52 protein-coding genes (1 of these 52 cut by a window edge) are annotated in these 56,002 nt (G+C 73.3%); 17 read left to right on the top strand and 35 right to left on the bottom strand.

What is annotated here, in order from left to right:
• Positions 1-112: 112 nt before the first annotated feature.
• From ACZ7BZ_RS09145 to ACZ7BZ_RS09155, 3 genes are all read right to left on the bottom strand, one after another.
• Positions 113-766, bottom strand: coding sequence for a response regulator (locus ACZ7BZ_RS09145; RefSeq protein WP_380457702.1), 654 nt, complete (start codon positions 764-766; stop codon positions 113-115).
• A complete protein-coding gene (locus tag ACZ7BZ_RS09150; RefSeq protein ID WP_470357801.1) occupies positions 759-1,955 on the bottom strand; it encodes a GAF domain-containing sensor histidine kinase in 1,197 nt (398 codons plus the stop codon). The genes ACZ7BZ_RS09145 and ACZ7BZ_RS09150 overlap by 8 nt, the downstream gene beginning before the upstream one ends.
• A gap of 170 nt (positions 1,956-2,125) precedes the next feature.
• A complete protein-coding gene (locus ACZ7BZ_RS09155; RefSeq protein WP_470357802.1) occupies positions 2,126-4,753 on the bottom strand; it encodes an FHA domain-containing protein in 2,628 nt (875 codons plus the stop codon).
• Positions 4,754-4,988: 235 nt separating this feature from the next.
• Here ACZ7BZ_RS09155 and serB point away from each other — a divergent pair, with 235 nt between their 5' ends.
• Complete coding sequence (gene serB, locus ACZ7BZ_RS09160) at positions 4,989-6,236, top strand: phosphoserine phosphatase SerB (RefSeq protein WP_380457696.1); 1,248 nt, start codon at positions 4,989-4,991, stop codon at positions 6,234-6,236.
• A 72-nt stretch (positions 6,237-6,308) separates the two neighbouring features.
• On the opposite strand, the gene ACZ7BZ_RS09165 is transcribed toward serB, so the two are convergent.
• From ACZ7BZ_RS09165 to ACZ7BZ_RS09175, 3 genes are all read right to left on the bottom strand, one after another.
• Positions 6,309-6,836 (bottom strand): SixA phosphatase family protein, encoded by a 528-nt coding sequence (locus tag ACZ7BZ_RS09165; protein WP_470357803.1) that lies wholly within the window; start codon positions 6,834-6,836, stop codon positions 6,309-6,311.
• 172 nt (positions 6,837-7,008) lie between these two features.
• A complete protein-coding gene (locus ACZ7BZ_RS09170; protein WP_380457692.1) occupies positions 7,009-7,131 on the bottom strand; it encodes an SGM_5486 family transporter-associated protein in 123 nt (40 codons plus the stop codon).
• Between the two features lie 97 nt (positions 7,132-7,228).
• Complete coding sequence (locus ACZ7BZ_RS09175; RefSeq protein ID WP_470357804.1) at positions 7,229-8,512, bottom strand: CynX/NimT family MFS transporter; 1,284 nt, start codon at positions 8,510-8,512, stop codon at positions 7,229-7,231.
• 123 nt (positions 8,513-8,635) lie between these two features.
• Here ACZ7BZ_RS09175 and ACZ7BZ_RS09180 point away from each other — a divergent pair, with 123 nt between their 5' ends.
• On the top strand, positions 8,636-9,310 hold the full coding sequence (locus tag ACZ7BZ_RS09180; protein WP_470357805.1) for a FadR/GntR family transcriptional regulator: 675 nt from the start codon (positions 8,636-8,638) through the stop codon (positions 9,308-9,310).
• A gap of 120 nt (positions 9,311-9,430) precedes the next feature.
• Here ACZ7BZ_RS09180 and fabI read toward each other — a convergent pair whose 3' ends face one another.
• Both fabI and fabG read right to left on the bottom strand, forming a co-directional pair.
• Positions 9,431-10,198: an enoyl-ACP reductase FabI gene (gene fabI / locus ACZ7BZ_RS09185; protein ID WP_380457687.1), complete on the bottom strand. Its 768-nt coding sequence runs from the start codon at positions 10,196-10,198 to the stop codon at positions 9,431-9,433.
• 2 nt (positions 10,199-10,200) lie between these two features.
• The gene (gene fabG / locus ACZ7BZ_RS09190) at positions 10,201-10,920 is read right to left on the bottom strand and encodes a 3-oxoacyl-[acyl-carrier-protein] reductase (protein WP_380457686.1); all 720 of its coding nucleotides are present in this window, start codon (positions 10,918-10,920) and stop codon (positions 10,201-10,203) included.
• Positions 10,921-11,236: 316 nt separating this feature from the next.
• Between fabG and ACZ7BZ_RS09195 the strand changes: the two genes are divergently transcribed.
• The 6 genes from ACZ7BZ_RS09195 to ACZ7BZ_RS09220 all read left to right on the top strand — a co-directional run bounded on the left by ACZ7BZ_RS09195 (position 11,237) and on the right by ACZ7BZ_RS09220 (position 17,140).
• The gene (locus tag ACZ7BZ_RS09195; protein ID WP_470357806.1) at positions 11,237-12,382 is read left to right on the top strand and encodes an MBL fold metallo-hydrolase; all 1,146 of its coding nucleotides are present in this window, start codon (positions 11,237-11,239) and stop codon (positions 12,380-12,382) included.
• A 147-nt stretch (positions 12,383-12,529) separates the two neighbouring features.
• A complete protein-coding gene (locus ACZ7BZ_RS09200) occupies positions 12,530-14,131 on the top strand; it encodes a TldD/PmbA family protein (RefSeq protein ID WP_470357807.1) in 1,602 nt (533 codons plus the stop codon).
• A complete protein-coding gene (locus tag ACZ7BZ_RS09205; RefSeq protein WP_470357808.1) occupies positions 14,131-15,546 on the top strand; it encodes a metallopeptidase TldD-related protein in 1,416 nt (471 codons plus the stop codon). Before ACZ7BZ_RS09200 ends, ACZ7BZ_RS09205 begins: the two co-directional genes overlap by 1 nt.
• A gap of 29 nt (positions 15,547-15,575) precedes the next feature.
• Entirely contained in the window at positions 15,576-16,127 is a 552-nt protein-coding gene (locus tag ACZ7BZ_RS09210) for an RNA 2'-phosphotransferase (protein WP_470357809.1), read from the top strand.
• 144 nt (positions 16,128-16,271) lie between these two features.
• A complete protein-coding gene (locus ACZ7BZ_RS09215) occupies positions 16,272-16,655 on the top strand; it encodes a DUF3099 domain-containing protein (protein WP_470357810.1) in 384 nt (127 codons plus the stop codon).
• Positions 16,656-16,921: 266 nt separating this feature from the next.
• Entirely contained in the window at positions 16,922-17,140 is a 219-nt protein-coding gene (locus ACZ7BZ_RS09220) for a hypothetical protein (protein ID WP_470357811.1), read from the top strand.
• Between the two features lie 39 nt (positions 17,141-17,179).
• Here the strand turns inward: ACZ7BZ_RS09220 and moaA are convergent, their stop codons facing one another.
• From moaA to ACZ7BZ_RS09240, 4 genes are all read right to left on the bottom strand, one after another.
• Positions 17,180-18,169 (bottom strand): GTP 3',8-cyclase MoaA, encoded by a 990-nt coding sequence (moaA, locus tag ACZ7BZ_RS09225; RefSeq protein WP_470357812.1) that lies wholly within the window; start codon positions 18,167-18,169, stop codon positions 17,180-17,182.
• 79 nt (positions 18,170-18,248) lie between these two features.
• Entirely contained in the window at positions 18,249-19,856 is a 1,608-nt protein-coding gene (locus ACZ7BZ_RS09230) for a solute symporter family protein (RefSeq protein ID WP_470357813.1), read from the bottom strand.
• On the bottom strand, positions 19,853-20,209 hold the full coding sequence (locus ACZ7BZ_RS09235) for a DUF485 domain-containing protein (RefSeq protein ID WP_380457671.1): 357 nt from the start codon (positions 20,207-20,209) through the stop codon (positions 19,853-19,855). Before ACZ7BZ_RS09235 ends, ACZ7BZ_RS09230 begins: the two co-directional genes overlap by 4 nt.
• A 259-nt stretch (positions 20,210-20,468) precedes the next feature.
• Entirely contained in the window at positions 20,469-21,512 is a 1,044-nt protein-coding gene (locus ACZ7BZ_RS09240; RefSeq protein WP_380457669.1) for a zinc-dependent alcohol dehydrogenase family protein, read from the bottom strand.
• 145 nt (positions 21,513-21,657) lie between these two features.
• Here ACZ7BZ_RS09240 and ACZ7BZ_RS09245 point away from each other — a divergent pair, with 145 nt between their 5' ends.
• Together ACZ7BZ_RS09245 and ACZ7BZ_RS09250 are read left to right on the top strand one after the other, a co-directional pair.
• Positions 21,658-22,653: a DEDDh family exonuclease gene (locus ACZ7BZ_RS09245; protein WP_380457667.1), complete on the top strand. Its 996-nt coding sequence runs from the start codon at positions 21,658-21,660 to the stop codon at positions 22,651-22,653.
• Positions 22,654-22,684: 31 nt separating this feature from the next.
• Positions 22,685-23,488: an SURF1 family cytochrome oxidase biogenesis protein gene (locus ACZ7BZ_RS09250; RefSeq protein WP_470357814.1), complete on the top strand. Its 804-nt coding sequence runs from the start codon at positions 22,685-22,687 to the stop codon at positions 23,486-23,488.
• Between the two features lie 34 nt (positions 23,489-23,522).
• Here the strand turns inward: ACZ7BZ_RS09250 and trxA are convergent, their stop codons facing one another.
• On the bottom strand, positions 23,523-23,855 hold the full coding sequence (gene trxA, locus ACZ7BZ_RS09255; protein WP_465750834.1) for a thioredoxin: 333 nt from the start codon (positions 23,853-23,855) through the stop codon (positions 23,523-23,525).
• A gap of 3 nt (positions 23,856-23,858) precedes the next feature.
• Complete coding sequence (locus ACZ7BZ_RS09260) at positions 23,859-24,266, bottom strand: MerR family transcriptional regulator (RefSeq protein ID WP_380457726.1); 408 nt, start codon at positions 24,264-24,266, stop codon at positions 23,859-23,861.
• Between the two features lie 101 nt (positions 24,267-24,367).
• Between ACZ7BZ_RS09260 and ACZ7BZ_RS09265 the strand changes: the two genes are divergently transcribed.
• Positions 24,368-25,135, top strand: coding sequence for an SDR family oxidoreductase (locus tag ACZ7BZ_RS09265; protein ID WP_470357815.1), 768 nt, complete (start codon positions 24,368-24,370; stop codon positions 25,133-25,135).
• A 10-nt stretch (positions 25,136-25,145) separates the two neighbouring features.
• Here the strand turns inward: ACZ7BZ_RS09265 and ACZ7BZ_RS09270 are convergent, their stop codons facing one another.
• From ACZ7BZ_RS09270 to ACZ7BZ_RS09310, 9 genes are all read right to left on the bottom strand, one after another.
• Complete coding sequence (locus tag ACZ7BZ_RS09270; protein ID WP_470357816.1) at positions 25,146-25,784, bottom strand: alkaline shock response membrane anchor protein AmaP; 639 nt, start codon at positions 25,782-25,784, stop codon at positions 25,146-25,148.
• Positions 25,781-26,413 carry a DUF6286 domain-containing protein gene (locus ACZ7BZ_RS09275; protein WP_470357817.1) on the bottom strand — a complete coding sequence of 211 codons (633 nt, stop codon included), beginning with the start codon at positions 26,411-26,413 and terminating at the stop codon, positions 25,781-25,783. Before ACZ7BZ_RS09275 ends, ACZ7BZ_RS09270 begins: the two co-directional genes overlap by 4 nt.
• On the bottom strand, positions 26,410-26,763 hold the full coding sequence (locus tag ACZ7BZ_RS09280) for an Asp23/Gls24 family envelope stress response protein (RefSeq protein ID WP_470357818.1): 354 nt from the start codon (positions 26,761-26,763) through the stop codon (positions 26,410-26,412). Before ACZ7BZ_RS09280 ends, ACZ7BZ_RS09275 begins: the two co-directional genes overlap by 4 nt.
• Positions 26,763-26,954, bottom strand: a complete 192-nt coding sequence (locus ACZ7BZ_RS09285; RefSeq protein ID WP_380412872.1) for a hypothetical protein — start codon at positions 26,952-26,954, stop codon at positions 26,763-26,765. Before ACZ7BZ_RS09285 ends, ACZ7BZ_RS09280 begins: the two co-directional genes overlap by 1 nt.
• Before the next feature lie 66 nt (positions 26,955-27,020).
• Positions 27,021-27,527 (bottom strand): Asp23/Gls24 family envelope stress response protein, encoded by a 507-nt coding sequence (locus ACZ7BZ_RS09290; protein WP_470358025.1) that lies wholly within the window; start codon positions 27,525-27,527, stop codon positions 27,021-27,023.
• Positions 27,528-27,713: 186 nt separating this feature from the next.
• Positions 27,714-28,520, bottom strand: coding sequence for an enoyl-CoA hydratase/isomerase family protein (locus ACZ7BZ_RS09295; RefSeq protein ID WP_470357819.1), 807 nt, complete (start codon positions 28,518-28,520; stop codon positions 27,714-27,716).
• Between the two features lie 231 nt (positions 28,521-28,751).
• Positions 28,752-28,985 (bottom strand): helix-turn-helix domain-containing protein, encoded by a 234-nt coding sequence (locus ACZ7BZ_RS09300; protein WP_030059940.1) that lies wholly within the window; start codon positions 28,983-28,985, stop codon positions 28,752-28,754.
• 327 nt (positions 28,986-29,312) lie between these two features.
• The gene (locus tag ACZ7BZ_RS09305; RefSeq protein WP_380457650.1) at positions 29,313-30,911 is read right to left on the bottom strand and encodes an ABC-F family ATP-binding cassette domain-containing protein; all 1,599 of its coding nucleotides are present in this window, start codon (positions 30,909-30,911) and stop codon (positions 29,313-29,315) included.
• Between the two features lie 206 nt (positions 30,912-31,117).
• Positions 31,118-32,131 carry a PQQ-binding-like beta-propeller repeat protein gene (locus ACZ7BZ_RS09310; RefSeq protein ID WP_380457648.1) on the bottom strand — a complete coding sequence of 338 codons (1,014 nt, stop codon included), beginning with the start codon at positions 32,129-32,131 and terminating at the stop codon, positions 31,118-31,120.
• A gap of 368 nt (positions 32,132-32,499) precedes the next feature.
• Here ACZ7BZ_RS09310 and ACZ7BZ_RS09315 point away from each other — a divergent pair, with 368 nt between their 5' ends.
• Entirely contained in the window at positions 32,500-33,696 is a 1,197-nt protein-coding gene (locus tag ACZ7BZ_RS09315; RefSeq protein ID WP_470357820.1) for a glycoside hydrolase family 26 protein, read from the top strand.
• Positions 33,697-33,717: 21 nt separating this feature from the next.
• Here the strand turns inward: ACZ7BZ_RS09315 and ACZ7BZ_RS09320 are convergent, their stop codons facing one another.
• From ACZ7BZ_RS09320 to ACZ7BZ_RS09360, 9 genes are all read right to left on the bottom strand, one after another.
• Positions 33,718-34,878, bottom strand: a complete 1,161-nt coding sequence (locus ACZ7BZ_RS09320; RefSeq protein ID WP_470357821.1) for a GNAT family N-acetyltransferase — start codon at positions 34,876-34,878, stop codon at positions 33,718-33,720.
• Positions 34,875-35,786 carry a Wzz/FepE/Etk N-terminal domain-containing protein gene (locus ACZ7BZ_RS09325; RefSeq protein ID WP_470357822.1) on the bottom strand — a complete coding sequence of 304 codons (912 nt, stop codon included), beginning with the start codon at positions 35,784-35,786 and terminating at the stop codon, positions 34,875-34,877. The genes ACZ7BZ_RS09320 and ACZ7BZ_RS09325 overlap by 4 nt, the downstream gene beginning before the upstream one ends.
• 46 nt (positions 35,787-35,832) lie before the next feature.
• The gene (locus tag ACZ7BZ_RS09330) at positions 35,833-36,948 is read right to left on the bottom strand and encodes a glycosyltransferase (protein WP_470357823.1); all 1,116 of its coding nucleotides are present in this window, start codon (positions 36,946-36,948) and stop codon (positions 35,833-35,835) included.
• Positions 36,945-37,796 carry a polysaccharide deacetylase family protein gene (locus ACZ7BZ_RS09335; RefSeq protein WP_470357824.1) on the bottom strand — a complete coding sequence of 284 codons (852 nt, stop codon included), beginning with the start codon at positions 37,794-37,796 and terminating at the stop codon, positions 36,945-36,947. Before ACZ7BZ_RS09335 ends, ACZ7BZ_RS09330 begins: the two co-directional genes overlap by 4 nt.
• Positions 37,786-39,525 carry a lipid II flippase MurJ gene (locus ACZ7BZ_RS09340; RefSeq protein ID WP_470357825.1) on the bottom strand — a complete coding sequence of 580 codons (1,740 nt, stop codon included), beginning with the start codon at positions 39,523-39,525 and terminating at the stop codon, positions 37,786-37,788. The genes ACZ7BZ_RS09335 and ACZ7BZ_RS09340 overlap by 11 nt, the downstream gene beginning before the upstream one ends.
• Entirely contained in the window at positions 39,522-40,811 is a 1,290-nt protein-coding gene (locus tag ACZ7BZ_RS09345; RefSeq protein WP_470357826.1) for an O-antigen ligase family protein, read from the bottom strand. The genes ACZ7BZ_RS09340 and ACZ7BZ_RS09345 overlap by 4 nt, the downstream gene beginning before the upstream one ends.
• Before the next feature lie 81 nt (positions 40,812-40,892).
• Positions 40,893-42,416 carry a sugar transferase gene (locus ACZ7BZ_RS09350; RefSeq protein ID WP_380457633.1) on the bottom strand — a complete coding sequence of 508 codons (1,524 nt, stop codon included), beginning with the start codon at positions 42,414-42,416 and terminating at the stop codon, positions 40,893-40,895.
• A gap of 392 nt (positions 42,417-42,808) precedes the next feature.
• A complete protein-coding gene (locus ACZ7BZ_RS09355) occupies positions 42,809-43,963 on the bottom strand; it encodes a glycosyltransferase (RefSeq protein ID WP_470357827.1) in 1,155 nt (384 codons plus the stop codon).
• 197 nt (positions 43,964-44,160) lie between these two features.
• Entirely contained in the window at positions 44,161-44,601 is a 441-nt protein-coding gene (locus ACZ7BZ_RS09360) for an SRPBCC family protein (protein WP_470357828.1), read from the bottom strand.
• A 163-nt stretch (positions 44,602-44,764) separates the two neighbouring features.
• Here ACZ7BZ_RS09360 and ACZ7BZ_RS09365 point away from each other — a divergent pair, with 163 nt between their 5' ends.
• On the top strand, positions 44,765-45,661 hold the full coding sequence (locus ACZ7BZ_RS09365; protein ID WP_470357829.1) for a HipA family kinase: 897 nt from the start codon (positions 44,765-44,767) through the stop codon (positions 45,659-45,661).
• An 86-nt stretch (positions 45,662-45,747) separates the two neighbouring features.
• On the opposite strand, the gene ACZ7BZ_RS09370 is transcribed toward ACZ7BZ_RS09365, so the two are convergent.
• From ACZ7BZ_RS09370 to ACZ7BZ_RS09380, 3 genes are all read right to left on the bottom strand, one after another.
• Complete coding sequence (locus tag ACZ7BZ_RS09370; protein ID WP_470357830.1) at positions 45,748-47,229, bottom strand: S8 family peptidase; 1,482 nt, start codon at positions 47,227-47,229, stop codon at positions 45,748-45,750.
• A gap of 246 nt (positions 47,230-47,475) precedes the next feature.
• Entirely contained in the window at positions 47,476-48,582 is a 1,107-nt protein-coding gene (locus ACZ7BZ_RS09375) for an amidohydrolase family protein (RefSeq protein ID WP_470357831.1), read from the bottom strand.
• Between the two features lie 12 nt (positions 48,583-48,594).
• Positions 48,595-50,043 (bottom strand): type I glutamate--ammonia ligase, encoded by a 1,449-nt coding sequence (locus ACZ7BZ_RS09380; RefSeq protein ID WP_470357832.1) that lies wholly within the window; start codon positions 50,041-50,043, stop codon positions 48,595-48,597.
• A 533-nt stretch (positions 50,044-50,576) separates the two neighbouring features.
• Between ACZ7BZ_RS09380 and ACZ7BZ_RS09385 the strand changes: the two genes are divergently transcribed.
• The 4 genes from ACZ7BZ_RS09385 to ACZ7BZ_RS09400 form a co-directional block, all read left to right on the top strand.
• The gene (locus tag ACZ7BZ_RS09385; protein ID WP_470357833.1) at positions 50,577-52,352 is read left to right on the top strand and encodes a 3-hydroxyacyl-CoA dehydrogenase family protein; all 1,776 of its coding nucleotides are present in this window, start codon (positions 50,577-50,579) and stop codon (positions 52,350-52,352) included.
• Positions 52,353-52,552: 200 nt separating this feature from the next.
• Positions 52,553-53,473 (top strand): TetR family transcriptional regulator, encoded by a 921-nt coding sequence (locus ACZ7BZ_RS09390; RefSeq protein ID WP_470357834.1) that lies wholly within the window; start codon positions 52,553-52,555, stop codon positions 53,471-53,473.
• Between the two features lie 381 nt (positions 53,474-53,854).
• The gene (gene ccrA / locus ACZ7BZ_RS09395) at positions 53,855-55,192 is read left to right on the top strand and encodes a crotonyl-CoA carboxylase/reductase (protein WP_470357835.1); all 1,338 of its coding nucleotides are present in this window, start codon (positions 53,855-53,857) and stop codon (positions 55,190-55,192) included.
• Between the two features lie 10 nt (positions 55,193-55,202).
• Positions 55,203-56,002, top strand: partial view of a protein meaA gene (locus ACZ7BZ_RS09400; RefSeq protein ID WP_470357836.1) — the 5' end (the start) only. It continues 1,231 nt past the right edge of the window; 800 of the gene's 2,031 nt are visible here — the first part of the coding sequence; the start codon lies at positions 55,203-55,205; its stop codon lies beyond the right edge, outside the window.

Consider the following 56,002-nt stretch of genomic DNA (forward strand, 5'->3'; position numbering starts at 1 on the left):
CCTCAAACGCGCCCAACACCGCGACTGGCCACCACCGCTCCCGGCCGTCATCACGATCACCAGCAGAGCCGCCACAACCTAAGTCACCGGCATTGGCGCTAGGCGAGGAGCGTCAGGCGCGGGCCTCGCCGTTGCGGACGGCCCACAGCGCGGCCTGGGTGCGGTCGGCGAGGTCCAGCTTCATCAGGATGTTGGACACGTGGGTCTTCACCGTCTTCTCCGACAGGTGCAGGCTGCGGGCGATCTCCCGGTTGGAGCGGCCGTCGGCGATGTGGCCGAGCACCTCGCGCTCGCGCTCGGTGAGGGTGCCGCCGCGGCCCTGCGGGGCACGCGGGCCGTCGTCGGCGAGCAGCGCCTCGGCCAGTTCGGGCTGGAGCAGCACGTGGCCGGCGTGCACGGAGCGGATCGCCCCGGCCAGCGCCTCCGGGTCCACGTCCTTGTAGACGTACCCGGCGGCGCCGGCCCGCAGTGCGGGGACCATGGTGCGGTGCTCGGTGAAGCTGGTGACGATCAGGATCCGGGCCCGGCTGCCGCCGTCCTTGAGGGTGCGCAGCGCCTCGATGCCGTCGACGCCGGGCATCTTGAGGTCCATCAGGACGACGTCCGGGTCGAGTTCGCGGGCGCGGTCGACGCCCTCGGCCCCGTCGGCGGCCTCCCCGACCACCTCGATGTCGTCCTGGACCTCCAGGAAGGTGCGCAGTCCGCGCCGGACCACCTGGTGGTCGTCGACCAGCAGGACGCGGATCGACGGCGTGCTCTCAGGCACCGGGGACCTCCATCTCGACGAGCGTCCCCTTGCCGGGGGCGGACTCCAGGGTGAGCGTGCCGCCGACGGCGGCCGCCCGGTCGCGCATCGAGGCCAGGCCGAGGTGGCGGCCGGCCCGGCGGACGGACTCGGGGTCGAAGCCGCGCCCGTCGTCGCGAACCCGCAGCACGGCGCCGCGGGCGGGGGTGCCGGCCAGGGTGACGGTGACCCGGCCGGCGCCGGAGTGGCGCAGCGCGTTGTGCAGCGCCTCCTGGGCGACCCGCAGCAGCGCGGCCTCCTGGGCGGGCGGCAGGGCCCGGACGCCGTCCGCGGCGAAGACGAGGTCGGCGGTGTGGGCGCGGTCCAGCACCTGCACCTGGGAGGCGAGGGTGGCGCTCAGCCCGTCCTCCTCCAGGGCGGCGGGGCGCAGTTCGACCACCACGGCGCGCAGTTCGTCGGCGGCCTCGGCGGCGAGCCGGGCGACCTCGGCGAGTTCGGCGCGGGCCCGGGCCGGGTCGCGGTCGACGAGCTTGGCGGCGGCCTTGGCGGTCAGCCGCAGCGAGAAGAGCTTCTGCGCGACGGCGTCGTGCAGGTCGTGGGCGATCCGGGCGCGCTCGCCGGCCAGGGTGAGTTCGCGACTGCGCTCGTACAGGCGGGCGTTGGACAGGGCGAGGGCGGCGTGCGCGGCGAGGATCCGCAGCAGTTCCTCGTCGTGGTCGGTGAACAGGCCGCCGCCGCGCTTGTTGGCGAGGAAGATGACGCCCATCACCTGTGGCTCGTCCTCGGCGGCCTCGGTGTCCAGGACGGGCATGCCGAGGAAGGCGTCCATCTCGGGGTGGGCGGAGGGCCAGCCCTCGAAGGCAGGGGCCTTGCGGACGTCGGCGAGGCGGGTGGGGCCGGTCTCGTGCAGCATCTCGGCGAGCACGCCGTGCTGGCGGGGCAGCGGGCCGATCGCGCGCCACTGCTCGTCGGTGACGCCGTCGACCACGAACTGGGCGAAGCCGCCGTGGTCGTCGGGCACACCGAGGGCCGCGTACTCGGCGCCGAGCAGGTCGCGGGCGGAGGCGGTGATGCGGCGCAGCACCTCGCGGACCTCCAGGTGCCGGCTCATCGCGAGCAGGGCCTGGCTGACGGCCTCGATGCCGGCCAGCGGGTCGCAGGCGTACGGCGGGCCGGCAGGGGTGCGGTGGTCACCGGTCGTGCTGGGCATACCGCCAAGCTACCGCCGTCGCGGGGGCGGCCGCGTCCGTCCCGGGCCGCTCCGGGCGCAGGTCCGGGGACCTAGGCCGATGGGCCCACCCGGGCGAGCGGGCGAGTGGCAGCCGGCAACGCGAAGGGCGCTCCCCCCGGTCGGGGGAGCGCCCTTCGCAGCAGAACCGGTCAGCCCTTCTGCATGACCTCCGGCTCGTGCCGGCGCTGCAGCCGGGTCACGATCACGCCGATCACGACCGAGATGACGATCAGCACGCCGGCGTCGATCGACCACTGGGCGACGCTGTGGTCCCACAGCGGGTCGTAGTTCGGGTTCTGGAAGTCCTTGTTCCAGGGGCCCATCAGCTTCGACAGGTCGAGCGTGCTGGAGACGATCCCGGTGCCCCAGCGGGCCGGCATCAGCCAGGCGACCTGCTCCAGGCCGGGCTTGCCGAAGATCTGGAAGAGGCAGCCGGTGAAGACGACCTGGACGATGGCGAACATGACCAGCAGCGGCATGGTCTTCTCGGCGGTCTTCACCAGCGCGGAGATCATCAGACCGAACATCATCGCGGCGAAGCTCAGCAGGATCATGCCGATGGTCATCTCGATCATCGGCATGTTCTGGACGATCAGGCCGTGCTCGGGGAGCTTGCGCGGCAGGAAGCCGACGGCGGAGATGATCGCGCCCTGGATGATCGAGAAGATGCCCAGCACGATGATCTTGGACATCATGTACGCCGAGCGGGACAGCCCGGTGGCCCGTTCCCGTTCGTAGATCGCCCGTTCCTTGATCAGCTCTCGGACCGAGTTGGCGGCCCCGGAGAAGCAGGCGCCGATCGCCAGGATCAGCAGGATCGTCGCGGCCCCGCTGTTGAGGTGCAGCTGGGTCTTCGGGTTCGGTGCGAGCCCCGGTTCGTTGGGGATCAGCACACTGACCGCGCCGATGACCGCGGGCAGCAGCACCGACAGCGCCAGGAAGCCGCGGTCCGAGGCGAGCACCGACATGTAGCGGCGCATCAGCGTCCACAGCTGGGAGCCCCAGCTCTGCGGCTTGGGCGGCTTGACCGCCTCCTGGGCGACCTGGACGTGCTGCACCTCGCCGGCCTCGACGGTCGGGGCGGAGTACTGCTGGTAGTGCACGGAACCGCGGTAGCGGCCGGCCCAGTCGTGGTCCGGGTAGTTCTCGAAGGCCTGGAAGACGTCCGCCCAGGTCTCGTACCCGAAGAAGTGCAGCGCCTCGTCCGGCGGGCCGAAGTAGGCCACCGAACCGCCCGGCGCCATCACCAACAGCCGGTCGCAGAGCGCGAGTTCGGCCACCGAGTGGGTGACGACCAGGATCGTGCGGCCGTCGTCGGCGAGGCCGCGCAGCATCTGCATGACCTCGCGGTCCATGCCCGGGTCGAGGCCCGAGGTGGGCTCGTCCAGGAAGATCAGCGAGGGCTTGGTGAGCAGCTCCAGGGCGACCGAGACGCGCTTCTGCTGGCCGCCGGAGAGCGCGGTGATCTTGTTGTCGGCGCGCTTGTCCAGGCGCAGCTCGTACAGCACCTCGTCGATCCGGGCCTCGCGCTCGCGGGCCTCGGTGTCACCGGGGAAGCGCAGCCGGGCCGCGTACTTGAGGCCCTTCCGCACGGTGAGCTCCTTGTGCAGGATCTCCGACTGCGGCACCAGACCGATCCGGGAGCGCAGTTCGGCGAACTGCTTGTAGAGGTTGCGGCCGTCGTACAGCACCTCGCCGCGGTCGGCGGGGCGGTAGCCGGTGAGGGCGCGCAGCAGGGTCGACTTGCCGGAGCCGGACGGGCCGATGACGGCCACCAGGGACTTCTCCGGGACGCCGAAGCTGACGTCGTTGAGCAGGACCTTCTTGCCGCCCTTGAAGTCGACCTCGACGGTCAGGTGGCGGGCGGAGAAGGAGACCGCGCCGGTGTCGACGAACTCCTGCAGCTGGTCGCCGACCAGCACGAAGCCGGAGTGGCCGACGGTCAGCCGGTCCTGCGGTCCCATCAGCTGGCGCTGCACCCGCTGGCCGTTGAGGAAGATGCCGTTGTGGCTGCCGAGGTCGACGATCTCGTAGCGGCCGTCCGGCAGCTGGCGCAGCTCGGCGTGGTGGCGGGAGACCTGGAGGTCGGACACCACGATGTCGTTGTCCAGCGCACGGCCGATCCTGACGGTGCGCATGCCGGCCGTCAGGTTGCGGATCATCGTGGGCTGCGGGCCGCCGCCACCGCCGTGCTGGGGCGCGGGCGTGAAGCCCTGCTGCTGCGGGAACCCGCCGTGCTGCGGCTGCTGGTCCTGCGCCGGGTACGACTGCTGCTGCGGCGCGTACTGCTCCTGCTGCGGCGGCGGCGCGTACTGCTGCGGGGGCTGCTGCTGGGCCGGCCAGGCCTGCTGCGGGTGAGCCTGCTGCTGGTACGGGTCCTGCCCCGGCCAGCCCTGCTGCGGGCCTGGCTGCTGGGGTGTCGGGGCGGGACTGCGGCTGGTCACGGCCTCGTGCACCGGGGTGGGTTGCGGGGCGACGGCGTGGGCGGGCGCGGAGAAGGCGAGCCGGGGGCCGTTCTCCGGGTTGCCCAGGTTCACCACGGCACCGGCGAACAGCTGGGCCTGCATGGTGCGGGCGCCGGCCACGTAGGTGCCGTTGGTGCTTCCGTGGTCGTCCAGCTGCCAACCGCTGCCGTTGAAGCTGATGGTCCCGTGCTGCCAGGAGACCCTGGCGTCGTCGAACGTGAAGTCCGACTGCGGGTTGCGTCCGATGGTGTAGGACTGCGCGGGCTCAAGAGTCCGCTGCTGTCCGTTGATCTCAATGACGAGTTGCGGCACTGCTCGCCTGCCCCGCTCTCTCGGTTCCCCCGAATTCGGCCCCCCGCCGGGGGTGCTGTTCCTCTGACTGACGGGGGAATCATTCCAGCCCGTCGTCCGCGGGTGAAAGTCACCCCGGGTGACTGTGACCAGGCTGCTACCCACGGGCTCCGCCCCGGCCGGGCGCGCACACGTGTCCCGCGACGTGGGACGGGTGCCCTCGGCGCGGCGACCGACGGGTAGCGTGGGAGACACCATGAACGCATCGCCCTTGGCCGCTGAGCCCCTCCCCGCCGCCCAGCCCCGGACGGACGAGCGCACCCTGCTCGTCAAGGTGTTCGGCAAGGACCGCCCCGGCATCACCGCCGGCCTCTTCTCCACCCTGGCCGGCTTCGGCGTCGACGTCATCGACATCGAGCAGGTCGTCACCCGTGGCCGCATCACGCTGTGCGCCCTGGTCACCCCGCCCCACGCGCCCGGCGCCGAGGGTGGCCTGCGGGCCACCGTGCACCGCTGGGCGGACGAGCAGAAGCTGCAGGCCGAGATCCTCTCGGGCATCGGCGACAACCGGCCGCGCCGCGAGGGCCGTTCGCACGTGACGGTGCTCGGCCACCCGCTGACCGCCGCCGCCGTCTCCGCGCTGACCTCCCGGATCACCGCGGCGGGCGGCAACATCGACCGGGTCTTCCGCCTCGCCAAGTACCCGGTGACGGCGGTCGAACTGGCCGTGTCCGGCGTGGCCACCGAGGAGCTGCGGGCCGAGCTGGCCCAGGAGGCGGCCACCCAGCGGGTGGACGTCGCGGTGGTGGCCGCCGGGCTGGAGCGCCGGGCCAAGCGCCTGGTGGTGATGGACGTGGACTCCACGCTCATCCAGGACGAGGTGATCGAGCTGTTCGCCGCCCACGCGGGCTGCGAGCAGGAGGTGGCCGAGGTGACGGCGGCGGCGATGCGCGGCGAGCTGGACTTCGCCGAGTCGCTGCGGGCCCGGGTCGCCCTGCTGGCCGGGCTGGACGCATCGGTGACGGAGAAGGTGCGCGCGGAGGTGCGCTTCACGCCGGGGGCGCGCACCCTGATCCGCACGCTCCAGCGGCTGGGCTTCCAGGTGGCGGTGGTGTCGGGCGGGTTCACCCAGGTCACCGATCACCTGGTGGAGCAGCTGGGGCTGGACTTCGCGGCGGCCAACACCCTGGAGGTGGTGGACGGGAGGTTCACCGGCCGGGTGGTCGGCGAGATCGTGGACCGCGCGGGCAAGGCCCGCTGGCTGGCCCGGTTCGCCGAGCAGGCGAAGGTGCCGCTGGAGCAGACGGTGGCGATCGGCGACGGCGCCAACGACCTGGACATGCTGAACGCCGCCGGGCTCGGGGTGGCGTTCAACGCCAAGCCGGTGGTGCGCGAGGCAGCCGACACCGCGGTGAACGTGCCCTTCCTGGACACCGTGCTGTACCTGCTGGGCATCACCCGCGAGGAGGTCGAGGCGGCCGACGGCGGGCTCTCGGTCGACTAGGACGGGTGGTTCTCGAAGCAGACGAGGGGCGCGCGGATCCAATCCGCGCGCCCCTCAGACGTGTGACGGAGCTCAGTCCTGCGGCGTGTAGTACGAGACCAGCTCGGCCACGCCCGGCTCGACGAGCTTCCATGACCCGCTGAAGCTGAGCACCGCGACCGCCGCCGTCGGGAAGCCGCCGAGGCGCAGCCGCTCCAGCGCGTCCCGGTCCCCGGCGTCCCCGGCCAGCACCTGGGTCAGGCCCAGCACACCGGGGTTGTGGCCGACCAGCACCACGTCCGAGTACTCCTCCGGGGTCTCCTGGAGGACGGCGATGATCTCGCCCGGGCTGGCCTCGTAGATCCGGTCCTCGTACACCGTCTTCCGGGCCCGCTTGGGCAGCTCGTGCGCCGCCAGCTTCCAGGTCTCCCGGGTGCGCAGGGCGGTGGAGCAGAGCACGAAGTCGGGGTTGATGCCGGAGTCGACCAGCCAGCGGCCGGCGTCCGGGGCCTGGTGGCGGCCCCGGTCGGCCAGCGGCCGATCGTGGTCGTCCACGCCGTTCGGCCAGTCGGCCTTGGCGTGACGGAGAACGATGATCCTGCGGGGCGTGTCGGCGCTCATACCCAGCAAGCTTGGCAGAAAAGCGGCCCGGGGGCGCGATGCTCCCGGTTGCCACCACTCCCCCGGGTGGTGGGTGCCATCATGGCCCGTTCGCCGGGGCGTCACCGGGAGTACGGCGGGGGTACGGGCGGCGCCACGGGTGTGCGCCGGGCAGGCGCGGTACGGGCGGCGATCAGCCGATCTGGGCGGCGACGGTGGCGATGATCGCCACCAGCACCACGATGCCGCCGATGGCGAGGGCGATGCGGCCGAGCTGCTTGCGGCCGCCGGTGGGGTTCGGGTCGAGAACGGGCATGCCGGGATTCTCCCACCCCGAACACACCCGTCCCGCGCTGGCCCCACCGCCTTGGTCAGGCCTTGACCTTCGACGCCAGGCCTTCCTGGTCCGGTCCTCAGGCCTTGGCCCGATCCACCGGCAGGACCGCCTCGTCCTCGATGTGCCGGGCCCGCGCGGCCCGCAGGCCGAACAGCATCTGCGGCACCAGCAGCAGCGCCAGGAAGCCCAGCGGCAGGTACCACTGGCCGGTGGCCTGGTAGATCCGGCCGATCAGGATCGGGCCGGGGATGGAGATCAGGTAGCCGACGCCCTGGGCGAAGGCGGACAGCTGGGCCACCCCGCCGGCGGTCCGGGCGCGCAGCCCGATCATCGTCAGCACGAGCGGGAAGGCGCAGTTGGCCAGGCCCACCAGGACGGCCCACACCCACGGCGCCGCGGCCGGGGCGAGCGCCAGCCCGGAGTATCCGGCGATGCCGCAGGAGGCCAGCACGACCACGAACAGCCGCTGGTCGCCGCGCCGGGCGGCCAGGTTGGGCAGCACGAAGGAGACCGGCACCCCGATCACCATGGTGACCGCGAGCAGCACCCCGGAGGTGCCCTTGTCGATGCCGGAGTCCTGGAAGATCTTCGGCAGCCAGCCCATCACCACGTACGCGCCGGTGGCCTGGAGGCCGAAGAAGCAGGACAGCGCCCAGGCGGTGCGGCTGCGGGTGATCGGCAGCTTGGCGGGGGCGGCGGCGCCGGCGGCCCGCTCGCCGCGCTCGCGCTTGGCGATCAGCACCGGCAGCCAGAGCACCAGGGCGAACGCCCCCAGGCCGGCCCAGACCCCGAGGCCGTAGCGCCAGTCGCCGCCGAGCGCGTTGGTCAGCGGCACGGTGACGGCGGCGGCCAGGGCGGTGCCGGCGGACAGCGCCATGGAGTACAGGCCGATCATCGGACCGACCTTCTCCGGGAAGTACCTCTTGATCACCACCGGCAGCAGCACGTTGGAGACCGCCACCCCGGCCAGGGCGAGCGCGGTGAGCAGCAGGAACACCGCAGTGCCGCCGGCGAAGGAGCGGGCCAGCACGCCGGCCGTGATCGCGCCCATGCCGGCCGTGATCACCGCGATCGGGCCGATCCGGCGGGCCGCGACGGGGGCCGCGAAGCCGAACAGCGCGAAGCACAGCGACGGGACGGCGGTGAGCAGCCCCGCCAGGGTCGGGTTCATGCCCAGGTCGGCGCGGACCTGGTCGAGCAGCGGCCCGAGGCTGGTGACCACGGGGCGCAGGTTGAAGGCGGCGGCGGCGATCGCGACGGCGAACAGCACGCCGAGGTACTTGGCGGAGCCGGCGGGCCGCTCGGTCTGCGGCCAGGCCTCGGTTCGGGGGGAGGCGGTGGTGTCTACTGCGGGAGGCATGGGCACCATCATAGAATGATGGGATGAATTGATGCACCTTGGAATTGGCATGATGTCCCGACCGTTCATCCATCGGCCACCTCCCCTCAGGGCCCACCCCCCCCGTAGTCGCAAGGAGTCCCCGTGGCGCTGTCCTCGCCGAGGCGCACCCCGCTGTCCGACCAGGTGATCGCGCAGCTGCGCGCCCAGATCACCTCCGGGGAGTGGCCCGTCGGCTCGCGCATCCCCACCGAGGCCGCCCTGGTCGAACAGCTCGGGGTGGCCCGCAACACCGTCCGGGAGGCCGTCCGCGCCCTGGCCCACAACGGGCTGCTCGACATCCGCCAGGGCTCCGGCACCTACGTGCTCGCCACCAGCGAGCTGGCCGGGGTGATGCACCGCCGCTTCGCCGACGCCGACCAGGCGCAGGTCGCCGAGCTGCGGGCGGCCCTGGAGACCTCCGCGGCCGGCCTGGCCGCACTGCGCCGCACCGAGCGGGACCTCGGCCTGCTGGACGCCGCGCTCGACCGGCGGGAGAGCGCCTGGCGCTCCGGCGACGCCGAGGACTTCGTCCAGGCCGACGCCGCCTTCCACCACGCCGTGGTGGCCGCCGCCCACAACGACGTGCTGCTGGCCGTCTACTCCGACCTCGGCGAGGTCACCCGCGCGCACCTGCGCAACGACGTCGGCCCCGAGCTGATCGCCGAGCGCTACATCGGCCACGACACCATCCGGGACGCCATCCGGGCCGGCGACGCCCAGCGCGCCTCGGTCGAGGCCGGCCGGGCCATCGGCGCCTGCGCGACCGCCGACGCGTAGCCGGGCCGCCGGGCGGCCCACCCCGGCCCCGGTGCGTGACCCGCCGCGCGGCCCGACGCGAACGCACCGCTGCCCGGCACCCCTCAGGACGGGGTGCCGGGCAGCGGTGGAGTCAGCCGGTCAGGCGCCGATGGCGTGCAGCCCGCCGTCGACGTGGATGATCTCGCCGGTGGTCTTCGGGAACCAGTCCGACAGCAGCGCGACGACACCGCGGCCGGCCGGCTCCGGGTCGCTCAGGTCCCACTTCAGCGGGGAGCGCTGGTTCCAGGTGTCGGCCAGGTCGCCGAAGCCCGGGATGGACTTGGCGGCCATCGAGCCGATCGGGCCCGCCGAGATCAGGTTGCAGCGGATGTCCCGCTCGCCCAGGTAGCGGGCCAGGTAGCGGTTGGTCGACTCCAGGGCGGCCTTGGCCGGGCCCATCCAGTCGTACTGCGGCCACGCGTACTGGGCGTCGAAGGTCAGGCCGACGACCGAGCCGCCGTCCTGCATCAGCGGCAGCAGCGCCATGGTGAGCGACTTCAGCGAGTACGCCGAGACGTGCATCGCGGTGGCCACGGACTCCCACGGGGTGTCCAGGAAGTTGCCGCCCAGGGCGTCCTGCGGAGCGAAGCCGATCGAGTGGACGATGCCGTCCAGGGTCGGCAGCGTCTCGCGGACCTGGTCGGCGATGCCGGCCAGGTCCTCCGGGCTGGAGACGTCAAGCGACAGCACCTTGACCGGCTTCGGCAGCTTCTTGGCGATGCGCTCGGTCAGGCTCGGGCGGGGGAAGGCGGTGAGGATGATCTCGGCGCCCTGCTCCTGGGCGAGCCGCGCGGTGTGGAAGGCGATGGAGGACTCCATCAGCACACCCGTGATCAGGATCCGCTTGCCCTCGAGGATTCCACTCATGCTCAGTGACCCATGCCCAATCCGCCGTCGACGGGAATGACGGCTCCGGTGATGTACGCGGCCTCGTCCGAACCGAGGAACCGCACGGTGGACGCGACCTCGGCGGGCGCCGCGTAACGGCCCAGCGGGACCTCGGCGACGATCTCCGCACGGCGCTCGTCGCTGAGCACGGCGGTCATGTCGGTGTCGACGAAGCCGGGGGCGACCACGTTGACGGTGATGTTGCGCGGGCCGAGCTCGCGCGCCAGGGAGCGGGCGAAACCGACCAGGCCGGCCTTGGAGGCGGCGTAGTTGGCCTGGCCCGGCGAGCCGGAGAGGCCCACCACCGAGGAGATCAGCACGACGCGGCCCTTCTTGGCGCGCATCATCAGCTTCGACGCGCGCTTGACCACCCGGAAGGTGCCGGTCAGGTTGGTGTCCACCACGGAGGTGAAGTCGTCCTCGGACATCCGCAGCAGCAGGGTGTCCTTGGTGATGCCCGCGTTGGCGACCAGCACCTGGACCGCGCCGTGCTTCTGCTCGATCTCCGTGAAGGCGGCGTCGACCTGCGCGGCGTCCGTGATGTCGCAGCGCACCGCGAGGACGTCGTACTTCTCCAGGGCCGCGGGCACCTCACCCGAACGGCTGGTGATGGCCACCTTGTCGCCCGCTTCGGCGAAGGCCTGGGCGATCGCGAGGCCGATGCCCCGGTTTCCTCCGGTGACGAGAACCGAGCGGCTCAACGATCCACCTCTCTCCGTACATGAGCGCGTACGTCGGAATGCGTACGCAGTGTGACGCTATCGGGCGGTCGGCGGCGGCGACGAATCGGGCTCCCACAGCGCCGCACCGGCGGAACTGTCGCAATCCGACAATCCGCGGCCGCTGGTCCGGGCCGTTCCCGGCAGCCCCCCGCAGGCCCGGGAGCCGTCCGCGAAAGGGGCTGCTGGGCGGGAACAACACGGGCGGGCGTGCCCGTTGCCCCCGTGGTGCGGGCCGCCCCGGGGCCGGACGTACCCTTCCCCGAAGAGTCCCGGCGAGGAAACGAAGGCAGGGCGCATGACCAAGGCACGGCCCGGGAGCACCTCCCGACGCGGACGACTGCTCGCCCTCACCGCCCTGGCGGCGGGCCTGGGCGCCACCGCCTGGTCGCTGCGCGACCTGCCCGCGGCGTTCGGACGCCGCCCGGACGGCGAGCGCGAGGAGCGGGTGCGCGACTCCCCGCAGTACCGCGACGGCGTCTTCCACAACGCGCCCTCCACCCTCGCCCGGGCCGGGAGCACCCCGGACTTCGACCGCGACACCGTCCGCCGGATGCTGTTCCAGCGCGAGGGCCGCGTCCCGGCCGGCCCGGTGCCCACCGTCCGCCCCGCCACCGCGGCCGGCCCGGCCGCCGAGGGCGTGGAGATCACCTGGTACGGGCACGCCTCCGCGCTGGTCGAGATCGAGGGCTCGCGCGTCCTGCTCGACCCGATCTGGAGCGACCGCTGCTCCCCCTCCGCCCACGTCGGCCCCAAGCGCCTGCACCCGGTCCCGGTCGAGCTGGAGGAGCTGCCGCCGGTCGACGCGGTGCTGATCTCCCACGACCACTACGACCACCTCGACATGGCGACGGTCAAGCGCCTGGTGCGCAGCCAGTCCGCGCCCTTCGCGGTGCCGCTCGGCATCGGCGGCCACCTGCGCCGCTGGGGCGTCCCCGAGCACCGGATCATCGAGCTGGACTGGGACGAGACCTGCACCCTGGGCGAGCTGGTGCTCACCCTCACCTCCGCCCACCACTTCTCCGGCCGCGGCCTGACCCGCAACACCACCCTGTGGGGCTCCTGGGTGATCGCCGGCCCCAACCGCAAGGTCTTCTACACCGGCGACTCCGGCTACTTCGAGGGCTACGCCCGGATCGGCGAGCGGCACGGCCCCTTCGACGCGGCGCTGGTGCAGATCGGCGCCTACGACGCGGCCTGGTCGGACATCCACATGACCCCCGAGGACGCCGTCCTCGCCCACCGCGACCTCCGGGCCGGACTGCTGGTGCCGGTCCACTGGTGCACCTTCAACCTGGGCCTGCACCCGTGGGCCGAACCGGTCGAGCGGCTGCTCGCGGAGGCCAAGGTCCAGGCCGTGCCGCTGGCCGTCCCCCGCCCCGGCGAGCGGGTCGACGTGGACAACCCGCCGGAGCTGGACGGCTGGTGGGAGTCCGTCTCCTGACGGAGCCCCGCCCGGCCCCACCCCGCTGGCCGAAACCGCAACGCACCGGGCGAAATGCGCTGGCCGGAAACCCGGTGGACGGGCAATGATGCGGTGCGGGCGCCCCTGCGGCCCCGCATCGCCACCCCCCGCGACCTGGGAGCCCGATTGCCTCCGATCCCTCCGGCCGACGCCACCGGCGCCCCGCACGGGCGCGCCGTCGACCCGCTGTTCCTCGCGCTCCCGCTGCGCACCCTCGCCGACGCCGCCCTCGGCCGGGCCCGCCAACTCGGCGCGAGCCACGCCGACTTCCGGCTGGAGCGGGTCCGCAGCGCTTCCCGCCGACTGCGCGACGCCCGCCCGGCCGGCACCTCCGACAGCGTGCAGCTGGGCTTCGCCGTCCGGGTGCTGCTGGACGGTGCCTGGGGCTTCGCCGCCGGGGTGGACCTCACACCCGACGCCGCGGCGCAGGTCGCCGCCCAGGCCGTCGCGGTGGCCCGGCTCTCCGGCGGGATCAGCCGGGCGGCCGGCTCCACCGAGCGGGTCGAGCTGGCCGACGAGCCCGTCCACCGGGACGTCACCTGGGTCTCCTCGTACGAGATCAACCCCTTCGAGGTGCCGGACGCCGACAAGACCGCCCTGCTCGCCGACCGCAGCGCCCGGCTGCTGGCCGCCCAGGGGGTCTCGCACGTCGAGGCCGTCCTGCTGACGGTGCAGGAGAACAAGTTCTACGCGGACACCGCCGGCACCGTGACGACCCAGCAGCGGATCCGCACCTACTCCGACCTGACGGCCACCTCGGTCGACGAGCGCACCGGCGCCTTCGACTCGATGCGCACCCTGGCCCCACCGGTCGGCCGTGGCTACGAATTCGTCACGGGGGTCCGGGGGGCGTCCCCCGATGGACGGAGCCTGACCGGCAGCGGGTGGGACTGGGACGCCGAGCTCGCCGAACTTCCCGTCCTGCTGGCCGAGAAGATGAAGGCGCCGAGCGTCGAGGCGGGCCGCTACGACCTGGTCATCGACCCGTCCAACCTCTGGCTGACCATCCACGAGTCGATCGGCCACGCCACCGAGCTGGACCGCGCGCTCGGCTACGAGGCCGCCTACGCCGGCACCTCCTTCGCCACCTTCGACCAGCTCGGCACCCTGAAGTACGGCTCCGAGCTGATGCACGTGACCGGCGACCGCACCGTCGAGCACGGCCTGTCCACCATCGGCTACGACGACGAGGGCGTCGCCACCCAGTCCTGGGACCTGGTCCGGGACGGCATCCTGGTCGGCTACCAACTCGACCGCGGCATGGCCAGGTTGAAGGGCTTCGAGCGCTCCAACGGCTGCGCCTTCGCGGACTCCCCCGGGCACGTCCCGGTGCAGCGGATGGCCAACGTCTCGCTCCAGCCCGCCGCCGACGGCCCGGACACCGAGGGCCTGTTCGCCGGGGTGGAGAAGGGCCTGTACATCGTCGGCGACCGTTCGTGGTCGATCGACCAACAGCGCTACAACTTCCAGTTCACCGGGCAGCGCGCCTACGCCATCAGGAACGGCGAACTCGCCGGCCAGGTCAAGGACTTCGCCTACCAGGCCACCACCACCGACTTCTGGGGCTCGATGGCGGCGGTCGGCGGCCCGCAGACCTACGTCCTCGGCGGCGCCTTCAACTGCGGCAAGGCGCAGCCCGGCCAGATCGCGGCGGTCAGCCACGGCTGCCCGTCGGCGCTGTTCCGCAACGTCAACGTGCTCAACACCCAGCAGGAGGCGGGTCACTGATGACCGCGATGCAGCCCCACGAACTCGTCGAGCTGGCACTCGGCCTCTCCCGCGCCGACGGCTGTGTGGTGATCGCCGACGAGGAGTCCACCGCCAACCTGCGCTGGGCAGCCCCTCCCAATGGACTGGGGGGCGCCCTGACCACCAACGGCGTCACCCGCGGCCGCCGCCTCACCGTGATCGCCACCGTGGCCGGCGCCGAGGGCACGGCCTCCGGCGTGGTCTCCCGCGAGGCCGTCACCGCCGAGGACGTCGAGGGCCTGGTCCGGGCCGCCGAGGACGCCGCCCGCGCGGCCGGCCCGGCCGAGGACGCCCAGCCGCTGGTCGACGGCCGGCCGGCCTCCCCGGACTTCACCCAGCCGCCGGCCGAGACCTCCATCGAGGTGTTCGAGGCCTTCGGCCCGGCCCTCGGCGAGGCCTTCGCCCGCGCCGCCGCCCAGGGCGAACTGCTCTACGGCTTCGCCCGGCACGAGGTCACCACCAGCTACCTGGGCAGCTCCACCGGCCTGCGGCTGCGCCACGACCAGCCCACCGGCATGGTCGAGATCAACGGCAAGACCGCCGACCTCACCGGCTCGGCCTGGGTCGGCGCCGCCACCCGGGACTTCACCGACATCGACGTCGAGGCCCTGCACACCGAGCTCACCAAGCGGCTCGGCTGGGGCGCCCGCCGGATCGACCTGCCGGCCGGGCGGTACGAGACGCTGCTGCCGCCCTCGGCCGTCGCCGACCTGATGATCAACCTCCACTGGTCCGCCGGCGGCCGGGACGCCGCCGAGGGCCGGACGGTCTTCTCCCGGCCCGGCGGAGGCACCCGGCTCGGCGACAAGCTCGCCGCCCTGCCGCTGACCCTGCGCGCCGACCCGGACGAACCCGGCCTGGAGGCCGCCCCGTTCGTCCTGGCGCACAGCAGCGGCGGTGACGTCTCGGTCTTCGACAACGGCGCGCCGATCACCGCCACCGAGTGGATCCGCGAGGGTGTGCTGACCGACCTGGTCACCAGCCGCCACGCGGCCGGCCTCACCGGCCTGCCGCTGCGCCCGGCGATCGACAACCTGGTGCTGGAGACCACCGGCCAGGAGTCGGCGCCGACCCTGGACGAGATGATCGCCCGCACCGAGCGCGGCCTGCTGCTCACCTGCCTCTGGTACATCCGCGAGGTGGACCCGGCGACGCTGCTGCTCACCGGCCTCACCCGGGACGGCGTCTACCTGATCGAGAACGGTGAAGTGGTCGGCGCCGTCAACAACTTCCGGTTCAACGAGTCCCCGGTCGACCTGCTCGGCCGGATCACCGAGGCGGGCCGCACCGAACGCTGCCTGCCCCGCGAGTGGAGCGACTACTTCACCCGCGCCGCGATGCCACCCGTGCGTGTCGCGGACTTCAACATGAGTTCGGTCAGCCAGGCCTCATAGCCGCTGACCAACGGGGGGATATGAACACCATGACGGACGAGAAGCGGCTGGTCAGATCGAGCAAGATGCTGTCGCGCATCCTGCGGCACGAGCCGGAGCTGGTGGGGATCACGCTGGACTCCTCCGGCTGGGTCCGGGTCGACGTCCTGCTCGGCGCCCTCGCGGCGAAGGGCCGGCCGCTCACCAGGACCGAACTGGACCACGTCGTGGCCGGCAACGACAAGCGCCGCTTCGGCTACTCCGCGGACGGCCTCTCGATTCGCGCCAACCAGGGCCACACGGTGGCGGTCGACCTCGGTCTGACCGCCACCGCGCCGCCCCACGTGCTCTACCACGGCACCGCCGACCGCCACCTGGCCTCGATCTTCCGCGAGGGCCTGCGCCCGATGGCCCGGCAGGACGTGCACCTGTCGGCGGAGACCGAGACGGCCACCCGGGTGGGCGCCCGGCACGGCCGCCCGGTCGTGCTCACCGTGAACGCGGCCGCGATGTCGGCGGCCGGCCACGAGTTCCGGCTCAGCGAGAACGGCGTCTGGCTCACCGACGCCGTACCCCCGCAGTACCTATCCCGCCGCTCCTAGCCACCCCTGCAGCCGTACGGCTCCCTATCACGCCCGACCGGGTGGGCTCCGCCCACCCGGTCTCGTCGTCCCCGGCTCCCCGGCGTACCGTGAGGAGGTCGTGCGGATCGGCGCGCGGGTGCGTGGACGAGGGCGGTAGGACACATGGGCAAGAGCGCCGAGGGCGGACGGGTCTACCGGATCACGGGGGCGCGCAGCAGCCTGTCCGAGGACGTCCGGGGGCGCCAGCGCCGCTACGTCATCTCGATGCTGATCCGCACCGCCTGTGTCCTGCTCGCGGTGGTGCTGTGGGACGTCGAGCGCTGGCTGGCCTTCGCCGCCCTGGGCGGCGGCGTGCTGCTGCCGTACTTCGCGGTGCTGATCGCCAACGCCGGCCGGGAGCAGGCCCCCGGGCTGCCGAGCACCTTCGACTTCCCAGCCGACACCCCGCTGATGCTCGGCCCGGGTGGTACGGGTGGGGCTGGTGCGCCTGCTGGTACAGGACAGGCAAAGCCCGCTGGCACCGAAACTTCACAGGGCACCGACTGACCGTCCCGTTTAAGTGGATTGAGCCTGGATCGGCTCGGCGGAAGCTCAAAAGAAGCTCAGATTAATCATGCAAGACCTCCCCAACCGAGCCCTCCGGCGTGACATACTGCGTACGCGCTCCGCATCCCCCGTCGGAGCGACGGACCGACGCCGGGCAGCTCCCCCCGTGGCTGCCCGGCGTCGCCATGCCCGGATCCGGGCGGGCCGGGCCGGCGTGGCAGACTGGCGGTGACGACGCGCCCGCCGAACACCGAGGACGGCCCCCGATGGACACCCCGCAGACCCCGATCTGCTCCGCCAAGGGCTGCCGGGCGGACGCCCACTGGGTGCTGGTGTGGAACAACCCCAAGCTGCACACCCCGGACCGTCGCAAGACCTGGCTCGCCTGCGAGGAGCACCGCGAGCACCTGTCCCAGTTCCTGGGCGTGCGCGGCTTCCTCAAGGAGGTCGTCGCCTTCGCCGACTGGACTCCTGCGGACAGCTAGACCCCCATCCGACCGATCCTGCTGGACAGGGCCGAGCGCCTAACCGCCGATCGCCGACATCGGCCGATCGGGCTGGTGGAACTCCGGGTCGTCGATCCCGGCCCCGGCCTTCTTCCCCCACATCGCCGCCCGCCAGAGTGCGGCCAGCTCCGCATCGTCCGCCCCCGAGCGCAGCGCGGTGCGCAGGTCGGTCTCCCCGGTGGCGAACAGGCAGTTGCGCACCTGGCCGTCGGCGGTCAGCCGGGTCCGGTCGCAGGCCCGGCAGAACGGCCGGGTGACGGAGGCGATCACCCCGACCCGGCCCGCACCGCCGTCCACCACCCAGCGCTCGGCGGGCGCCGCGCCCCGGCGGGCGGACGGCTCGGGGGTGAGCGCGAAGCGAGCCTGGAGCAGCTCCAGGATCTCCCCCGCGGTGATCATCGACGAGCGGTCCCAGCCGTGCTGGGCGTCCAGTGGCATCTGCTCGATGAAGCGCAGCTCGTAGCCCCGCTCCAGGCACCAGGCCAGCAGGTCGGCCGCCTCGTGGTCGTTGACCCCGCGCATCAGCACCGCGTTCAGCTTCACCGGCGCAAGCCCGGCCGCCTCGGCGGCGGCCAGCCCGTCCAGCACGTCCTGGTGGCGCCGGCGGCGGGTGAGGGTGAAGAACACCTCGGGGTCGAGGGTGTCCAGCGAGACGTTGACCCGCTCCAGTCCGGCCTCGCGCAGTGCCGTCGCGGTCCGGGCCAGCCCGATGCCGTTGGTGGTCAGTGACAGTTCGGGGCGCGGCTCCAGGTCGGCGCAGGCGGCCACGATCGCGACGAGTCCGGGGCGCAGCAGCGGTTCGCCGCCGGTGAAGCGGACCTCGCGCACGCCCAGGTCGCACACGGCGAGGGTGACCAGCCGGACGATCTCCTCATCGGTCAGCAGATCGGGCTTGGCCAGCCACTGCAGCCCTTCCTCGGGCATGCAGTAGGTGCAGCGGAGGTTGCACCGGTCGGTCAGGGAGACCCGCAGGTCGACGGCGCGTCGTCCGAAGGTATCGAGCAGCACGTGCGTCCCTTCCCGAAAAGCGGCCGGCCCGGCCACCGTGGCGGCGGGTGGCCGGGCCAGCATAGTCATGCCGGAACGATCAGTGGGCGCCCAGCCCGGTCAGCGATCGGACCTCGAGTTCAGCGTACTTCGCCGGGTCGGAAGGTTCCTTGGACAGGAGCGTGCCCAGCCAACCGGCCAGGAATCCGATCGGGATGGAGACCAGCCCGGGGTTCTCGAGCGGGAACCAGTGGAAGTCGGAGTCCGGGAAGAGCGAGGTCTTGGCGCCCGAGACCACCGGGGAGAAGACCACCAGCAGCAGCGAGCTGACCAGACCGGCGTAGACCGAGCTGACCGCGCCGACGGTGGTGAAGCGCTTCCAGAACAGCGAGTAGAGCAGGGTGGGCAGGTTCGCCGAGGCCGCCACCGCGAAGGCCAGCGCCACCAGGGCGGCGGTGTTGAGCTTGTCCGCGAAGAGGCTGAGCACGATCGAGACCGCCCCGATCCCCACGGCCGCCCACTTCGCCGACCGCACCTCCTCCCGTTCGCTCGCCTTCCCCCGCCGGATCACATTGGCGTAGAGGTCATGGGCGAAGGAGGCCGAGGAGGCCAGGGTGAGCCCGGCGACCACGGCCAGGATGGTGGCGAAGGCGACCGCCGAGATCACCGCGAGCAGGATCGCCCCGCCGGTGCTGCCGCTGCCGCCGCCGAGCGCCTCGGCCAGCTGAGGGGCGGCCGTGTTGCCGGCCGCGTTGGCCGCCTTGATCTCCTTTGAGCCGACCAGGGCCGCGGCGCCGAAGCCGAGCGCCAGGGTCATCAGGTAGAAGACGCCGATGATGCCGATCGCCCAGAGCACCGACTTACGGGCCGCCTTGGCGGTGGGCACGGTGTAGAAGCGGACCAGGATGTGCGGCAGGCCGGCGGTGCCGAGCACCAGCGCGATGCCGAGGCTGATGAAGTCGAGCTTCGCGGTGCCGGTGCCGTACTTCTGCCCGGGTTGCAGGAAGGCCTCGCCCTTGCCGCTGGCGCTGGCCGCCGCGCCGAGCAGCTCGGACGGGTTGAAGTGGTACTTGGCCAGCACCAGGACGGTCATCAGCGCGGCGCCGGCGATCAGCAGCACGGCCTTGACGATCTGCACCCAGGTGGTGCCCTTCATACCCCCTATCACCACGTAGACGATCATCAGGGCGCCGACGCCGACGATGGTCCAGCGCTTGGCGGCGTTCCCCTCGGCCCCGAGCAGCAGCGCCACCAGCGTCCCGGCGCCGACCATCTGGGCCAGCAGGTAGAAGATCGACACCACGATCGTGGACACGCCCGCGGCGGTGCGCACCGGGCGCTGGCGCATCCGGAAGGCGAGCACGTCCGCCATGGTGAACCGGCCCGAGTTGCGCAGCGGTTCGGCGATCAGCAGCAGCGCGACCAGCCAGGCGACCAGGAAGCCGATCGAGTACAGGAAGCCGTCGTAGCCGGCCAGTGCGATGGTGCCGGCGATGCCGAGGAAGGAGGCGGCGGACATGTAGTCGCCGGAGATGGCCAGGCCGTTCTGGAATCCGGTGAAGCCGCGGCCGCCGGCGTAGAAGTCGGCGGCGCTGCGGTTCTGCCGCCCGGCCCACACGGTGATGGCCAGGGTCGTCAGCACGAACAGCCCGAACAGGGCCATCGTCAGGCCGCGGTGCTCGGTGGCGGAACTGGCGAGCAGTGTCATTCGGCGGACTCCCGGGGGGCGTGGAGGACTGCGCCGTGGGCCTCGCGGATCGCGGCGGCGGGCGGGTCGATCCGCCGGTCCGCGTAGCGGGCGTACCAGCCGGCGATGACGAAGGTGGTGACGAACTGCAATAGCCCGAGCACCAGGGCCACGTTGATGTGCCCGACGACCTTGGTGCCCATCAGCCCGGGGGCGTAGCAGGAGAGCAGGACGTAGAGCAGGTACCAGAGCACGAAGCCGATGGTGACCGGGAAGGCGAAGCTCCGGAACGAGCGCCGCAGAGTACGGAACTCCTCGCTGTCGTCGATGAGTTGGACTTCCGTAGCGGTAGTGGTGATCGGCGGCGAATCCACTCTGTCTCCTCACTCCTTCGGCGTAGCGGTCACACGAGGGGACCAATCGAACGTGAGGGACGTCACATTCCTCGTGTGCGCCGCGCAATGCTAGGAGCGTCGTGCCCACCCCGGAAGGGGTTGACCGCGATCAGCCAGTCGTTCACCCCCTCGCACCATCCAAATGGCCGAAAACAGCCACTCGCGCGCCTCTCGAATCGAACCGCGACAACCGAAAGGGGCGGCACCGTCCAACGGCGCCGCCCCTGTTGACGGAGCATCAGAAAGCGATGCGGACCTTCAGTGCGGAACGGTCGTCCATCGCCCGGTAGCCGTCCGGCACACCGTCCAGGTCCACCGTCCGGTCAAAGACCAGGCCCGGCTCGATCGCGCCCGAGAGCACGTCCGGCAGCAGCTCGGGGATGTATGCGCGGGCCGGTGCGACGCCGCCGTTGAGCGAAACGTTTCGGCCGAACATCTGACCGATGTCGACGCCCGCGCTGCCGCCGTGCGGCACACCCACGTAACCGACCGCGCCGCCGTCCCGGGCGATCGAGATCGCCGTCCGCATCGACTCCTCGGTACCGACCGCCTCGAGCACCGCCTGGGCGCCCAGCCCGCCGGTCAGCTCCTTCACGGCCTCGATCGCGGCGTCGCCGCGCTCGGCCACCACGTCGGTGGCCCCGAAGCGCCGGGCCAGCTCCGTCCGGGCGGGGTGCCGGCCCAGCGCGATGATCCGGCCCGCGCCCAGCCGGTGCGCCGCCAGCACGCCGCACAGGCCCACCGCCCCGTCGCCGACCACCGCGACCGTCGCGCCCGGGCGCACCCGGGCCGACACCGCCGCGTGGTGCCCGGTGGACATCACGTCGGACAGCGCCAGCAGCCCCGGCAGCAGCTTCTCGTCGCCCGCCGCCTCGTTCGGCAGCTTCACCAGCGTCCCGTCCGCGAACGGCACCCGGACCGCCTCGCCCTGGCCGCCGTCCGAACCGACCTCACCCCAGAACCCACCGTGCGGGCAGGAGGTCTGCAGGCCCTCCCGGCAGAACTCGCAGACGCCGTCCGACCAGACGAAGGGGGCGACCACCAGGTCGCCCTTCGCGAAGCCGCGGACCTCCGCGCCGGCCTCCTCGACCACGCCCAGGAACTCGTGCCCGATCCGCTGCCCGGCCACCCGCTGGGCCACCCCGCGGTAGGCCCACAGGTCACTGCCGCAGATGCAGGCGTTCACCACCCGGACCACGGCGTCCGTCGGGTGCTTGATCACCGGGTCCGGTACCTCTTCGATCCGGATGTCGTTCGGTCCGTGGATCACCGTGGCGCGCATGCGTTCTTCCTCACACAAATCCGGCCGGACGGCCGGAAACAAACTCGACCAGGTGTACGACACCCCCGTCACTCACTCTATTCCGGCCCTGGGATCGGAACATTTCGACCGGACCCGACCACTGCGCCCCTTATCCTGTTGGACCATGCAACCGATCCAGCCCGAGACGTACGGCGCGCAGCGGACCGCCCCGGTCCCCGCCCAGCGCTCCGCCGCCCCCGCCGAGGGCTTCGCGGTGGTCGACGTCGAGACCACCGGTCTCGGCCGCTCCGACCGCGTCATCTCGGCGGGCGTCTACCAGCTGGACGGCGATGGCGAGGTGACCGACCACTGGTACACCCTGGTCAACCCCGAGCGGGACCCCGGCCCGGTCTGGATCCACGGCCTCACGGCCGAACTGCTCTCCGGCGCCCCGACGTTCCCCGAGATCGCCGACGAGTTCGCCGGGCTCCTGCGCAATCGCGTCCTGGTCGCGCACAACGCCCTCTTCGACTGGAACATGATCTCCCGCGAGTTCTCCCGGGCCGGCCGCAGCGCCCCGGTCGAGCAGCGGCTCTGCACCATGGTCCTCTCCCGCGACCTGCGCCTCCCGCTGCCCAACGGCAAGCTCTCCTCGCTCGCCGCCCACTTCGGCGTCCAGCAGCGCCACGCCCACAACGCCCTGGACGACGCCCGGGTGCTCGCCGAGGCCTTCCGCCCCAGCCTGCGCCTGGCCCGGCTGGCCGGCCTCCCGCTCCCGCTGCAGACCTGCGTCGCGGTCACCGACCTCGGCGAGGACGAGCCCGCCACCCCCGGCCGCGGCAACTGGACCGGCTCCCAGTACCGCCAGGCCAAGAAGCGCCCGCCCTGCCCGTACCCCAACCCGGGGCGCTGGGAGGACGGCAAGCCGCTGGTCCAGGGCATGCGGGTGGCCTTCACCGGCGACACCGCCACCGACCGCGAGGTGCTGGAGGACCGTGCCGCCGAGGCCGGCCTGCACATCGCCACCTCGGTCAGCCGGCTCACCAGCCTGCTGGTCACCAACGAGCCGACCAGCTGGAGCGGCAAGGCCCGCAAGGCCCGCGACGTCGGCACCCCGGTGGTCACCGAGGACGCCTTCCTCCAACTCCTGCGCGAGGTCGCCCCGCACCCCGGTGCGTGAGCCGGTTGTGAGGTCGGCGTACCGTTCCCATGTGTACCGTTTTCTGCTGACCCGACAGTGGCTGATCACCATGCTGATCGCGCTGCTGCTGATCCCCGCGACGATCAAGCTGGGCTTCTGGCAGCTGCACCGCCACGAGGCGCGGGTGGCCCGGAACGAGCTGATCGGCAAGGCCCTCACGGCCTCGCCGGTGCCCTTCGACAGCCTGTCCGCGACCCCCGGTGCCGCGGTGCCGTCCGCCCTCACCTGGCACGCCGTGACGGCCACCGGACAGTACGACCCGGCACACGAGTTCGTGGTCCGCAAGCGGACCGACTCCAACGGAACCCTCGGCTACTTCGTCGTCACCCCGCTGAAGCTCTCCGACGGCAAGGGCACCGTCCTGATCAACCGCGGCTGGGTCCCCTCCGGCGACGGCGCCACCCAGTACCCGCCCGTCCCGGCCGCCCCGGCCGGCGAGGTCACCCTCACCGGCCGGCTGCGCTCCGACGAGACCACCGGCAGCAGCGGCGGCTGGGTCAAGGACCGGGCCGGCCTCCCCGACCGCCAGTTCAACCTGATCAACTCCGAACAGCAGGCCAAGGAGAGCGGCACCCCCCTCCTCGGCGGCTACCTGGAACTCACCGCCACCACCCCGGCCCCGGCCGACCAGCCCGAGCTGATCCCCGAGCCCAACCACTCCGACATCGGCCCGCACATGGCCTACGCGATCCAGTGGTGGCTGTTCACCGCGATGATCCCGGTCGGCGTCTGGGTGCTGATCCGCCGCGAGGCCAAGGACCGCGCCAGGCAGGCCGCCGAACCCGAGGTCGCCCTCGACGCCCTCCCGGCCTGAGTACTCGACGCCCTACCGGCCCGGGGACGCACCTCTAGAGCACGTCCGCCAACTCCCGCAACAGTCGGGCCTTCGCCCGCGCCCCCACCACCGACCGCACCGGAAGGCCGTCCCGGAACAGCATCAGCGTCGGCATCGACAGCACCCCGTACGCCGCCTGGGTCCGGGGGTTGCGGTCCACGTCGACGCTCACCACCCGCATCCGGTGCGCCTCCTCCCGCGCGACGTCCGCCAGCACCGGCGCCATCATCCGGCACGGCGGGCACCAGTCCGCCGTGAAGTCGACCAGCACCGGCCCCTCGGCCGCCAGCACCTCCGCCGCGAACGTCTCGTCCGTCACGGCCGGCACACCCACGATCTCCACCATCGTCTACTCCTCCGCGAGTTCACACTGGGGCGGCTGCTCGGCGGCCGCGAGGTCGTCCCGCGCCCGCACGGCCCGCTCGAACTGCCCGGCCACCCGCACCCGGACGTCCTGGAGGCGCGCGATGCACTCGTCCAGCTCGGCCAACTTCCGCCGGTACACCTCCAACGAGGCCGGGCAGGAGTCCCCTTCCGGGTGCCCCGCCCGCAGACACTCCACGAACGGCCGGGTCTCCTCCAGTCCGAACCCGAAGTCCTGCAGCATCCGGATCTCCCGCAACAGCCGCAGGTCCTCCTCCCCGTACGCCCGGTACCCGTTGCCCGCCCGCCGGGCCGGCAACAATCCCAACTGCTCGTAGTACCGCAACGCCCGCGTGGTCGTCCCCGCCCGCTCCGCCAACTCCCCGATCCGCACGCCGACCCACTCCTTCCGAACAACCGCCACCGACGCTAAACCTTCCCCCCGACGTCAACGCCAGTGCGAACGCGCGGGTCGGCTCCCGGCAAGATGTCTCCATGGATCTCGGACTCACCAACAAGGCCTACGTCGTCACCGGCGCCACCCGGGGCCTGGGCCTCGCCGCCGCCCGCGAACTCGTCGCCGACGGCGCCCACGTGCTCATCAGCGGCCGCACCCCGCAGGCCGTCGACGCCGCCGTCACCGAGCTCGGCGCCCTCGGCTCCGGCACCGCCCACGGCCTGGTCGCCGACAACGCCGCCCCCGACACCGCCGAGCGCCTGATCGCCGAGGCCACCACCCGCTTCGGCCGCTTCGACGGCATCCTGATCAGCGTCGGCGGCCCCCAGGCCGGCCCCGTCGAGACCACCCCCGAGTCCGCCTGGCGCGACGCCTTCGAGTCCGTCTTCCTGGGCGCCCTGCGCCTGGCCCGCGCCGCGGCCGCCGCCCTGCCCTCCGGTGGCGTGATCGGCTTCGTGCTCTCCAGTTCGGTCCGCCAGCCGATCCCCGGCCTCGGCATCTCCAACGGCCTGCGCCCCGGCCTCGCGATGGCCGCCAAGGCCCTCGCCGACGAGCTCGGCCCCCGTGGCATCCGGGTGCTCGGCCTGCTCCCCGCCCGGATCGACACCGACCGGGTCCGCGAACTCGACGCCCTGGCCGCGGACCCCGAGGCCGCCCGCGCCCAGCACAGCGCCAGCATCCCGCTGGGCCGCTACGGCACCCCCGAGGAGTTCGGCAAGGTCGCCGCCTTCCTGCTCTCCCCCGCCGCCTCCTACCTGACGGGCCTGATGGTCCCCGTCGACGGCGGCGCCCTCCGTTCGCTCTGAGTCCGAGCCCCTACTCCAGCCGACGACGCTCCCGCCGGCCGCGGCGCCGCCGCCCGGCGGGGGCCTCCTGCAGCACCCGGATCCGCAGGTCGGCGGGCAGCTCCGCCAGTCCCAGGCTCCGTACGGCGTCCGCCCGCGGCCCGTCCTCGAAGTGCTGCACCAGCCCGACTGGGTCCCCGCCCGGTGTCAGCCGCACGGCGCCGCGCAGCCGCGGATGCCCGGGTGCCCGCACCAGCCGCACCCCGGCCCGCTCGACCTCCGGCAGCACCGCCGTGCCCTGCTCCAGTGCCTCCTCCAGCGCCCGCGAGTTCACCCGCATCCGGAGTCCGCCCACCCCGGGCGTGGGCACCGCGATGTGGGCCAGCCCGGTCCGCCGCAGCTGGGCCACCAGCCACCAGGCCATCCCGAGGACCAGCACCGAGAGCCCGCCGATCACCGTCGGCCACCACCACGAGGAGCCGACCCAGCGCCCCCGGGAGCGCGCACTGACCACCGGCTGGTCCGGGGAGGTCAGCGGCCACCAGCCCGGCGGGTGGACCCCGATCCGCCGGTACAGGTCCAGCCCGCCCGCCAGCACCAGCACCCCGACGCCCAGGAGCACCGCGCCCACCAGCCCCAGCAGCACCCGGTTGACGACCGTCCGCCTCATTCCGAAGCCTCCCCCGCCCGTTCCGGCCCACCGCCGGCCACCGCGCCGTCCGCCACCACACCGGCCGACCCCCGCCAGGACCGCACGTCCAGCCGCAGCGGCCGAGCCAGCCCGACTCGCACCAGTTCCTCCCGCAGCTGCCGCTGCACCGCCGCCGGATCCACCGGCCCGTTCACCGACACCCGTACCCGCCGCCGCCCGACCCGGATCCGCAGCCGGTCGACGCCGTCCAGCCCGGCGGCCCGGTCCGCCAGCAGGTGCCCGATCCCGGCCCGCTCGATCGCCGCTGCCGTCCCCCCGTACGGCCGCAGCACCAGCCACCGCCGCAGCCCGGGCGCGAACGCCAGCCACAGCAGCCACCCCCCGGCGAGGGCCGACACCCCGGCCCCCACCAGCACCCACAGGTCGTCCAGGTGCCGCGTGGCCAGCTCGTCGGCGATCTGCGCCCGCCACTGCCGGGCCGGCTGCCCGGCCCGCACCGCGACCGTGTCGTACAGCAGCGCTCCGGCCACCACCAGCACCACCGTGGCGACCAGCGCCGCCGTGGCCGCGCGCCCCGCCCGCAGCCGAGGCACCTTGCCCGGCCGCTCGGCCGCCACCGGTCCGGGGGCCTCCAGGTCCGTACTCACCACGCTCCCCCGGCGACCAACTTCTCGACCAGCACGACCACTTCGGACACCTTCGTCCCGGTAAGCCCGACCACCTGCGCCGCCACCCGGTCCCGAACGCCCCGGGCGAGGCCCGCGAGGTCGGCGGGGAAGGGCAGCTCGACGGCCACCCGGACGGTCACGGTGCTGCCCGGCCGGGCCACCGACACCCGGGGGGGAGCCCCCTTCACCGGCCGTCCGGCCCAGGCCTGGGCGAGCACCTCCCGGGCCGCCTGCGCGGCGATCCGCTCGTACACCCGGTCGGCGACCCGCAACCGCCCCCGGCGCGCGGCACTGGGGGCAGGGGCGGGGGCCGGGACGACGGCCCCCATCAGCGCCGCCGGTCGCGGCCGCGGAGCAGGTCCCCGAGGTCGCCGAGGTCGATGTCACCCTCCAGCAGTCGCCCTGCCACGAAGCCGACCAGTCCGAGCGCCGCCACCAGCAGGAACGCCGCGAACCCGCCGAAGTACCCGGCGAAGCCGAGGGCCATGCCCACCACCAGGCCGACGATGGCCAGGTTCATCCGCTACTCCCTCGTCCTCCGCCGGAAGCCGGCGCCGAAAGCCCCGGGCGGCCCCGCGGCCGGGTGCTACTTGAGCTTGGGCCGCTGCCCCGGTGCCGGCACCGGTTCCTCTTCCTCCTCGAACTCCGGTTCGTCCGGGAGGTGGACGTCGTTGACCGCGATGTTGACCTCGACGACCTCCAGGCCGGTCATCCGCTCGACCGCGTCGATGATGTTCTCCCGCACCTGGCGGGCGAGTTCGGGGATCACCACGCCGTACTCGACCACCAGGGCGATGTCGATGGCGGTCTGCTTCTCGCCGACCTCGGCCTTGATCCCGCGCCCGACGCTGGACTTGCCGCCGGGCACCCGGTCCCGCATCGCGCCGAAGGTACGGGCCAGGCCGGAGCCCAGCGCGTGGATGCCGGTGACCTCGCGGGCGGCCATCCCGGCGATCTTCTCCACCACGCCCACCGCCAGCGCCGTACGGCCGCGCTCGGAGGGCGGCCGGCCGCCCTCCCCGCCCGCGCCGGAGGCGGGCCTGGCACCGGTGTGCGGGCCGGGCGTCGGCGGACCGCCGGGGTTCTTGTGCATGGTCGCGGGCGTCGGAGTGTCAGGCATGGGGCGCATCTCCCTCGTAGCGGCTCCAGCTATATCGCAAACCTCCCCAACTCTGGCATTTCGCCACGGACCCCGCCCGCCGAGCGCACCCACGGGAACGCCGGAGGCCCGACCCCGGGGCTTTCCCCTGGGCCGGGCCTCCGGGCGGAGACGCGGAGGTCAGTCGCCGATACCGGCGAGTTCCCGCAGCCGTCGGGCCTGGGCCGCCCGTTCGGCCGAACGCTGCTCGTCGTACGACCGTCCGGAGGCTCCCTGCAGCAGTGCCTTGGTCTCGATCACGGCCCCGCGCGGCGCGGCCAGCAGCGCGGCGGCGAGGTCCCGGGCGGCGGCGTCCAGCTCGGCGCCGGGCACGGCCAGGTTGGCCAGCCCGGTCGCGACGGCTTCCTCCGCACCGACCCAGCGGCCGGTCGCGCAGATCTCCAGCGCCCGGGCGTAGCCGACGAGTTCGACCAGCGGCTTGGTTCCGGCCAGGTCGGGGACGAGCCCGAGCGAGGTCTCCTTCATCGCGAACTGCACGTCGTCGGCGACCACCCGCAGGTCGCAGCCGAGGGCGAGCTGGAAGCCCGCGCCGACGGCATGGCCCTGGACGACGGCGATGGTGACCAGGTCGGCACGGCGCCACCAGGTGAAGGCCTCCTGGTAGGCGGCGATGGCGTCGTCCAGCTCCTGGTCGGCGGAGCCGGCCAGCTGCAGGAAGGTGGGCTCACCGGGGATGCCCTCGGGGGTGAACATGGCCCGGTCCAGTCCGGCCGAGAAGGACACCCCTTCGGCGCGCAGCAGCACGACCCGCACGGTGCCGGGCAGCTCACGGCCGACCTGGGCGAGGGCGCGCCAGAGCGCGGGCGACTGGGCGTTGCGCCGCTTGGGCTGACAGAGGGTGACGACGGCGAGCTCGCCGTCGATCTCCAGCCGGACGCCGTCCCGCTCCCAGCTCGGGGCCTGCGGGTCGATGGCGGGGGCGGTCATGCGGGAACCTCCGGTGGCGGGGGACGTGGCTACCGGAGAGTAACAAACCTGGGCGCGGACGGGCAGGGCCCCGGCCCGGAAAGATCGGAACCGGCGCGGGGGCCCCGGTCCGGACATGACGATCGGCGGCCGGTCCGCTCGACCCGAGGGCGGACGCCCAGCTGCGGTCAGCTGTCGTCTCCTCGGCCGGCGCCCTGCCGCCGCGCCATCCAGCTCAGAGCTGACGGACCGTCAGGAACCGGCTCCGGCAGTCGCCTTGTTCTTGCCCCGCGTGGCACCACCGCGGCCCCGGAGGATCACTCCGGACTCGCTCAGCATCCGGTGCACGAAGCCGTACGAACGACCGGTCTCCTCCGCGAGAGCGCGAATGCTCGCCCCGGAGTCGTACTTCTTCTTGAGATCGGCCGCGAGCTTCTCACGCGCGGCACCGGTCACCCGGCTGCCCTTTTTCAGAGTCTCGGCCACCCGTGCCTCCTCGTAGCGTTGCTCGGTCAGATTCCCATGATCACCCATCCACCGCGTCCTGGCCACCCATTCGACAAGGTCGATGTCGCAAATGCGTGGTCCTGCGGTGGTGATCCGAGCGCACCAGGGCGCTCACGCAGAGTGCACGCCCCCGGGCGGATGCCGCCGGATGCCGAGAAAGAGCTGATCAGCAGCGTCGGCCCGACCACGATCAAGTGGCGGGCCGACGGGAAGTGCTTAAACGGAATCCGGGTCTTCTTCATTCCCGGACACGCCGAAAGGACTAGATTTTCTGGTCCGAAAAGCGGAGGCGGCGTCTACTTCCGGTCAGGCCAACGAGACCAGATCGGCGTACGACGGGTTCCACAGGTCCTCGACCCCGTCCGGCAGCAGGATGATCCGCTCCGGGTCGAGCGCCTCGACCGCGCCCTCGTCGTGGGTGACCAGCACGACCGCGCCGGAGAACTCGCGCAGCGCGCCCAGGATCTCCTCGCGGCTGGCCGGGTCGAGGTTGTTGGTGGGCTCGTCCAGCAGCAGCACGTTGGCGGAGGAGACCACCAGGGTGGCCAGGGCCAGTCGGGTCTTCTCACCACCGGAGAGCACCCCGGCCGGCTTGTCCACGTCGTCGCCGGAGAACAGGAAGGACCCGAGGATCTTGCGGATCTGGACGAGGTCGGTGTCCGGCGCGGCCGAGCGCATGTTCTCCAGGACGCTGCGGTCCGGGTCGAGCGTCTCGTGCTCCTGGGCGTAGTAGCCGATCTTCAGGCCGTGGCCCGGGATCACCTCGCCGGTGTCCGGCGCCTCCACCCCGGCCAGCATCCGCAGCAGGGTGGTCTTGCCGGCACCGTTGAAGCCCAGCACGACGACCCGGGAGCCCCGGTCGATCGCCAGGTCGACGTCGGTGAAGATCTCCAGCGAGCCGTAGGACTTGGACAGGCCGCTGGCCGTCAGCGGGGTCTTGCCGCAGGGGGCCGGGTCCGGGAAGCGCAGCTTGGCGACCTTGTCGTTCATCCGGACCTGCTCCAGCCCGGAGAGCAGCTTGTCGGCGCGGCGGGCCATGTTCTGCGCCGCGACCGTCTTGGTGGCCTTGGCGCGCATCTTGTCGGCCTGGGCGTTCAGGGTGGCGGCCTTCTTCTCGGCGTTCGCCCGCTCGCGCTTGCGGCGCTTCTCGTCGTCCTCGCGCTGCTGCTGGTACTGCTTCCAGCCCATGTTGTAGACGTCGATCGCGGAGCGGTTGGCGTCCAGGTAGAAGACCTTGTTGACGACCGTCTCGACCAGGTCGACGTCGTGCGAGATGACGATGAAGCCGCCCCGGTACGTCTTCAGGAAGTCCCGCAGCCAGACGATCGAGTCCGCGTCCAGGTGGTTGGTGGGCTCGTCGAGCAGCAGCACGTCGGAGTCCGAGAACAGGATCCGGGCGAGCTCGACGCGGCGGCGCTGACCGCCGGAGAGGGTGTGCAGCGGCTGCCCGAGGATGCGGTCCGGCAGTCCCAGCGCGGCGGCGATGGTGGCGGCCTCGGCCTCGGCGGCGTACCCGCCCTTGGTGAGGAACTCGGTCTCCAGGCGCGCGTACTTCTTCATCGCGTTGTCCCGGGTGGCGCCCTTGCCGTTGGCCATCCGCTCCTCGTTCTCGCGCATCTTCTTCAGCACGGTGTCGAGGCCGCGGGCGGAGAGGATGCGGTCCTTGGCGAGGACGTCCAGGTCGCCGGTGCGCGGGTCCTGCGGGAGGTAGCCGACCTCGCCGGAACGGGTGACGGTACCGGCGGCGGGCAGTCCCTCGCCGGCCAGCACCTTGGTGAGCGTGGTCTTGCCGGCGCCGTTGCGCCCGACCAGACCGATCCGGTCGCCGGCGGCGACCTTGAAGTTCGCGGATTCGATCAGGATCCGGGCACCGGCGCGCAGCTCTAGGGCGTTGGCGGAAATCATGGCTGGAACTACTCCTGGGACGTGGGCGGGCGGCCGGGTACGGGCCCGGGCGGGAAGCGGGAACGGGGCTTCATCGGCGGTCGGCGCGGTGGAACTCGGCGCCGCCGCCCGCTATTGCCCGGAGAAGATAGCCATGGCGGCCAGTCTACCGGGCCACGCGGAACGCCCCGGGGGCGTACCGCCCTGGGGTACCCGCGGTCCCTCCGCTACTGCTGGGGCGCCGTCTGGTCGCCCGCGGAGGCCGTCGCGGCCGTCTGGGCGGCCGGGTCCACCGGGGCGGCGGGGGCCGTCGTCGGACTCGCCGACGGGTCGGTGCAGCCGTCCTTCGGCCGGACAGCCGCGAACGGCGCGTCCGGGTTGGCGCAGGCCGTCTCGGGTGCGGCCGCCTTCGTGTCGAAGACCTTGGGCGGCACGATCGGGCCGTCGGCGATCTCCACCCGGCTGTTGTCCAGCACCTTCACCGTGGCCGTCGGCCCGGTGATCATCGACCAGCCGTTGCTGTCCAGCCGGTAGCCGGTGATGCCGCCGGAGACGGGCACCCCGCTGCCGTTGGTGCAGGTGCGCGGGATGAGCACGGCGTAGCCCGTGTGCACGGTGCGCAGCGGGTCGAAGAGGCAGCCGTTGGACGGCCGGTCGTTGTACCGCAGGTCGCCGTCGACGTCACGCAGGCCCATGGTCAGGCTGGGCGTCACCACGGCCAGCCAGGGCGAGCCGTCCCGCTGGACGGTGTGCAGCGCGGCCGCGGCCCGCTGGACGGCGGTCTCCTTGCGCTGGGCGTCGGTGCGCTTGTCCGCGCCCGGCTCGCCGTCGGCGCGCAGGTAGTCCGCGAGGCCCGGCACGGCGCGGTGCCAGCGCACCTCGTGGTCGCCCGGGCGCACCGAGGTGACCAGGCCGTCGTCCCAGACCACGATCGCGTTGTCCCCGGCCATCGCCAGGTAGAGCGCCTCGGCGCCCTCCCGGCGGTACGACCAGGCCCGCTCGCCGGTCTGCTTGTGGTACGCCTCCAGGCCGGGGCCGACCACCTTGAGGTCCAGGTCGGCCGAGCTGACCGACTGCGAGTTCACCGGCGTCGCCTCCGCGTCGCCCGGCCCCGCCACCCGGTCGCCGAACGGCACCGGCTTGTTCGCGTGCGCCGCCGCACCGGCCGCAAGGACCAGCATCACCGCCAGGGCAGGCAGGATCGACCGGGGGGTGAGTACGCGCGGCGGCTTCCAGGACACGGCCGGAGCGTACCTTTCGCCGGCCGCGCGAGTCAGCCCGGAATCGCCGCCCGGGAGTCCCGGCCGTCGCACGCCGGACGGTGCGCGTCCGTCCCGTACGCCCGCCCGCCCACCTGCGCCGTCGGCCCCCCGGCCGATCGGCGGAGCCCTCTGCGAGGGGCGCCGTCAGCCCCGCCGGACCGTTACAGAGCTGATACACGGGGCCGGGCCGGACGGGTGTTGCGGCAGACGGCGTTCGAATATCGCCCACTTTAGGGTGACATTCGGCTTCTCCCTCTCCTGCCGGGCCTACTGTCGGCGAGCGTGGCGCGACCGTCCGTCGACGTCGTCACCGCCCGCCCCGCTCCCGCGACGTCCGAGGAGAGACCATGCGCATCGGCCGCCTGACGCTGGCCGCCGCCGCTCTGCTGCTGATGGCCACGGCCAGCGTCCCGGCCGGGACGCCGCTCAGCCAGACCGACCGGCACAGCCTCTCCTCTGACGCCTTCGAGCCGCGCGGCGCGGCCCCCCGCCCGCCCGTCCAGCGGCCCCAGCACGAGCCCCCGTTCGGCGCCTTCGTCGGCTCCTGGGACGACTACATCCCGCAGATCGGCAAGTACGCCCAGTGGCTGGGCAACGCCAACCTGCAGGTCGGCCACACCTACCTGGCCGGCAACGGCTGGGCGGACATCGAGGGCGAGCCGGTGGTGCTCGGCCTGTGGTCGCAGTGGCGGCTGGCCGACCCGTCCAGGCAGCTGGTGCTCGGGGTGCCGATGCTGGTGCCCAACGAGGCGAACGTGCCGGACGGCGAGGTCGCCAAGCTGCTCGGCCAGGGCACGCGCGGGGACTTCGACAGCCACTTCCTCCGACTCGCCCGCCGGCTGGTGGCGCTCGGCGGCGCGGACACCGTGATCACCCTCGGCTGGGAGATGAACGGCGTCACCTACACCCACCGCTGCAAGCCCGACCCGACGGCGTGGAAGGCGTACTGGCGCCGGATCGTCGGGGTGATGCGCTCGGTGCCCGGGCAGCGGTTCCGCTTCGACTTCACCCCCAACCGGGGCCTGGACGCCATCCCGTGGACCAAGTGCTACCCCGGCGATGACGTGGTCGACATCATCGGCATGGACAGCTACGACCAGCCGGCCGGGAGCACCTTCGACGACTACGTGCGCGAGCCGTACGGCCTCCAGGACCAGGTGGAGTTCGCGGCCAAGCGCGGCAAGCCGGTCTCGTACCCGGAGTGGGGGCTGTTCCGCAACGGCGACAATCCCGAGTTCGTCCGGCGGATGGTCGACTGGATGCGCACCCACGACACCGCCTACCAGACCGTCACCGACTACTGCCCGCACGGCTTCTTCCAGTGCCGGAGCAATCCGCGCTCGGCGGCGGCGTTCAAGCAGCTGATGGCCGGTTCGGCGGGGGCGCCGACGGCAGTGCCGACGGTGCCCCCGGCCCCGATCGTGCCGGTGGTACCGGTGGTGCCGAGCGTCCCCGCCGTACCGGCCCCGCCCGGCGCGACGGCGAGCCCCTCGGCCGGTACGTCGCCCGCCCCGTCCGCGACCGGCACCCCGTCACGGCGCTGACCGCCGGGCCACGACCGGGCGTCAGGCCCGGCGGCGGGCCAGCAGGGCCTCCTTGAGCCGGGGGAAGCGGGTGCGCAGCTGGTGCGCCGCCGCCTGCCTGGCCACCACCACGCCGGCCCGGGCGGCGGCCGCCGGGGCCGCACCCGCCGGGCCCAGCAGCAGGCGCTGGTTGGGCAGCCGGTCCGGCCGCCAGCGCTGCTTGTACGGTTCCTGGCCGCGCAGCAGGCCGAGCACCGGGATGCCCGCGCCGACCGTCTCGTCCAGGGCGGCACTGAACAGCAGCCCGGCGATGTCCAGCCGCTCGCGCAGCACCGGGTGCGCGCCGTACAGGTACAGCCCGCCGAAGGAGGGGCAGAGCAACAGCAGGTTGACCGCGACCAACTCGCCGTCCAGGTGGAACTGGTGGACGGCCGCCCGGCCGGTGGCGACCAGGCCGGTGGTGGACTCGGTCAGGTGCCGGGCGAAGCGCTCGGTGCGGTGCTCGGCGGTGACCCCGCGCTCCTGCCACTGCAGGAAGTGCAGCCGCAGCAGCCCCTCCAGCGCGGCCGGCACCTCGTCCACCGGCGTGCTGCGGACCCGCACCCCGGCCTCGGCGATCTTGCGCAGCTTCACCCGGCTGCGCTGGGCGGTCTTGCCGGGCACCCGCTTGAGCAGCCGCTCCATCGGCACGGCCGGGAGGTACTGGCAGAGCGAGTCCTGGTAGCGGCGGCGGGCCCCGCGCCAGTGCTCGTACACCCGCTGGACCGCCGCCTCGGGGTGCACCTCGCGCAGCTCCAGCCAGTGCCAGGGGCGGGTCAGCGGGAGGGCTGCGGCGAACTCGGCGGCGGCCCGGTCGGCGCAGTCGTCGTCCAGCAGGACGTCGCCGTAGTCGACCAGCCCGGCCCCGAGGCCGGTGAGGCCGCCGAACGGGCCGCCGCGCCGCATGAACGCGCCGGCGCCGACCAGCCGGCCGTCCCGGCGGACCAGCACCAGCACCAGCGCGCCGGGGCGGCCGTAGTGGCGCCACCAGGAGCACTGCCAGGCGGCGGCCTGGAAGAAGGTGGCGGTGCGGCACCGGGCGGCCAGCTCGTCCCACTCCTCGGCGACGGCGTCCAGGGCGTCGTCCTCGCGCCGCAGCTCGGTGGTCCAGACGGGCGCGGCCGACTGGGCCGGGAGGCCGGCGGCGCGGGCCTCGGTGCTCATCGTCCGCTCCCGGCGGCGCTCTTCTCCTTGGTCGGGGGCTTGGACTCGGCCCCGGTCCCGGCCTTCGGGTCGGCCTTCGCGTCGCTCTTCGGCTCGGCCTTCGCGTCGCTCTTCGGCTCGGCCTTCGCGTCCGTCTTCGGCTCGGTCTTCGGGCCTGTCTTCGGCTCGGCCGTCGCACCGGCCTTCGGCTCGCTCTTCGGCCGCGCCTTGCCGCCCGGCTCCTCGCTGCGCGGGCGGGGCGTGGCCGGGGCCACGCACGCCACGCTCGCCGCGGTCTCCACGGCGGCCTCGGCCCCGCTCGGCCCGCTCGGTTCGGGCGCCGCCGCCACCGGCAAAGCCGCGGTCTCCGCGCCGCCGCGCCGGCGGGTCATCAGCACCAGCGACCCGAGCAGCAGCCCGGCCGCGGCACCGACCGCGACGTCCAGCTTGGCGGAGGGCGTGGTCGGCTTGTCCGGCTCGGCGGCCGGGGCCAGCGTCACCAGCCGGACGTTGGTGTCCTTGCTGCTGGTGTTGGCGAAGGCGACCAGCGAACGGGCCACCGCGTCGGCGGTCTGGGCGGCCTCCTGGGCGCGCCGGCCGGTCCCGGTGATCTCGATCATCGGGGCGTCCGGGGAGGTCGTCCCGGCCACCTGGGCCTCCAGCTCGGACCGGGTGCGGCCGGTCTCGGCGGCCGCGACCGCGAGCACCTGCGGCTGGCCCGCGAGCCGCCCGTACGCCTGGGCGAAGTTGGTCGCGGTCGACGCCTCCCCCGGGTTCTGCGGCACCACGAGGACGTAGGCGCTGGCGGAGTACGAGGGGTGCGAGACGACGGCGTACCCGGCGCCGGCCGCGGCGCCCAGCGGCACCGCGAGCGCCACCGGCCACCAGCGGCGGACCAGGTGGCGGGCGCTTCGGCGCGGTGTGGTCATGGGTGTGGCTCCTTGGGTCTGGTACGGCGGTTCCGGCGGCGGGCGGTCAGACGCGGGCCAGCCGGTCGTAGAGGGCGCCCAGGTCGGCGGCGACCCGGGCGATGTCGTAGTGGCCGACGGCCGGGGGGTGCGGCAGCGGGTCGGCGGTGTGGCCGCTCAGCTGTCGCAGGTCGCGCAGCGCGGCGGCGTACGCGGCGGGCTCGGAGGGGATCCGGCGGGCCTGCGGGGCGGCGCTGGGCGGAAGTTCGTCCAGCGCCGGGCAGGCGCTGTGCCGCACCGGCAGCCCGGCCGCGAGACCCTCCAGCACGCCGAGGCCGAAGGTCTCCGCGGTGGACGGCGCGGCCAGCACGTCCATGGCGGCCAGCAGGTCGGGGACGTCGTCGCGCTCGCCGGTGAGCACCAGCCGTTGCCGGAGGCCGAGTTCGGCCGCCCGGCGCTCCAGTCCGGCCCGCTCGGGGCCCTCGCCGACCAGCATCAGCCTGGTCCCCCGGTCGAGGTCGACGAGCGCCTCCAGTAGCACCTCGAAGCGCTTGCCGGGAACCAGCCGGCCGACCCCGCCGACCACCCAACTGCCTTCCGGCAGGCCGAGTTCGGCCCGGATCCGGCGGCGGGCGGCGGCCCGCTCGGCGGGCGGGCGGCGGTAGCCGGCGGTGTCGATGCCGTTGGGGATCAGCTCGATCCGGGCCGGCGGGACACCCCAGGAGCGCAGGGTCTGGGAGACCTGTCGGGAGACCGCGACGGTGGTGCTGCCGAGCCGTTCGGCCGCCAGGTAGAGGCCCTTGACACCCCGGGTGACCGGCCGGCCCTCGATCACCCCGGCGTGCAGCGAGTGCTCGGTGGAGACCACCGCGCGCACCCCGGCGAGCCGCGCGGCCAGCCGACCGTACAGCTGCGCCCGGTAGAGGTGGGTGTGCACCAGGTCGTAGCGGCCGGCCCGGACCAGCCGGACCAGCCGGGGCAGCGCCCCGAGGTCCCGGTTGCCGCGCATGCCGAGGTGGTGGACGGTCACGCCGTCGGCGCGCAGCGCGTCGGCGACCGTGCCGGGGTTGGTCAGCGCGAGCACCTCGCAGCGCTGGTGCGGCGGCAGGTGGCGCAGCAGCAGGTGGAGTTGGCGCTCGGCCCCGCCGGAGGCGAGCCCGGTGACGATGTGCAGCACCTTCACGGCCGACGCTCCCTGCGGCTGCGCTGCAGTTCGGTGACGGCGTCCCGCAACCGGTGCCGGCCCTTCTTGGCACGCAGCCGCCAGGCGCCGTCCCGGTCTCCGACGTAGCAGCGGGGCAGGGCGTAGCGGCCGGTGAGCGGGGAGTGGGCGATGGCGCAGGCGTAGTCGTACCCGGCGTCGCGCACGGCGGCGGTGGCGGGCAGGTCGACGGCGCCGTACGGGTAGCAGAAGCCGGTGACCGGGCCGCCGACGACCTCCTCCAGCAGGCGCCGACTCTCCCGGGTCTGCACCGCGAGGGCCTCGGCGGGCAGGCCGGGCAGCGCCTGATGACCGAGGCCGTGCGAGCCGATCTCCCAACCTGCGGAGGCGAGTTCGGTGACCTCCTCGACGGTGAGCAGCTTCTTGCGCGGACCCTCGGTGTCCCAGCCGTTGTCCTGGCCGAGGAGGTCGGCGACCACGTAGGCGGTGGCGGTGAAGCCGTACGCCTGCAGAATCGGTACGGCGTACCGGGCGAAGTCCGCGTAGCCGTCGTCGAAGGTGAGGCCGACCAGCTTGTCGTCCCGCCCCTGGGCGCGGGCCCGCATCAGCTCGCGGACCGAGACGCCGCGCCGGCCGCGCCGGTGCAGCCAGGCGATCTGTTCGGCGAACCGCTCGGGGCTGACGGTGAGTTGGTACGGGTCCTCCTTCTCCACCGCCACCGAGTGGTACATCAGGATCCACGGCGAGGAGGACCCGGGCAGCGCGGGTCCGCCGGCCGGGCGGCGACTCCTGGGCAGTCGTGCCCGGTCGGGCGGGGCGTTGGTGACCCCCGCCTGGGCTGAACGGACGATTCCCCGTTCACTGTCCATGGGGAAACTTCCCTTCATCGGCGACGGTTGACGGGCGCGGACGCCCGGTGCGGCCCACAGCCTTGGCTGCGGCGAGGACCGGGCCGCGCACCTCGTGGGCACCGAGCCCGGTGCCCAGGGCGGCGAAGACCAGCGCCACGGTGAGGCCCCCGGAGAGGGTCGAGAGCAGCGGATCGGCGGCCAGGTCGGCGGCGGCGGCGCCCAGCACGGTGGCCCCGGCGGCGGCGCCGACCAGCCGGCCGTGGCCGCCGAGCACCTGGCGCAGCCGCAGCGGGATGCCGCGCAGCACCAGGCCGCGCAGCAGCAGTGCGGCGGTGGTGGTGATCCCGGTCGCGTTGCCGGCGGCCAGGCCGAGGGCGCCGAAGCGCGGTGTGGCGAGCAGTCCGACGGTGACGGTCACTCCGAGGCCGAGCAGCATCGCGGCGACCGGGTACCAGTCCAGCAGCCGGCGCCCGCCGTCCTCGGTGCGCGGGTCGTCGGCCCGGCGGACCACCGGCCGCAGCGAGAAGTAGGGGCGGATCATCACGCCGATCAGCGCCTGGGCGGGCAGGCCGAAGCTGTACACCCGGATGACGGCGGCGGTGGCGGCGGTGTCGCCGGGGCCGAAGGCACCGCGCTGGAACAGCAGCGAGACCGTCGAGGGCGCGCAGGCCATCAGAAAGGCGGTGCCGAGCAGGACGACCGCCGCGGCCTGGCCGAGGTCCTTCTCGACCCGGTCGCGGGCGGCGGTGAGGTCCCCGGCCGCGAGCGCCCGGGCCACCAGCGGGAAGGTGACGGTGCAGATCAGGATGCCCGCCGTCATGGCGAGTTGGGAGACCTTGGCGGCGTAGTTGAGGTGCGAGATGGTCCCGGGCGGCAGCGCCGAGCCGAGGTAGCGCTCGACGAACACCTGGGACTGCCGGGTCAGGGTGAAGGCCGCCACCGGCAGCAGCGCCAGCGGCATCAGCACCAGCGTGTTGCGGCTGCGCCGGCTGCGGCCGGTGGCGGTCCGGCCGGACCGCAGGTACCGCAGGAACGGGCCGACCAGCAGACCGGCCATCAGCAGGCTGCCGAGCGCCACGCCCAGGGCGGCGGAGCGGACGCCGAGGAGGCCGTGGAAGCCGAACAGCAGGGCCAGGATGCCCAGGTTGTAGGCGACGTAGATGCCGGCCGGGGCGGTGAAGCTGTGGTGGGCGCGCAGGGCGGCGGCCAGGTAGCCGGCCACCCCGAAGGGCAGCACGGTGACCGCGGTGATCCGGGTGCAGGCCACGGCCAGGCCCGGGTCGGGCAGCCCGGGGGCGAGCACCTCGACCAGCTGGGGCGCGCCCAGGGCGGCGGCCAGGGCGAGCCCGCTGAGGGCGAGCAGCAGCCAGGGCAGGGTGGCACGGACCAGGTGGCGGACCGGGTCGGGGGCGTCCGGGTCCTCCTCGCGCAGCACCAGGGCGAGGGCGAAGGCGGGCACCATGAGGAAGGACATGGCGTCCTCGATCAGCAGCGGTGCGGCCGTCTCCGGGACGGTCCAGGCGACCAGGAAGGCGTCGGTGCCCTGGCTGGCGCCGAAGTAGCGGGCCAGCAGGAGGTCGCGCAGCAGGCCGAGGCCGGAGCCGGCCGCGCTGAGCACGGCGGTGATGCCGAAGGCCTTGGCGAGGAAGCCGCGCCGGGGCGCCGGGTCCGGTCCGGGGGCCTGGACGGGAGCGCTGCGCGGGGCCGGGAGGGGCGAGGCGAGGGCGGCGGGCCGGTCGGTGGTCACAGGGCCGTCGCCCGCCCGTCGGCGGCGGCACCGGCGGGCCCGGTCGGCTCGGGGCGGGCCGCCCCCTGGGCGGCGGCCCGGGCGGCCAGGCCCAGGACGACGGAGGTCAGCACGGTGGTGGTGCCGCCGATGTCGGCGTACAGGAAGTCGACCAGCACCCAGGTGAGCAGGGCGAGGGCGGCCAGGGTGGTGCCGCGGCGGTTGCGCAGGCAGCCGAGCAGCAGGCCGAGGAAGAGCGCGGCGTAGGCGGTGATGCCGATCAGGCCCTGCTCGCTGAGCACCAGGAAGTACATGTTGTGCGGAGAGAGCAGCGGTTCGCGCTGGAAGCCGATGGTGGAGTCGGCGGCGTCGCTGCCGGAGGACAGCCGCAGCGGGGCGTGGCTGTCGCGCAGCTTGGGGAAGGCCTTCGGTCCGGCGCCGTGGACGGGGTGGTCCTGCCAGATCCGCCCGGCGGTGGACCACAGGTCGTAGCGGTCGGAGACGGACTGGTCGGGCGCGGCGGAGACCGATCCGATCGAGCTGAGCCGCTCGGTGACGCCGGAGGCGCCCAGGCCGAGGCCGCCGACCAGGACGACCGCGGCGGCCAGGCCCAGGACGGCGCTGCGGACCAGCAGCCGGGCGTCGGCGCGCAGCAGCAGCACGGTGGCGGCGGCGCCGGTGGCGATCCAGCTGCCGCGGCTGAAGGAGACGGCGAGCGGGAAGGCGAGGAAGGCGGCGGCGGCGAACATCGCCCGGCGGAGGCGGACGCTGCCGCCGGGACCGCGTTCGCCGAGGGCCAGGGCGAGGGCGGCGAGCAGCCCGTAGCCGACCACGGTGGACATCGCCATGATGTCCAGCGCGCCGAAGGTGCCGACGGCCCGGATCGGCTGGCCGGTGTAGGAGGCGCCGGTGCGGGTGAGGTACTGGTTCGCGCCGACCACGCCCTGGATCAGCGCGGCGAGCACGAAGGAGCCGAGGACGAGCCGCTGGTCGGTGCGGTCGCGCAGCGAGCAGAGCACGGCGGCCGGCACCAGGACGAACACCTGGGTGAGCCGGACGAAGCCGGTGATGCTGGTGGTCGGGTCGATGGAGCCGGCCGTCGCGACGGCGGCGGCGACCACGATGCCGCCGAACAGCGCGCAGGTGGTGCGGGTGATCGCGGGCAGCCGTCCGCGCAGCAGGTTGAGCGCGGTGAGGGCGACCAGCGCGAGCGAGGCGACGTCGGCGGCGGTGACGTGGACGGCCGCGGTGACGTCCTTCTCCCCCGTGGGCACGCAGACCAGCAGCACGGTGGCCGCGGCCAGCACGCTGGGCCGGTCCGCGAGGGCGGGCAGGGCCCGCCGTAATACCGGCCGCGGAAGGGCCGTGAGGGTCAGTGCCACGCCGGGTCAGCTCCCGTCCGGGTGGAGCATCAGGGCCGCGGTGCGGCACAGGATCTTGACGTCCTGCCAGAGGCTCCAGCTCTCGATGTAGCGGTTGTCGAAGCGGGCCCGCTCCTCGATCGAGGTGTCCCCGCGCAGGCCGTTGACCTGGGCGAGGCCGGTGAGGCCGACCGGGACGCGGTGGCGGTCGGCGTACTCGGGGTAGGCCTGGCTGAACCGCATGACGAAGTACGGGCGTTCGGGGCGCGGGCCGACCAGGCTCATGTCGCCGCGCAGGACGTTCCACAGCTGCGGCAGCTCGTCCAGCGAGCTCTTGCGCAGCAGGCGGCCGACGGCGCCCATCCGGTGGTCCTGGGAGATGTTCCAGCGGGTCGCCGACTCGTGCTCGTTGCTGGGGCGCAGGGTGCGGAACTTCAGCACGGTGAAGACCCGGCCGTCCAGGCCGGTGCGCTGCTGGCGGAAGAGCACCCCGGGGCCGGTGTCGAAGCGGACGGCCAGGGCGCACAGCACCAGGACGGGGGCGAGCAGCAGCAGACCGAGGGCGGCGGCGGTGACGTCCAGGGCGCGCTTGGCGGCCCAGCCGGGGCGGCGCATGGCCGGGCTGCCGAGCCGCAGGCAGGGGAAACCCCACAGGTGGTCCCCACCGGCGATCGGCGCGGTGGGCAGCGAGCCGTACTCGCGCAGGGCGGGCACCAGCCAGACCTGGCAGCCGAGCCGGACGGCGTCCCGCAGGGCGGCGGCGGTCTCGGCCTCGTCGGCCGCGCCGGCGGTGGCGATCACGTGGTGGATCCGGAGTCGGCGGACCTCGCGCTCCAGGACCTCGCGGCCGCCCAGGACGGGCAGGTCGGTGTCCTCGGCGAGCAGCGGCGGGTCGGCGTCCAGGAAGCCCACCGGGCGCATCCCGTACTCGCCGTGCTCGCTGAGCGCGGCGGCGACCTTGCGGCCGAGCCGGCCGGCGCCGAGCACCAGGACGGGGCTGGGGCGGCCCCGGCGGATCCGCCGGACCAGGTGGTAGAGGACGGCCCGGCCGACGGTGGCGATCAGCAGCTGGGCGCCGAGCAGGACGGTGAGCCGGGCCGGGGTGGCCGGGCCGCAGTCGGGCCAGCGGCCGTCCAGGCAGCCGGCCAGGGTGACGGCGAAGGCGGTGGCGACCACGGCCCGGACGGCCAGGGCGGGCAGCTCGTCCAGGACGGACAGGGTGAGCCTGGTGCGGTAGAGCCCTCCGGCCAGGTAGAGCAGCAGGAGCAGGGGCAGGACGGCGGCGACGCCGAGCAGTGGGGCGAGCGGCACGCTGGGGTCGATCGCCCGGTTGGCGACGCCGGCGGCGGTGCAGAGCGCGATCGCGTCGACCTGGACCAGCGCGAGCGGCAGGGCGAGCCGGGACCGGGGAGCCCGGCGGTGCCGCCGGGACGACGGCACCGCCCGGCTGTACGTCGCCCCGGTCGGCCGGTCGAGCACCCCGGCGCCGGGCAGACGCGGTCCGGACAGGGGCCCGCCGGATCGCGGCACACTGTCGTGGTCAATGGTCATCAGCGCACGAACTCCCCTGCTGTGTGCCCGGGGTGGCGTGCCCCGGCACCGATAGGCGTGGGGCGGCCGTCCCGGCCCGTTGGGCGCGGTCCTGACAGCACCTGCTATCGCTGGCGGCTTTCGGTTCTCCTGCGAGGGGGCTGATCGCGGAACTGCTGGTCACCGTGGAAGCGGCCGCGAAGAGCCCGGACGCGAGTTTCCGGGATGAAATCGGAGCGAAGCAGGCAAAATCCGACAATACCGAACCTGGCCATGTGGACTGGAAGTTGACTTGCCGTTTCATTCCAGCCGCCCATTAATAGGTATTTCGGATTTGATGCCTCGTCCTTATCCGGTTGAGGGTGCGAATGCGCCAGCGCCGGAACGGCGGGGATTCACGGCATGTGAAACGATCAGATCCGCTCTGGGACACGGGCCCGGCGCCGCCCGGCCGCCGGTCCGGCCCCCAGCAGATGCCGGTACAGGGCGTCCACCTGTTCGACCACGGTACGAACGTCATGCCGGGCGACCACGTGGTCACGCAGCCGGACACCGCGCCGCTCGCACTCGATCGGATCGGACAGCCCTTCCGCCATCCGGGTGGCGAGCGCCTCCGCGTCCTCGGGCGGCACCACCGACCGCGCGCGCTCCGCCTGCGGCAGGCACTCCCGGGCCCCCGGCACGTCGGTCAACAGCACCGGACGGGCCGCCGCCATCGCCTCCAGCGGGGCCAGCGCCATGCCCTCCCAGCGCGAGGGCAGCACCACCAAGTCGGCCGCCGCCAGCCACGGGCGCGGATCCGGCACGTCCCCGACCAGCCGGATCCGGCAGGGCTCGGCCGACTCCCGGACGGCCTCCGCCAGCCGCTGCTCCGCCGGCCCGCCGCCGACCAGCGCCAGCCGGGCCTGGGGCACCCGGCGCAGCACCTCCGGCCAGGCGGCCAGCAGCACGTCCTGGCCCTTCTGCCGGCACAGTCGCCCGACGCAGACCGCGAGCGGGGCGTCCAGGTCCAGCCCCAGGGCGATCCGGGCGGCCCGGCGGTCGGCGGGCGCGTAGTGGCGCACGTCCACGCCGTTGGGCACCACCGCCCAGTCCGCGTGCACCCCGGCGGCCACGCCGTCCGCCCGCTCCTGGACGCTGACGCACAGCAGCCGGTGCGCCCAGCGGCTCCCGAAGCGCTCCCAGCGCAGGGTGGCGGCGGCCATCGCACCGTCCACGGCGGCGAAGGACCAGGCGTGCGGCTGGAAGACGGTCGGCACCGCGCCGCGCACGGCCATCCGGCCGGCCAGCCCGGCCTTGGCGCTGTGCAGGTGGACCACGTCCGGTCCGGCCGCCCGGACGATCCGGCGCAGCCGCCAGGCCTCGGCGGCGGTGGCCGGGCCGGGCGAGCGGTCGGCGGGCCAGTCCTGGACCAGCGCGCCCACCGCGGCGGCCTCCTCGGCCAGCCGGCCGCCGCGCGGGCAGGCGACCAGCACCCGGTGCCCGGCCTCGCGCTGCCCCCGGACCAGATCGACGACGACGCGGGCGACTCCGCCGTCCACCGGCTGCGAAATGTGAAGGATCGTCATATGCACGGCGGCGAGCCTAGGATGGCTCCCCCGCGCCGGGCGGCCCTCGTCACCCGCAGGTGGCGGGCCGTCCACCCGTACGGCTTTCGGCTCGTACGGGCGGACGAGCCGCTCGAAACTCCGGACGATTCGGTCAACCGATCCGGATCAGCGGATCCGGAACGGGATCCGGAACGGGATCCGGAACGGGATCCGGGTCAGCGGACCTCGTCGGCCAGGTTGGCCAGCACCTGGTCGTGGATCCGGTTCAGGCCCTTGGGGGCGAAGGTGCGCTCGAAGAAGCCGCCGATGCCGGTCGCGCCCTGCCAGGTGGCGGTGACGGTGACCTTGGCGCGGCCCTCGGCGGCGGCCGCGACGGTCCAGGTGATCACCATGCTGGAGTTGGCGTCCTTCTCCACCAGCTGGTCCGGCGAGGGCGCCGAGACGGTGAACAGGCAGTCGCGCACCCGCTTCTCGGTGGCCTGCAGCTTCCAGTGCACCTGGGTGCCGGCGCCGGTGCCGCCGACCCGGACCTCGTACTCGCTGTACTGCGCGGGCAGCAGCTTCGGGCGGGTCACCTGGTAGTCGGCCAGCGCCTCGTACACCCGCTCGGGGGCCGCGTCGTAGACCCGCTCGGTGGTGGCCTGCACCTGTCCCATGCCGTGCTCTCCTCGTCTGGTGGGTACCGCTTCGCCGTACCGTTCGCACCGGCAAGCCAATCACAGGGCCGCGCCCGCGACGCCTTGGGCCCGTCGGCAGGCTCCCGTCGTCCGCCCGGAGGGCGGGAGCCTGCCGACGGGCCCAAGGGATAGGGTGACGGTTGTGCTCGATCTGGTGACTGCGCTGCGCTACGTGGACCCGCTGCGGGCCGGGGGCTCGGTGCCGGGCGTCGTGGAGACCGACGACCTGGGGACGTACGTGGTGAAGTTCACCGGCGCCGCCCAGGGGCGCAAGGCGCTGGTGGCCGAGGTGATCGTCGGCGAGCTGGCCCGGCGGCTCGGGCTGCGGGTGCCGGAGCTGCGGCTGGTGGACTTCGATCCGGCGGTGGCCGCGGACGAACCGGACACCGAGATCCAGGACATGCTCAAGGCCAGCGTCGGCCTCAACCTCGGGATGGACCTGCTGCCCGGGGCCGCGGACTACCGGCCCGGGATGGTCCCGGTGGACTCCGCCGAGGCCGGGCGGGTGGTCTGGCTGGACGCCCTCACCGGCAACGTCGACCGGACCGTCCACAACCCCAACCTGGTGGTCTGGCACCGGCGGCTCTGGCTGATCGACAACGGCGCCGCGCTGATCTTCCACCACCGCTGGGCCACCGCCGGGGCGTCCGTCGGCAAGCGGTACGACCTCAGCGCCCACGCACTGGGCGGCTGTGCCCCGGACGTCCGGCTGGCCGACGAGGACCTCGGACCGCTGGTCACGGTCGAACTGCTGGAGCAGGTGCTGGCGCTGGTCCCGGACGAGTGGCTGGCCGACGAGCCCGGCTTCGACTCGGTGGACGCCGTCCGGCACGCCTACGTCACCCACCTGGCCGCCCGGGCGGTGCTCTCCGCGGAGTGGCTGCCGGAGGGCTTCGCCACCCCCGAGCAGCTGCGCGAGGCGGAGCTGCGGCGGGCAGCTCGCACCCGGGCCGGCCGGCCGGCCTGGCTGCAGGAGGTGCCGGACCTGCACGGCAAGCCGTCGGTGGAGACGGTCTGGGAGCACCACTTCGAGGGCTGAGCCGGGAACGCCGCTGGGGAGCGGGACCCGTGGCCCCGCTCCCCAGCTCGTCGTCCGATGCTCAGCGCTCAGTGGTCAGCAGCGCGTCAGCGCCACCACTGGACCGCCTTCTCGGCGTTGATGATGCCCGCGCCGTAGAAGCCGTTGTCGTCGGCGCCGCCCTCGCAGGTGGCCTTGAACTGGCCGGTGCCGCCCGGGTTGTACTCGCCGGTCGGGCAGGCGTGGGACTCGGCCTGGTTGGTCAGCAGCTCGGTGAGCTCGTCCGGGCTGGCCCACGGGAAGGTGCCGGCGAGCAGCGCGACCACGCCGGTGACGTGCGGGGTGGCCATCGAAGTGCCCTGCATGTACCCGTACTTGCCGCCGCGGATGGTCGACAGGATACGACCGTTCTTGTCCGGGGTGTCCGGGATCTGGTAGCGGGCGTCACCGCCCGGCGCGGCGACGGTGACGACGCCCTTGCCGTAGCTGGAGTAGTACGACTTGTCGCCGTTGACGCCGACCGCGGAGACCGCGACCACGCCGGGCAGCTCGGTCGGCAGCGACAGGCAGTCGTTGGTGACCGGGCGGGTGCCGGGGGTGGTGTCGTCCGGGCTGGAGACGTCGGTGGTCTTGTGCGCCAGGTCGATGTTCTCGTTGCCCGCGGCGGCGATGTTGAGGACGCCCTTGCGCTGCGAGAAGGCGACGGCCTTGCGGATGGCCTCGGAGATCGCGGCCTGGTCCTTGTCGTTCGGACAGTTGAACATCCACGGGTCGACGTAGTAGCTGTTGTTCGTCACCTTGAAGCCGTGCTCGCCGGCCCAGACGAAGCCGCAGACCGCGTTCTCCGGGTAGATGAAGCCGCCGTCGTCGACCACCTTGACCGCGGCCAGCTTCACGTTCGGGGCTATGCCGATGATGCCCTTGCCGTTCTTGGCGGCGGCGATGGTGCCGGCGACGTGGGTGCCGTGGTCGCTGTTGGTCGGCTGCCAGGCCTTCCAGTCGGTGTTGGTCTTGCCGTCGATGCAGGACACCGACTGCGAGGCGTCCACGTTGGCAGCCAGGTCCTCGTGGGTGGCGTCGATGCCGGAGTCCAGCACGCCGACCGTGACGTTGCGGCTGCCGAGCGAGAGCTTGTGGGCCTTGTCGACGCCGATCTGGCGCATGTCCCACTGGTTGGGCTCGTACGGCTCCTGGCCGGCGGCGGCGCCGGCCGGCTCGGCGGCGGCCTCGGCGGTGCCCTGGTCGGAGGCGAGGATGCCCTTGGTACGGCTGGCGCCGACCGAGTCGACGCCCTTGGCCAGCCGGAGCTTCTCGGCGAACTTGGTGTCGTTCGAGCGGGCGACCACGACGCCGACCTGCTCGTAGGACTGGACGACGGTGCCGCCGAGGCCGGCGATGGCCTTCTCCACCTTCTGCACCTGGCCGTGGTTGGCCTTGGTGTTGACGACGTAGCTCATCAGCGGACCGGTCGTCGGGTCACCACTGGGGGCCGCGACGGCGCTGCCGGCCGGGAGTGCGAGGGCTCCGGCGGTGGCGAGCACGACGCCCACTGCCGCGTACCGGGTCCGGCTGATCCGAGGAACTCTCATTGGGGTTGGCCCTCCCGAGTCGTCATCCGGCAACTGCGTGGGGCAGGTGCGCTGGGATGGTCGGGACGTTAATGAATATTCGCTGATATGCGCAAGAGGTAGTCATCTAATCGTCACATCTAGACCAACAACGGAGGTTAACGCTCCACTGGTCAACAGCCGCAACAGAGCTGGAGATTGTTAAAAAGTGATGGTTCGCCGACGAGCCGTCGACCGTGGGCATGTACGCGAGAATCGGCCCGGAGGTTACCGCAGCCCGTACAGCCGGCGCGCGTTGTCGGCGGCGACCAGCTGCGCCAGCCGCCCGGCGTCCGGGCCCGAACAGGCGCCGTCCGCCTGCCAGTCGGCGAGCAGCGTACCCAGTCCGTGCCGGAACTGTGCAGCGCCCACCAGGAACAGTTCGGGAAGTCCGTAGGCGTCCGTGGAGAACAGCAGTTTTCCGAACGGCGCCAGTTCCAGCATCTCGCCGAGCACCGCCGCCACCCGCGGCCCGGTGTAGGACGCCGTCAGCCCGAGGTCGGTGTACACGGTGGGAAAGGCCTGGGCCAGCCAGGCGGCCTGCCGGTGGTACGGATAGCCGTGCAGCAGCACCAGCGGGACGCCGCTCGGCTCGGCGGCCCGGACGAAGTCCGTCAGCAGGGACGGGTCGGCGCGGTGCAGGGTGAGGTCGGGATCGCCGAAGCCGGTGTGGAGTTGGAGCGGCAGGCCCAGCTCGGCGCAGACGTCCACGGCCGTCCAGAGCAGGTGGTGCAGCAGCACCGGATCGGTCAGCCGGCCGCGCCCGGCGCGCAGCCGGGCCCCGGCGGCGGCCACCACGGCCGCCGCCGCGGGCCGTTCGGCCGGGGCGGCCAGGCCGTGCCGGTAGGCGAGCACCGACTTGACCGCGACGGCGCCCCCGGCGGCCGCCGCCAACGCCTCGGCGACGGCCCGGGGCCACTCCTCGGCGCCGCAGGCCACCGTTTCGGCCACCGACTCCAGCCGGACCACCTCGCGCACCACCGCCCCGGCGGCCCCGGCGAGTTCGGTGAGCGGCAGCAGGTCGCGTCCCGCGGCGGCGGTCAGCCCGGTGTCCACCATGCAGGTGTCCAGCCCGGCGGCCGCGAGCAGCCGGCGGGTGGCCTCAGCGGCGCCCACTTCGCGCCGGCGGGCCAGGTAGTCGGCGGCCGGGGTGTGCGCGGGCAGGCCGAGGGCCGGCGGGCACCAGCGCCGTACGGCCAGGCCGATCGCGCTGTCGAAGGGGGAACAGCCGGGCGCGGGCGGGCGGTCGGACTCGGTGAGCAGCCCGGCGAGGGCGTCGTCGGCGAGCTCGGCCGCCACCACGCTGTGGCAGTGGTGGTCGACCAGCGCGGGCACCGGGACATCCACTCAGTACCGCCAGCGCGTCGCCGTGACCGCCTCCTCCGGGCCGAGCACCGCGAACTGCTCGGCCTCGGCCCGGCGCACCGCCAGCACGGCCTGGTGGAGCGGCTCGCCGAGCGCCTCGCGCAGCACCGCCGAGCGCTCGTACGCGGCGATCGCCTCGGCCGGGCCCTGCGGCAGCCGGGGCACCGTACCGGGCTCGACGGCGGCCGGATCCCCGGTGAACTCCGGTGGCAGCGCGCGGCGTTGCTCCAGCCCGGCGAGGCCGGCCGCGATCACCGCGCCGAGCGCGAGGTACGGATTGGCGCTGGCGTCGAAGCACTTGACCTCAGCGTTGGCGGTGGCGGCGCGCTCCCCGGTGGAGCCGGTGACCAGCCGCAGCGCGGCCTCCCGGTTCTCCAGGCCCCAGCACTGGTAGGCCCCGGCCCAGTGCTGGGGCACCAGCCGCAGGTACCCGGTGGGGCTGGAACAGCCCAGTACCAGGAGCTCGGGCAGCGCCTGGAGCACCCCGGCGAGGAAGCCCTCGGCCTCGGCCGTCAGTCCGTGCGGGCCGGAGCCGCCGTGCCCGAGGTTGCGGCCGTCCCGCCAGAGGCTGAGGTGCAGGTGCCCGCCGTTGCCGACGCCGTCGGGCTCGACCACGGGGGCGAAGGAGGCCCGCAGGCCGTGCCGGGCGGAGACGGCACGGACGGTGTGCCGGACCAGGACGGAGGTGTCGGCGGCGGCGACCGGGCCCTCGGCGGCCACCGAGACCTCGAACTGGCCGGGGGAGTACTCGGGGTGGATCTGCAGCACGGCCAGCCCCTGCTCGCCGAGGGCGCGCAGGACGTCCCGCAGGTAGTCGGACAGGTCGGTGAGCCGCTGCATGCCGTACGCGGGCCCGTGCGTCGGGTACTGCGGCGGCTCGTGCGGGGATCCGGCCAGAGCGACCACCCACTCGACCTCGATACCAGCCTTGAGGCTCAGCCCGCGGGCGGCCGCGGCGGCCTCCATCCGGCGGGCGAACAGCCGTTGGCAGCCGGGGTGCGGGCCGCCGGCCTGGGTGTGGCGGTCCCCCGGCGCCCAGGCCCAGCCGGGCTGGGCGGCCAGCGGGACGATCCGGTCGAGGTCGGGGTAGAGCCGGAGGTCCCCGGTGGGGCCGCCGATGAGCGGGCTGGTGGTGATGGCGTCGTCGGCGAGGAACACGTCGAAGCAGGGCGCGGTGCCGAGGCCCCACTGGGCCGCCTGCACCAGGCCGGTCAGCGGCACGGCCTTGACCCGGGCGATGCCGGCGTTGTCCACCCAGGTGACGGCGACCGCCTCGACGGCCGCGGTGCGCAGCCGGTCGGCGGCGCGCTCGGCCCGCTCGGCCCGCTCGGCGCGCTCGGCCCGCGGGGGCAGCGCGACGGCGGCCGCGAGGGCGGCGGGGCCGAGCGGCTCGGCGGGTTCGGCGGCCTGGGAGGCGGGGGCGCTGCTCATGCCGCCATGCTGCCCCGCGGACCGGGTGCCGGTAACTCCCCTATCGAGTGGAACAAACGGACGCTCGTCCACCCGTTCACCCGTTCGGGGCGGCGGCAGAGTGCCGCGGAAGCCGCTCCCCGCCCGGACGGTTTTCCGCCTCCGACCCCTTCCTACCGGCGAGTAGCTTCGCTACAGTGGCCGGACGCACCACTGCCGGGCTTCGGGAGCCGCACCGGCGGGCGGTCGCGGTCGCCGTGTCTTCGGCGCCCGCGCGGTGCGCCTTCACCGGTCGGTGCCGCGAACCGCGGCGGACCGGGTCTCTCTCCTCGTGTCAGAGCCGCTTCCTTCACCTTCGAGCGCCTGAGCACCACGGCACACCCGCAGTTCGGCCGGAGCGGACCGGCCGCTGCCCCGGTCTGCCGGAAACCCGTCACTCCCCGAGCCCCCGCGCGTGGACCCTCCTCCGGCGGCGGCCGCCCCCGTCCCCCACGGGTGCGGCGGCCCGCCCGCCGGAGCACGCGCGGGCCCTTCACGACTAGGAGTCAGGACAAATGGAGCGTCCCTTCCCCACCGTGGCCGTCGTCGGCCTCGGCACGATGGGTGCCGGCGTCGCGGTGGCGGTCGCCAGGAGCGGCCGCCGGGTGATCGGCATCGAGGCCACCGAGGACTCCGCCGCCCGGGCGCTGGCCCGGATCGAGGAGGCGACCGCACACGCGGTCGACCGGGAGCGGTTCACCGTCGAGGAGCGCACCGCGCTGCTGGCCCGGATCTCGGTGGGGCACGCGCTGGCGGCCGCCGCCGACGCGGACCTGGTGATCGAGGAGGTCCCCGAGCAGCTGGAGCTGAAGCGGGAGGTCTTCGCCGAGCTGGACCGGATCTGCCCGGAGACCACCGTGCTGGCCACCGGCACCACCGCCCTGTCGGTGACCCGGATCGCGGCGGCGACCGCCCGCCCGGAGCGGGTGCTCGGCCTGCACTTCTTCAACCCGGTGCACACCATGAAGCTGGTCGAGGTGGTCCGCACCGTGCTGACCTCCCCGCAGACCGCCGAGGACGCCGCCGCCTTCGCCCGCGACCTGGGCAAGGAGCCGGTGGCGGCCGGCGACCGGGCCGGCTTCGTGGTGAACGGCCTGCTGTTCGCCTACCTGAACCAGGCCGCCGCGATGTACGAGTCCAAGTACGCCTCCCGCGAGGACATCGACGCCGCGATGCGGCTCGGCTGCGGCCTGCCGATGGGCCCGCTGGCGCTGCTCGACCTGATCGGCGTCGACACCGCGCGCACCGTGCTGGAGGCGATGTACGAGCAGTCCCGGGACCGGCTGCACGCGCCCGCGCCGATCCTCGGCCAGCTGGTCTCGGCCGGGCTGCTGGGCCGCAAGTCCGGGCGCGGCTTCTACACCTACGAGGCGCCGGGCTCCTCCCGGGCCGTGGACGCGGCGACCGGCCCGGCCCGGCCGAAGGTGCCCGGGCGCACGGTGCGCACCGTCGGCGTCTGCGGTTCCGGCACGATGGCCACCGGCATCGCCGAGGTGTTCGCCAAGGCCGGGCACCCGGTGCTGCTGGCCGCCCGCAGCCAGGAGAAGGCCGAGCGGGCCAAGGCGCAGCTGGCGAAGTCGCTGGAGCGCTCGGTGGCCAAGGGCCGGCTGAGCGCGGAGCAGCGGGACGCCGCGCTGGCGCTGGTCACCCCGGTCGGTCAGTACGCGGAGCTGGCCGAGGTGGACCTGGTGGTCGAGGCGGTCGCCGAGGACCTGGCGGTCAAGCGGGAGCTGTTCGCCACCCTGGACAAGATCGTCCGCCCGGGCGCGGTGCTCGCCACCACCACCTCCTCGCTGCCGGTGATCAGTTGCGCGACCGCCACCTCGCGGCCGCAGGACGTGATCGGCATGCACTTCTTCAACCCGGCCCCGGCGATGAAGCTGGTCGAGGTGGTCTCCACCGTGCTGACCGCCCCGGACGTCACCGCGACGGTGCTGGAGCTGACCGCGAAGGTGCGCAAGCACCCGGTGGAGTGCGGCGACCGGGCCGGTTTCATCGTCAACGCGCTGCTGTTCCCGTACCTGAACGACGCGGTGCGGATGCTCCAGGAGCACTACGCGACGGTGGACGACATCGACACCGCGATGAAGCTGGGCTGCGGCTACCCGATGGGCCCGTTCGAGCTGCTGGACGTGGTCGGACTGGACGTCTCGCTGACCATCGAGCAGGTGCTGCACCAGGAGTTCCGCGAGCCGGGCCTGGCCGCGGCCCCGCTGCTGGAGCACCTCGTCGCGGCCGGCTGCCTGGGCCGCAAGACCGGCCGCGGCTTCCGCGACCACGCGCGCCGGTGAGCACCTCACGGGCCGGGGGCGGCCGGCTGCCGCACGACGCGGGGACGGAGCCGTACGGCGCCGGTGCGGTCGGCCGCACCGGCTGGACCCCGGGGGCGGTGTCCGCGCGCTGGCCCAGACCGGCCGTCACCGGCCCGGTCGCGCCGGTGCACCGGGGAAGGGCCGCGGGCGCGCCACCCGGGCCGTGTAGCGTTCCGGACATGGATCGGGTTCAGTCAGCCACCCCGCAGCAATCCGCCGGACAGCGCGGCACCGACCGGACGGCCGGCTCGTCCGCGGGCGCCGGCCCGGAGGCCGGGCCGGGCAGCCGCCGGGCGGCGGCGCAGCGCCAGCAGATGCGTCAGGACCTGGCCGCGGCCGCGATGGAGCTGTTCGCCTCGCAGGGCTACGAGGAGACCACGGTCGACCAGATCGCCGCGGCCGCCGGGGTGGCCCGGCGCACCTTCTTCCGGTACTTCCGGTCGAAGGAGGAGGCGATCTTCCCCGACCACGACGACACCCTGGTCCGGGTGGCCGACCTGCTGGCCAGCGCCGAGCCGGAGGAGCACCCGCTGGACGTGGTGTGCCGCGGCATCAAGGAGGTGCTGCGGATGTACGCCTCCACCCCGGGGGTGTCGGTGGCGCGGTACCAGCTGATCCGTCAGGTCCCGGCGCTGCGCGAGCGGGAGATCGCGGTGGTGGCCCGGTACGAGCGGCTGTTCACCCGCTACCTGCTGGGCCGCTTCGACACCGGCGAGCCCATCCCGTCGGGCTGGCAGCGCGGCGGCGAGGACGACTCGATGCTGGCCGAGGTGTCGGCGGCGGCGGTCGTCGCGGCGCACAACCACGTGCTGCGTCGCTGGCTGCGGGCCGGCGGCCGCGGTGACGTGGAGGCGCAGCTGGACCACTCCTTCGAGGTGATCCGGCGGACCTTCTGGGCGGCCAGCGAGCCGGGTGCCAGACGCCGGGGGTCGGTGGTGGCACCGGGTGCCAGTGGGACGCCAGGGGACGGGGTGGCGGAGAGCGCACTGAGTGCCAGCCCCGGAGGTGAGGTGCTCATCACAGTCGCCCGGACGGACGCTCCACTGGACGTCGTGGTGGACAGCATCCGGGCCGCACTGAGCGGCGCCCGGGACCACTGAGGGGCCAACAACCGCAGGTCAGAGGCATATTGAGGGCCCGCACCGAACCATCGGCGCGGGCCCTCGGCATGCCCGCTCCACGCGCGTCACACGCCGTTCCGGGGCGCCGGAATTCCTGGCACCCGGTGTCTTTACGAGTGGCACAGGGTGCCACTACCTTGTTACTCACCAGTCGCGGCGCCGCGGCTCCCCACCTCGGCGCGCCGTCGTCCGGCGTTCCCACACCCCGGGAGCTGTGCCAGACCAGCAGTGCAGACCCGCCCGGACCACCACCGGGCGACCGACTGACAACCAACCACCCACCTCAGCGAAGCCGGTGTCCGCTCCCGGCTCCCCCAGACGCCCTGTGACCCTCACACAGGTACGCCTTCGGAGGCAGCCATGCAGGAAATCCTCGACGCGATCCTCAGCTCCGACGCCACGTCGGCGGACTTCGCGGCGATCAAGCTCCCCGAGTCCTACCGGGCGGTCACGCTCCACAAGGACGAGGAGCAGATGTTCGCGGGCCTCGACAGCCGCGACAAGGACCCCCGCAAGTCCCTTCACCTCGACGACGTCGCCCTGCCGGAGCTGGGCCCCGGCGAGGCCCTGGTCGCCGTCATGGCCAGCTCGGTGAACTACAACACCGTGTGGAGCTCGATCTTCGAGCCGGTCTCCACCTTCGGCTTCCTGGAGCGCTACGGCCGGCTGTCGCCGCTCACCAAGCGCCACGACCTGCCCTACCACGTGCTCGGCTCCGACCTCGCGGGCGTGGTGCTGCGCACCGGCGCCGGCGTCAACACGTGGAAGCCCGGCGACCAGGTCGTCGCCCACTGCCTGTCCGTCGAGCTGGAGTCCCCGGACGGCCACAACGACACGATGATGGACCCGGAGCAGCGCATCTGGGGCTTCGAGACCAACTTCGGCGGCCTGGCCCAGATCGCCCTGGTGAAGACCAACCAGCTGCTGCCCAAGCCCAAGCACCTGACCTGGGAGGAGGCCGCCTCCCCCGGCCTGGTCAACTCCACCGCCTACCGCCAGCTGGTCTCGCGCAACGGCGCCGGCATGAAGCAGGGCGACAACGTGCTGATCTGGGGCGCCAGCGGCGGCCTCGGCTCGTACGCCACCCAGTACGCGCTGGCCGGCGGCGCCACCCCGATCTGCGTGGTCTCCAGCGACGCCAAGGCCGACATCTGCCGCGCCATGGGCGCCGAGGCGATCATCGACCGCTCGGCCGAGGGCTACAAGTTCTGGAAGGACGAGAACAACCAGGACCCGCGCGAGTGGAAGCGCCTGGGCGGGAAGATCCGCGAGTTCACCGGCGGCGAGGACGTCGACATCGTCTTCGAGCACCCGGGCCGGGAGACCTTCGGCGCCTCGGTGTACGTCACCCGCAAGGGCGGCACCATCGTCACCTGCGCCTCCACCTCCGGCTACATGCACCAGTACGACAACCGCTACCTGTGGATGTCGCTCAAGCGGATCGTCGGCTCCCACTTCGCCAACTACCGCGAGGCCTACGAGGCCAACCGCCTGGTCGCCAAGGGCAGGATCCACCCGACCCTCTCCAAGGTCTACTCCCTGGAGGAGACCGGCCAGGCCGCCCTCGACGTGCACCACAACAAGCACCAGGGCAAGGTCGGCGTGCTCTGCCTGGCCCCCCAGGAGGGCCTCGGCGTCCAGAACGCCGAACTGCGCGAGAAGCACCTGCCCGCCATCAACCGCTTCCGCAACATCTGAGGCGCCTCCGATGACCGAGCCCCAGAAGCGCGACCGGCCCTGGCTGATGCGCACCTACGCCGGGCACTCCACCGCGAGCGACTCCAACGCGCTCTACCGGCGGAACCTGGCGAAGGGCCAGACCGGCCTGTCCGTCGCCTTCGACCTGCCGACCCAGACCGGCTACGACTCCGACCACATCCTCGCCCGCGGCGAGGTGGGCCGGGTCGGGGTCCCGGTCGGCCACGTCGGCGACATGCGCACCCTGTTCGACGGCATCCCGCTCGAACAGACCAACACCTCCATGACGATCAACGCCACCGCGATGTGGCTGCTGGCGCTCTACCAGGTGGTCGCCGAGGAGCAGGGCGCCGACATCGCCAAGCTCACCGGCACCACCCAGAACGACATCGTCAAGGAGTACCTGTCGCGCGGGACGCACGTCTTCCCGCCCGGCCCGTCGGTGCGCCTGATCACCGACATGATCGCCTACACGGTCGGCAACATCCCCAAGTGGAACCCGATCAACATCTGCAGCTACCACCTGCAGGAGGCCGGGGCCACGCCCGTCCAGGAGATCGCCTACGCGATGTGCACCGCCATCTCGGTGCTCGACGCCGTCCGCGACTCCGGGCAGGTCCCCGCCGAGCGGATGGGCGACGTGGTCGCCCGGATCTCCTTCTTCGTCAACGCCGGGGTGCGCTTCGTCGAGGAGATGTGCAAGATGCGCGCCTTCGCCCGGCTCTGGGAGAAGGTCACGCTGGAGCGCTACGGCGTCGCCGACCCCAAGCAGCGGCGCTTCCGCTACGGCGTCCAGGTCAACTCGCTCGG

Source organism: Kitasatospora sp. NPDC036934, from assembly GCF_055608425.1.

What these genes read in the sequence shown, in the direction of transcription:
- ACZ7BZ_RS09170 (WP_380457692.1), bottom strand. Translation starts at nt 7,131, where the DNA reads ATGCCCGTTCTCGACCCGAACCCCACCGGCGGCCGCAAGCAGCTCGGC.
- ACZ7BZ_RS09270 (WP_470357816.1), bottom strand. Translation starts at nt 25,784, where the DNA reads ATGAGGCGGACGGTCGTCAACCGGGTGCTGCTGGGGCTGGTGGGCGCG.
- ACZ7BZ_RS09195 (WP_470357806.1), top strand. Translation starts at nt 11,237, where the DNA reads ATGACCAAGGCACGGCCCGGGAGCACCTCCCGACGCGGACGACTGCTC.
- ACZ7BZ_RS09175 (WP_470357804.1), bottom strand. Translation starts at nt 8,512, where the DNA reads ATGCCTCCCGCAGTAGACACCACCGCCTCCCCCCGAACCGAGGCCTGG.
- ACZ7BZ_RS09355 (WP_470357827.1), bottom strand. Translation starts at nt 43,963, where the DNA reads ATGACGATCCTTCACATTTCGCAGCCGGTGGACGGCGGAGTCGCCCGC.
- ACZ7BZ_RS09205 (WP_470357808.1), top strand. Translation starts at nt 14,131, where the DNA reads ATGACCGCGATGCAGCCCCACGAACTCGTCGAGCTGGCACTCGGCCTC.
- ACZ7BZ_RS09370 (WP_470357830.1), bottom strand. Translation starts at nt 47,229, where the DNA reads ATGAGAGTTCCTCGGATCAGCCGGACCCGGTACGCGGCAGTGGGCGTC.
- ACZ7BZ_RS09325 (WP_470357822.1), bottom strand. Translation starts at nt 35,786, where the DNA reads ATGACCACACCGCGCCGAAGCGCCCGCCACCTGGTCCGCCGCTGGTGG.
- serB (WP_380457696.1), top strand. Translation starts at nt 4,989, where the DNA reads ATGAACGCATCGCCCTTGGCCGCTGAGCCCCTCCCCGCCGCCCAGCCC.
- ACZ7BZ_RS09280 (WP_470357818.1), bottom strand. Translation starts at nt 26,763, where the DNA reads ATGGGGGCCGTCGTCCCGGCCCCCGCCCCTGCCCCCAGTGCCGCGCGC.
- ccrA (WP_470357835.1), top strand. Translation starts at nt 53,855, where the DNA reads ATGCAGGAAATCCTCGACGCGATCCTCAGCTCCGACGCCACGTCGGCG.
- ACZ7BZ_RS09210 (WP_470357809.1), top strand. Translation starts at nt 15,576, where the DNA reads ATGACGGACGAGAAGCGGCTGGTCAGATCGAGCAAGATGCTGTCGCGC.
- ACZ7BZ_RS09360 (WP_470357828.1), bottom strand. Translation starts at nt 44,601, where the DNA reads ATGGGACAGGTGCAGGCCACCACCGAGCGGGTCTACGACGCGGCCCCC.
- ACZ7BZ_RS09380 (WP_470357832.1), bottom strand. Translation starts at nt 50,043, where the DNA reads ATGAGCAGCGCCCCCGCCTCCCAGGCCGCCGAACCCGCCGAGCCGCTC.
- trxA (WP_465750834.1), bottom strand. Translation starts at nt 23,855, where the DNA reads ATGGTGGAGATCGTGGGTGTGCCGGCCGTGACGGACGAGACGTTCGCG.
- ACZ7BZ_RS09285 (WP_380412872.1), bottom strand. Translation starts at nt 26,954, where the DNA reads ATGAACCTGGCCATCGTCGGCCTGGTGGTGGGCATGGCCCTCGGCTTC.
- ACZ7BZ_RS09150 (WP_470357801.1), bottom strand. Translation starts at nt 1,955, where the DNA reads ATGCCCAGCACGACCGGTGACCACCGCACCCCTGCCGGCCCGCCGTAC.
- ACZ7BZ_RS09385 (WP_470357833.1), top strand. Translation starts at nt 50,577, where the DNA reads ATGGAGCGTCCCTTCCCCACCGTGGCCGTCGTCGGCCTCGGCACGATG.
- ACZ7BZ_RS09315 (WP_470357820.1), top strand. Translation starts at nt 32,500, where the DNA reads ATGCGCATCGGCCGCCTGACGCTGGCCGCCGCCGCTCTGCTGCTGATG.
- ACZ7BZ_RS09335 (WP_470357824.1), bottom strand. Translation starts at nt 37,796, where the DNA reads ATGGACAGTGAACGGGGAATCGTCCGTTCAGCCCAGGCGGGGGTCACC.
- ACZ7BZ_RS09215 (WP_470357810.1), top strand. Translation starts at nt 16,272, where the DNA reads ATGGGCAAGAGCGCCGAGGGCGGACGGGTCTACCGGATCACGGGGGCG.
- ACZ7BZ_RS09295 (WP_470357819.1), bottom strand. Translation starts at nt 28,520, where the DNA reads ATGACCGCCCCCGCCATCGACCCGCAGGCCCCGAGCTGGGAGCGGGAC.
- ACZ7BZ_RS09390 (WP_470357834.1), top strand. Translation starts at nt 52,553, where the DNA reads ATGGATCGGGTTCAGTCAGCCACCCCGCAGCAATCCGCCGGACAGCGC.
- ACZ7BZ_RS09165 (WP_470357803.1), bottom strand. Translation starts at nt 6,836, where the DNA reads ATGAGCGCCGACACGCCCCGCAGGATCATCGTTCTCCGTCACGCCAAG.
- ACZ7BZ_RS09320 (WP_470357821.1), bottom strand. Translation starts at nt 34,878, where the DNA reads ATGAGCACCGAGGCCCGCGCCGCCGGCCTCCCGGCCCAGTCGGCCGCG.
- fabI (WP_380457687.1), bottom strand. Translation starts at nt 10,198, where the DNA reads ATGAGTGGAATCCTCGAGGGCAAGCGGATCCTGATCACGGGTGTGCTG.
- ACZ7BZ_RS09350 (WP_380457633.1), bottom strand. Translation starts at nt 42,416, where the DNA reads ATGACCATTGACCACGACAGTGTGCCGCGATCCGGCGGGCCCCTGTCC.
- ACZ7BZ_RS09265 (WP_470357815.1), top strand. Translation starts at nt 24,368, where the DNA reads ATGGATCTCGGACTCACCAACAAGGCCTACGTCGTCACCGGCGCCACC.
- ACZ7BZ_RS09305 (WP_380457650.1), bottom strand. Translation starts at nt 30,911, where the DNA reads ATGATTTCCGCCAACGCCCTAGAGCTGCGCGCCGGTGCCCGGATCCTG.
- ACZ7BZ_RS09220 (WP_470357811.1), top strand. Translation starts at nt 16,922, where the DNA reads ATGGACACCCCGCAGACCCCGATCTGCTCCGCCAAGGGCTGCCGGGCG.
- ACZ7BZ_RS09230 (WP_470357813.1), bottom strand. Translation starts at nt 19,856, where the DNA reads ATGACACTGCTCGCCAGTTCCGCCACCGAGCACCGCGGCCTGACGATG.
- ACZ7BZ_RS09290 (WP_470358025.1), bottom strand. Translation starts at nt 27,527, where the DNA reads ATGCACAAGAACCCCGGCGGTCCGCCGACGCCCGGCCCGCACACCGGT.
- ACZ7BZ_RS09245 (WP_380457667.1), top strand. Translation starts at nt 21,658, where the DNA reads ATGCAACCGATCCAGCCCGAGACGTACGGCGCGCAGCGGACCGCCCCG.
- ACZ7BZ_RS09240 (WP_380457669.1), bottom strand. Translation starts at nt 21,512, where the DNA reads ATGCGCGCCACGGTGATCCACGGACCGAACGACATCCGGATCGAAGAG.